Here is a 57,398-nt window from a genome sequence, read left to right as displayed (position 1 = left end):
CGAGCCCCGTATCATCGCCGACGCGTACCACTTCTTGCCCACCCTGGGCTCCCTCGACCTGCACCTGATTGGCGAGGGCCGCCACGAACGGCTGTGGGAAGTGCTCGGCGCGAACGTGCGCTCCTACGAGACCTCTCTGGGCGAGGTCCGCGGCACCTCGTTTGCCGTATGGGCGCCCAACGCGCAGGGTGTGGCCGTCATCGGCGACTTCTGCGAGTGGAACCCGAACCAGTACCCGATGCGCTCCCTCGGTGTGTCCGGGGTGTGGGAGATCTTCATCCCCGGCATCGACGACGGTGCGACGTACAAGTACGCCATCCAAACCGCCGACGGCGCACGCGTGGACAAGGCGGACCCGCTGGCCAAGCGCACCCTCACCCCGCCGGAGACCGTGTCGGTGGTGGCGGCGCGAAGCGAGTTCGCGTGGACCGATGACGAGTGGATGCAGGCGCGCGCCGGGGTTGACGCCACGAACTCCGCCATGAGCGTCTACGAGTGCCACATTGGCTCGTGGAAGGAGGGATCGAACTACGCCACCCTCACCGAAGAGCTGGTGCCGTACCTGGTGAACAACGGCTTCACCCACGTGGAGTTCCTCCCCGTGGCCGAACACCCTTTCGGCGGCTCGTGGGGCTACCAGGTCACCGGCTACTATGCGCCGACGGCACGCTGGGGCACCCCCGACGAATTCCGCGCGCTTGTGGACCGCCTGCACGCCAACGGCATCGGCGTGATTGTGGACTGGGTCCCAGCCCACTTCCCCAAAGACGCCTGGGCGCTCGCGCGCTTCGACGGCGCGGCCCTCTACGAGCACCCCGACTGGCGCCGCGGCGAGCAGAAGGACTGGGGCACCTACGTCTTCGACTTCGGCCGCCGCGAGGTGCGCAACTTCCTGGTCGCCAACGCCCTGTACTGGTGCGAGGAGTTCCACCTGGACGGCCTGCGCGTGGACGCCGTGGCCTCCATGCTCTACCTGGACTACTCGCGCGAACCTGGCGAGTGGCTGCCCAACCAGTACGGCGGCCGCGAGCACTGGGAAGCCGTGCAGTTCCTGCAGGAGATGAACGCCACCGTGCAGCGCGAGCACCCCGGCGTGCTCACCATCGCAGAGGAATCCACCGCATGGCCGGGCGTGACCGCGCAGACCGACGCGGACGGCCTAGGCTTTTCGCTGAAGTGGAACATGGGCTGGATGAACGACACGTTGGAGTACTTCTCCCTCGACCCCATCCACCGCTCCCACCACCACAACGAAATCACGTTCTCGCTGGTGTACGCGTTCTCCGAGCGTTACGTCCTGCCGTTTAGCCACGACGAGGTGGTCCACGGCAAGGGCTCGCTGTGGCAGCGTATGCCCGGCGACGATTGGAACAAGGCCGCCGGCGTGCGCGCCCTGTACGGCTACATGTTCTCCCACCCGGGCAAGCAGTTGCTGTTCATGGGCTGCGAGTGGGGCCAAACCACCGAGTGGGACGAGGCCGGCTCCGTCAACTGGGACGACCTCGCCGAAGGCTGGGGGCACGACTACCACCATGGCATCCAGCGGCTCGTGCGTGACCTGAATCTGGTCTACCGCGACACCCCTGCCCTGTACTCCCAGGACAACGTGCCGATGGGCTTCCAGTGGGTGAAAGGCGACGACGCGGCAAACAACATCCTCGCCTACGTCCGCTGGGGCGCGGACGCCGCTCCGGTGCTGGCGGTGGTGAACCTCTCCGGCGTCTCACAGCCGAACTACCGCCTGGGGCTGCCGGAGGCCGGCGAGTGGGAGCTGCTGATCAACACCGACGACGCCGTCTACGGGGGTGCCGGCAACGACCTCCCCCGCGTCCTGCAGACCCAGGCGGTGGAGTGGGACCGCTTCGAGCAGTCCGTCGAGCTGCACGTGCCCGCGATGAGCGTGCAGTACTACGCGCTGCGCCGCTAGTTAAAACAGCGCGCTGGCGAGCCGGGTGCGCGCGGCGATCACCCGCGGGTCGCTCGGCTCCAGCAGTTTCAGCAGCTCGAGCAGGCGCTCTTTCGCCTGCGGCTCAGCTTTGACCATCCCGAGCAAGCGGTCGAAGGCGGCCTCGGGGTCGCCCGCGACAAACTCCTTATCCGCGAGCTGCAGCTGCCTCTCGACATCGTCCTCCGGCTCCCCCTGGTGCTGCGCTCGCTTGAGCACAGCGACGGTGGCCTTCGCCTGGGTGATCTCCGTGTTGGCGGGATCCTCCGCCAAGATCTGGTCATAGATCGCCGTCGCGGCATCGAAGTCGCCCGCGTTGAGCGCTGCCGTGGCCTGGTCCAGGCGGGGGTCTGTTTCGGTTTCCTCCGCAGTGCCGTCGTCGTCAAGCCCCTGTAGCTGCGGACCGAGCTGGCTGACCAGGGCGCCGACCCACTGCTCGAGCTCAGCCGCCGGCTGGTTTCCCTCGAAGTTGGCCACCGGGCGCCCACCCGCGAGAGCGACCACCGTGGGCAGCACGCGCACGCCCATCGCCTGCGCCACCTGCGGGGTAGCGTCCGCGTCGACGTAGGCCACCATGAACGCGCGCTGGCCTGCGGCGAGCTTCTGGAACTGCGCCTTCAAACTCTCGGAGTCGGCGCTTCGCGGCGTGCCAATGAGCACCGCCACGGGGATTTGCAGCGAGCGCTGGAACACCTGCTGTTCAACGCTCGTCTCGTCGACGGTGATGAACGGCTCGAAGCCGCCGGTGGGTGTTGCTTCGCTCCGGTCCGCGAGCGCCCCCAGATCGATCGCGCCGCCGGTGAAGTGCGGTTCAGTCATGCGTTATGCCTCCAGGTGCTTGTTCAAAGATTCCACTTTCTGCTGCAGCATATTCCCGTAGCCTGGGCGAATATCCGCCTTCACCACCAACGAGACCCGAGGCGAGACCTCCTCCACCGCTTGCGTGGCACGTTTGATCACGTCCATCACCTCGTCCCACTCCCCCTCGATCGTGGTGAACATGGCGGTGGTCTCGTGCGGCAGGCCCGACTCGCGGACGACCTTCACCGCCCGAGCGACAACGTCGGACATCTCCGCGTTGGAATTGTTTGTCACGGTCGGGGCCACAGAAAACGCTGCAATCATGCGGACTAGTCTAGCGCCGCTGCCAGCAGTGCTTGTGCCAGTGCCGGCGGTCGTCCACGCCCCTGCCCGTGTCCCGCGGCCAGGCCACCACGTGGGCCACTCCCGGCGGGATGTTTTGGTTGCACCCCGGGCACACGTAGTACTTCGTCGCCGCGGCCGCGCCGATCTGGCGGACCTTGAAAATCTCGCCGCGCGCCCAGCTCGGCCCCTCCATCTCTTGGGTGCCGATGAACGTCGAGCCGTCCCGCGGCAGCACATAACGTGGCGTATGGTGCTGGCGTCGGTTTCTGCGAGGCATTAGAACAGCCGCAATTCTGCGGACTCGATGCCGCGCAACTCGTCGTAGTCCAGGGTCACGCACTCGAACCCACGATCGCCCGCGAGGGTGCGCGCCTGGGGTTTGATCTCTTGCGCCGCAAACACGCCGCGCACAGGCCGCAGCAGCTCGTCCCGGTTTAACAGCTCCACGTAGCGGCTGAGCTGTTCGACACCGTCAATGCCGCCGCGGCGTTTGACCTCCACCGCCAGCGTGCCTCCTTGCGGGTCGCGCGCCAGAATGTCCACCGGGCCGATCGCGGTGGGGTACTCGCGGCGCACCAGGGTCACGCCTTCGCCAAGCGTTGTGATGTGCTCTGCCAGCAGCTCCTGCAGGTGGGACTCGACCCCGTCTTTCACCAGGCCCGGATCTTCGCCCAGCTCCCTCGTCTCATCCAGCAGCACCTCGGCGATGCTGATGCGCAGCTGCTCCCCCTTCGGGTTCTCAACAATCCACAGCTGCTCACCGGTGTCCTCGCCGTCCAGGTCAACGACGCTCTCCACGCGCGTGGTACATGGCGGAGTCATCCAGTTCAACGGCTTGTAGGCGCGGTCATCCGCATGGATGGACACGGAGCCATCCGCCTTTACCAAAATCAAGCGGGTCGCTTCCGGCAGGTGGGCATCCAAACGGCCGACATAGTCCACGGAGCAGCGGGCAATGACAAGACGCATGCCGTTTAGGGTACAGCGGGGGCTAGTGTCGCTCGGAATCGTGCCGGACGCGTCTGATCAGCGAACGCGCGTCGATACGCTCCTGGCGCACGTCCGGCGCGGCCTCCACCCACGAGATGAGCCCCATCTCGGTGCGGCCGTCGGCTGCGAACTCGAAGTCGCCCATGGGGCCAGAAAAGCAAAGGACGCGACCGATTTCGGGCATGAATTCGCGCTCATCGCCGGTCACGTCTCTAAAACCGTCGAATTCCACTCCCCGGCGGTCTAGTTCAATGTCGTGGTGGAAGGTCAGGGACCGAAGTTTGAAAAACAGCAGCCGTTCCCCGTCGTAGCGCAGCACACCATGACGCCACCCGTGCACGCCATCGGCCGGAAGCTCGCGCATCATCGCCCGGGCGCCGGAGTTGCGCACCACGGCAAACCGCCACGCTGCCGCCCCGAGGACGACAGCCAAGACGGCTGCTGCACCCACTGCGACGACCATCATGCCGGCCTGACCTCCTCGACCACGTTGGATAGACAACGCCGATGATGATACTGCACGAATGCAAAACACCCCCTCCCGGTTTCCCGGGAAGGGGTGTGCGTGTGACGGTCGGCGTCTATGCCTTCCTCACCAGAGCGATTACTGGCCCTGGCGGCGCACCGCGGCGAGCTGCGCCTCGGAACGCGCCTTGACCGTGCCGTCCTCGTCGTCGAGGTGGGACTCCGCCTCAGCGGCATCCACCTCGTCAGCGAAGACTGCGTAGTCGGCCAGAATGGTCACCTTGTCGCCCACAACGGACAGGAAGCCACCCTGGACGGCTGCTACGAGGCGCTCGCCGTCAGTCGGGCGGATGGTCACCACACCGTTGTCCTTGAGCTGGCCAAGGAGCGGCTCGTGGCCAGGAAGGACGCCGATCTCACCCTCCGTGGTCTGGGCGGTGACGATGCTTGCCTGGCCCTTCCAGAGCAAGCGGTCGACAGCGACCAGTTGAGCGGTAAGTTCAGCCATCGTTTACCCTCCTACGCCTGCAGCTTCTTGTACGCAGCCTCGACATCGTCCAGACCGCCAAGGCCGTTGAAGGCCTGCTCCGGGTAGTGGTCGAACTCGCCCTCGCAGAGACGGTCGAACGCATCGATCGTCTCCTCGAGCGGCACGTAGGAGCCCTCGTCGCCGGTGAACTTCTTCGCCACGAAGAAGTTCTGGCCCAGGAAGCGCTGGATCTTACGCGCGCGCTGCACGGTGATCTTGTCTTCCTCGGACAGCTCGTCCATACCGAGGATGGCGATGATGTCCTGCAGCTCCTTGTTCTTCTGCAGGATGCCGATCACCTTCTGCGCCACAGCGTAGTGGCGCTCGCCCACGATGCCCGGCTCGAGAATACGAGACGTGGAAGTCAGCGGGTCCACGGCCGGGTAGATGCCCTTCGACGCGATCGAGCGGGAAAGCTCGGTGGTTGCATCGAGGTGAGCGAAGGTGGTGGCCGGAGCCGGGTCGGTGTAGTCGTCGGCCGGCACGTACACGGCCTGCAGCGACGTAATCGAGCGGCCCTTGGTCGAGGTAATGCGCTCCTGGAGCACACCCATCTCGTCTGCCAAGGTCGGCTGGTAACCCACGGCGGAAGGCATGCGGCCCAGCAGGGTCGACACCTCGGAGCCCGCCTGGGTGAAGCGGAAGATGTTGTCGATGAACAGCAGCACGTCCTGGTTCTGCACATCGCGGAAGTACTCCGCCATGGTCAGGCCGGACAGGGCCACGCGCATACGAACCCCTGGCGGCTCGTCCATCTGGCCGAAGACAAGCGCGGTGTCGGGCAGCACACCCATGTCCTCCATCTCGAGGAACAGGTCGGTGCCCTCACGGGTGCGCTCGCCGACGCCGGCGAAGACCGAGGTACCGGAGAACTCGCGGGCGATACGCGTAATCATCTCCTGGATCAGCACGGTCTTGCCCACGCCTGCACCGCCGAAGAGGCCGATCTTGCCGCCCTTGACGTACGGGGTGAGCAGGTCGATGACCTTGATGCCGGTCTCAAGGATCTCGGTCTTACCCTCGAGGTCCTTGAAGGCGGGCGGTTCGCGGTGGATGCCCCAGCGCTCCCCGGTCTCGCCCACCGACGGGTCGTCCAGGCACTGGCCGAGAGCGTTAAACACGTGGCCCTTCACCTGGTCGCCCACCGGCACCGAGATCGGGTTGCCGGAGTCCGCAACCTTGGCACCGCGGACGAGACCGTCGGTCGGCGCCATGGCGATGGTGCGCACGAGGTTATCGCCCAGGAACTGGGCCACCTCGAGCACGATGGTCCTGGACATCTCGCCGAGGTCGATATCGACCTCGAGAGCGTTGTACAAAGCGGGCAGCTCGCCACGCGGGAACTCCACGTCGACGACTGCGCCAATGACGCGCACGACGCGGCCGTTCTCAGAACCGCGCGGGTTCTGAGTGTTCTCGACCGGAGCGGCGGCCCGGGCGTCGGACTCGGTCGGCGCCGCACCCGCCAGCTCGTCGTTGCGCTCATCAAAAGAGTGAGCAGTTGTCATGATTTAGTCACTTTCTCCACTACCGGACAGCGCGCCAGCGCCGCCGATAATCTCGGTGATTTCCTGGGTGATCTTTGCCTGACGGGCTTGGTTCGCTTCACGGGACAGGTCGTTTGCCAGCTCCGTAGCGTTATCCGTCGCGTTCTTCATCGCCGTGCGGCGAGACGCCGACTCTGCTGCAGCGGACTCTAGGAAGATCGAGTAGAGCAGCCTAGAGACGTACACCGGCAGCAGCTCGTCCATGAGCGTATCTGCGTCCGGTTCGAAGTTCATGTCCGGAGCCACCTCGCCAGAGGTGGTCAGCATGTCCTCCTGCTCGTACTTGAATTCGTCCAGCACCGGCTCGATGGGCAGCAGCTGGGTCACCCGTGCCTCCTGCGAGAGCATGGACACGAATTCGGTGTAGACCACGTAGACCACGTCGAAGCCGCTGACGGTCTCGCCCTCGCCGCCGTCGACACGCAGCGGCACCGATTCCTCGGAGCCGGCCATGTAGCCGTCGATGATCTGGTGGCGAACGTCGTGGGTGTCCTCCCACGACGGCTGCTGCGAGAACCCGGTCCAAGATCCAGCCACGTCCATGTCGCGGAACTTGAAGTGGGTGACACCCTTGTTGCCGGTGACGTAGCGGACTACCTCGTAGCCGGCCTCTTTCAGCATGCGCTCCAGCTGCGCCGTCTTCTTCAGAACGTTGTGGTTGTAGCCGCCGGCCATACCGCGGTCAGAGGTGACCACGAGGATCGCCGCGACCCGGCCGTTCTCACGCTCGTGGAGCATGGGGTGGGCCAGGGAGCTCGCGGACACGAGGCGTTCCATGACGTCTTTCAGCTCGTCTGCGTACGGCTTGGCCGCCTCGACGCGCTGCTGGGCCTTGGTGATCTGCGCGGTGGCGATCAGTTCCTGGGCCTTGGTGATTTTCTTCGTGGAGTTGACGGACCTGATGCGGTCACGCAATTCGCGAAGCGTTGCCATGGTGTTTCCTCCCTTCCTTTGTGTAGTAGTCCTAGTTGCGTTTCACGCGGACTAGGACCGGCTGACGTTGAGCTGGTTCTTGCCGACGGTGCTCGAGTCGAGCGACTCGGCCTCCGCCTCGCGGACAATGCGCTCGCCGGAGGTGGCCTGGAAGTTACGGGCCAGCTCGTCGTTGACACGCAGGATCGCGGCCTGGGAGTCGTCGTCAAGCTGCTTGCCGCCGGCGATCTGGTCGTACACCTGCGGTGCGTTGGCGCGGATGGCCTCGTGCAGTTCAGCCTCGTAGCGGCGGACATCCCCGACGGGAACGACGTCGAAGACGCCCTGGTTCGCCGCCCAAATCGAAATGATCTGGAACTCGACCGGCTGCGGCGCGTGCTCGGACTGCTTGAGCAACTCGACCAGACGCTGGCCGCGCTCGAGCTGCTTCTTCGAAGCTGCGTCGAGGTCGGACGCGAAGGCGGCAAAGGCCTCGAGGTCGCGGTACGCCGCCAGGTCGAGGCGGAGGTTACCGGCGACCTTCTTCATGCCCTTGGTTTGCGCGGCGCCACCGACACGGGAGACGGAAATACCCACGTCGATAGCCGGGCGGACACCCTGGTTGAACAGGTCGGACTGGAGGAAGACCTGGCCGTCGGTAATAGAGATGACGTTGGTCGGAATGAAGGCGCCCACGTCGTTCGCCTTCGTCTCGATGATCGGTAGTGCGGTCAAGGAGCCTGCGCCGAGCTCGTCGTTGAGCTTCGCCGCGCGCTCCAGCAGACGGGAGTGCAGGTAGAACACGTCGCCCGGGTACGCCTCGCGCCCCGGCGGGCGGCGCAGCAAGAGCGAAATCGCGCGGTAGGCCTCAGCCTGCTTGGTCAGGTCATCGTAGATCACCAAAACATGTTTGCCCTGGTACATCCAGTGCTGGCCGAGCGCAGCACCGGAGAACGGTGCAAGCCACTTGAAGCCCGCGGAGTCGGACGCCGGCGCAGCCACGATGGTGGTGTACTCCAGCGCACCGTTTTCCTCCAGCGTCTGGCGCACGCCGGCAATGGTCGAACCCTTCTGGCCGACGGCGACGTAGATGCAGCGGACCTGCTTCGACGGGTCACCAGTCTCCCAGTATTCCTTCTGGTTGAGGATGGTGTCGATGCAGACCGCGGTCTTACCGGTCTTGCGGTCGCCAATGATGAGCTGGCGCTGGCCGCGGCCGATCGGGGTCATGGCGTCGATCGCCTTCATTCCCGTCTGCAGCGGCTCCTCGACCGGCTGGCGGTCAAGGACGCCTGCGGCCTGGAGCTCCAGGGCGCGCTCTTCGTTGGACTCGATGGGGCCCAGGCCGTCAATCGGCTGGCCCAGGGGGTTGATCACGCGGCCGAGGAAGTTCTCGCCGACCGGGATCGAGAGAACCTCGCCCGTCCGCTTGACTTCGTCGCCCTCGGAAAGGGTCTCAAAATTACCCAGCACCACGACACCGATGGAGTCGGTCTCGAGGTTCTGTGCGACGCCGATGACGCCGTTCGGGAACTCGAGCAGCTCGTTCGTCATGCAACCTGGCAGCCCGGAAACCTGGGCAATACCATCTGCAGCCGAAGTCACCACGCCGACCTCCTCACGGGAGGCCTCCGCGGAGTAGCTCGAGGTGTAGTTCGCTATCGCGCTACGGATCTCATCGGAGGAGATCGTCAGCTCCGCCATGTTCTTCCTGCTCTCGGTAGTTTCTTCCAGCATGTTGTCTTCTATTTGGCCGCTTGGGCCGCCATGTCGGTGCGAAGGCGGTTAAGTTTGCCGCGCGTCGAACCGTCAATGACCTCATCGCCCACACGGACAACCATTCCGCCGAGGAGGCTGGGGTCAACCTCAGAGTGGATGGCCATCTCGCGACCGTAAATCTGCTCTAGCTTGCCGGCCAGTGCGTCGCGCTGGGTCTCGCTGAGTGCCTCAGCGGACTTCACGCGTGCGACAGCCTTCCCGCGCAGCTCCGCAACGCCCGCGGCCAACTCGGCCAGGTCGTCGACGGGGTTGTGCACGGGGCGGCCGATGACCTGCAGCGCTAGCGCCTCGGTGAACATCGTCACCTTGCCGTAAATCACGCTAGCCAACAGTCCGCGCTTCTGTGCCGGGGTTGCAGTGCGGTCGGAAAGAAGCTGGGTCAGCTCCTTCTCCCCCTCAAGCAGGACGGAGAGCTCGTACAGCTCGTTTTCCACCTGCTCAAGCTGGCCCTGCTCCTTGGCGCCCAGCTCCAGCGCACGCCGCCCGAGGTTGACCAACCCTGCGCGGAATTCGCGCGGGGTCGACCACTCCTGCTGCGCTGCTGCAGTGAGAATGTCCAAGGTGGGCTGTGCAACCTTGTTGCCGAACACGTCGCGGGCGATGCCCTCCCGCTGGGAGGCTTCGAGCGACGTATCCGCAACGGCAACACGCAGCGCGCGCTCGGCGTCGAGCTGATCCACAACAAGGAACAACTCGGTACCGATTTGCGCAGCCACGGCGACGGTATTGTCGGCGTTCCGGATCAGCTCATCGAGCGTGTCCGTAACGTGCGACTGTGCTTCGCGACTAGCTGCCTTCATTTCGCCTACTTCCTCGTCGACACGTGGTCGAGCTCGCTCAGGAACTCGTCGATCGTGTTCGAGCGGCGGGTCGAATCCGACAGCTCGGTGCCCAGCAGACGCTCAGCGAGCGAGATGGAGTTCTGGCCCATCTCGTTGCGCAGCTCAGCGACAACCTGCTCGCGGGAGGCCTGCAGCTGCTTTTCACCGGACTCGATGATGCGGCGGGCCTCCTCCTCGGCGCGGGCGCGAGACTCAGCCTCGATCTCCTTGCCGCGGGCGCGAGCGGCTTCACGGATTTCAGCGGCCTCGTGGCGCGCCTCCGCAAGCTCGGCGTTGTTCTTCTCCAGGGCAGCCTTAGCTTCCTTTTGGGCGACCTCAGCACGCTCGATGCCACCCTTGATTCGGTCTTCGCGTTCCGCCAGCACTTCCTGGAACTTCGGAATGACGTACTTCGCAAAAAGTAGGCCGACGATGATGAAAACGACAAGAGACCAAACCACGTCGTACGCGGCCGGCAGAAGAATGGAGGGTTCCTTCTCCAGCGGCAGCGTCTCGTGGCCCTCAGCGGCCACGAGGAATGCAGTGACGTTAGTCATTGGTTGCTCCTGATCTAAAAAATGTACGGGGTTACTCGCGGACGCTTTTTAGAACAGGAAGCCGGCAACGAGGCCGATGAGGGCGAGCGCCTCAACGAAGGCGATACCCAGGAACATGGTGGTGCGCAGCTGGCCGGCCATCTCGGGCTGACGAGCCATGCCCTCGACGGTCTTGCCGACGAGCATGCCGATACCGATGCCGGGGCCGATGGTTGCGAGGCCGTAGCCGATGGTGCCGAGACCCTCGTAGCGGTTCACGGTCTCCGCTGCCTGAGCAAGAATGATGTCGTTCATGTGAAAGTCGTTCCCTTTCTAGGCGCTCTCCCGCGGGATGCGGGCGAGCAAGTGACAGATAGTGGGGTTATTCAGTTGGCCGTGTGGTCGCGCTTTGTTAGTGCGCATCCGCGTGCAGCGACAGCTCGATGTACACCGCAGTCAGCAGAGCGAAGATGTACGCCTGCAGGAAGATGATGATCAACTCGTATGCGGTGAACAGCAGTGCTGCGATGAGGGTCAGGCCACTCACGGCCGTCCATGCGTTCAGCTGCCAGAAGAAGAAGTTCGTGGCGGAGTACAGCAGGACGAGAATGATGTGGCCGGCCAGGAAGTTCGCCATAAGACGAAGTGCCAGGGTGACCGGACGCAGAATGAACGTCGAGAAGAACTCGATCGGCACCACCAAAATGTGGAGCAGCGGCGGAAGGCCGGGAATCACGGTCGAGTGCTTGAAGTAGGCGATGCCGTAGCGCTTCACGCCGGCATAGATCATCGCGATGTAGGCCGCTACCGCCATCACGATCGGCATGCCGATGCGTGCGTTAGGCGAGATGTTCAACCCCGGGATGATCGTTGCCACATTCATGAACAGCGTGGTGAAGAAGATGGTGCACAGCAGCGGCAGGAACCGCTTGCCGTCCTTCTTGCCCAGCGTGTCCTCCGCGATTTGCACGCGGACGAAGTCGACGCCGATTTCGGCGACATTCTGCAGGCCCTTAGGAACCAGCTTGGGGTTCCGGAAGGCAATAACAAAGAGGAGCACCAGGATCGCCGCCATAAACAGGCGGACGAGCATGATGCGGTCGAGTGCGAACCACCCATTAGCGAAGTCCTCGCCAATGAGCTGGCCGTACGTCTGCCCCGGGAAAAATTCTGGACCGAGTGAAGGTGCGTGGAATTCGCCCTTCATGGCCAAAGTTGTAACGCTCAGCGTTCTCTCCCGTTCTCGGGCCGCGCACCGTCAGTGCCGGCGCGCGGTGCGATGGACGTCTTCAACAACAACTGCCTCCGCGGCGGACTCCGTCGCACATCTGCTTCCGCGGGGACAGGGGATGTCGTCCCTTTGCCGGTTTCCCCTGCTTAACAGGGTTAATATCGGCTCAGAACAAACCCAGCGGTTATCCTAACAGGCGTTCCGAGAAAAGTGGGTTTCACCTGGGCAGTCGTCCCCCCGGCTCGCCACCCCAGCCCCCAGCAAACCGCAACGCCCCAGTTCGCGCCCCATTTTCCGCGCTTGTTAGGTCTGTCACAGGCTACGTGGATGGCTCATCCAGGTACGTCGTCCGCGTCGTAATAACACCCCAGGTTTCTGCCGCCAGGGCGACCACCAACGCGGCGATGGTGGTCACGCCGAATGCGGCGTGGTCGTAGAAGTCGTAGCCGCGGATCCACAGCAGGAAAATCACTAACACCCCCATCTTCAGCAGCCACCCGCCCAGCACAACCGCCATGGTCGAGTTCGGCGACGAGTTCGAGGTAGCGAGCACGGTCACGGCGGTCAGCAACACGAAGCTGCCGCCCACAGCCACCCCCATGAGCACCGCCCAAATACCCGGCAGGTCGCGGGCGGCACCCCATGCCATCAGCGAGACAATCGTCAGCGCCACCAGCGCCCACACAGCTACCTGCAATGCGCGCACGAGGGGGCGCTTGTGGTCGGACATGGCGGAAGCGTCGTTGATTTCAAGCGGTTTCACGGAGGCACATCCTAGCTATTGCTTATCGACGGCACACCTGACGGCCCAATCTTGCCCCTGGCAAGCGGCACAAGAGTGAGCACGAAGGCCACCCCGAGTGCGACCCCGCTCAGTGCGAGCGCCGCCGGGGTGGGGATCAGCGAGAAACTCACTGCCCCAAAGGCCACCGCGGCCACCCACATGTAGAGCACCAAAACCGTTCGCCGGTGGGTGTGGCCGAGCCGCAGCAGGCGGTGGTGGATGTGGCCGGCGTCCGCCACGAACGGGCTCTGCCCCTTCGCCGTGCGCCTCACCACGGCCCACACCAGATCCAGCACGGGCAGCGCGATTGCCGCAAGCACGACGGCAATTGGGCTGACCAGCGCCACTAGGTCGGCCGTGCCGTAGAGCGACATGTTGATCTTGCCCGAAGCGGAGATGGACGCGGCGGCAAGGAGCAACCCGATGAGCATTGCACCGGAGTCCCCCATAAAAATCCGCGCCGGTTCAAAGTTGTGGGGCAAGAAGCCCGCGCATATCCCCACGAGGATGGCGCAGATAATCGCGGGCGGGTACGCGGAGACGGCCCCGCCCTGGTCGTGGAGCACGGCGAGCGAGTACAGCAGAATCGCCGAGCCCGCGATCATGCCCAGGCCTGCCGCGAGCCCGTCGATACCATCCACGAAGTTCACCGCGTTGATGAGCAGGACCGTGAACAGGGCGCTGAGCACCATGCCCTGCGCCTGATCCAAGATCAGCGTGGTGCCCTCCCCGAACGGCACATAGAACACGGTGAAGACGATGCCCAGCGCCGTCATCACAATCGCCGCGACAAACTGCCCGATGAGCTTGGTCAGCGCCCGTAGCTCGTAGAGGTCGTCCAGGACACCCACGAGCACGATGGACAAGCCCCCAACCAAGACCGCCGTCATCTCCGGGGTCACCGGCGCGAACCCGCGGGTGAGCGCAGGCAGCTGTTGCGCCAGCGCAAACGCGGCGAGAAACCCGGTGAGCATCGCCAACCCGCCTAACGAAGGGGTTGGCTGCGTGTGCACGTCTCTGGTGCGGATTTCCGCGACTCTCCCCGTTCGCACGAGCACCGAGCGCACAGGGCCAGTAGCGAGGTACGTCACCGCGGCGGCGACAAGCAGGATCAACCCCAACTCCCGCAGCGGAACACCAGAGGCGTTCATGGCGACTACTTCCTCCGCAGGCTCTCCGGGTCAAGTCCAAGGACTTCACCAATGCGCTCCGCTGAGATCGCCCCCTCGCGCAGAATCACCGGAGCCTGGCCCGACAGGTCGACAATGGTGGATGGCTTCCCCACCTCTGCCTCGCCGTCGTCGAGGTACAGCCCCACCGCGTCGCCGAACTGCTGGCGTGCTTGCGCCGCGGTCGTCGCCGGCGGGTTGCCCGAAATATTCGCAGAAGAAACAGCCATCGGACCGGTCTCTTGCAACAATTCCAGCGCGAGCGGCTGGTTCGGCATGCGCAGCAGTACTGTGCCGCGCGTGTCCCCCAAGTTCCACGGCAAACTCGGTGCCTCCGGCACCACGATGGACAGCCCGCCCGGCCAAAACGCCTCCACGAGGGTCTTCGCCGTCTCCGTGAACTCGCGCACCAGCCCCTGGATGGTCACCCACGAGCCCACCAGCACCGGCACCGGCATATCCGGGCCGCGGTGCTTGGTGGCCAAGAGGGTGGCCACGGCGTCGTTGTTGAACGCGTCGCAGCCAATGCCGTAGACCGTGTCCGTGGGCAGCACGACGCAGCGGCCGGCCCGCACCGCATCGGCGGCGGCGCGAATCCCCTCCTCGCGTCGTTGCGGGTCGAGGCAGTCGTACGTTTCCCTCATAATCGCTCCTTGCGGGTGGCAGGCAGTTACCGGGCTAGCTTACTCGCCGTGACAAAACGGGCCCGCCCAGCCAAATCCTTAACCACGCGGATGTCGCCGAACCCACCCGCGGCGACAACGTCTTGCACCTGCGCTGATGTCGTATCGTCGTGCTCGATGCCGAGTGCTCCCCCGTCGCGCAGCAATCGCTTAGCGACGGGCACGAGCCCGCGTATCGCCGCCATCCCGTCGGTGCCCGAAAAGACTGCCTCGTGCGGGTCCGCGTACACCTCGGCTTGGAGCTCCGGGGACTCCGGCACGTACGGCGGGTTGCTAACGACAAGATCTACCGACCCATCAAGCTCCGCCAACAGGTGCGGATCGGTCATATCATCTGCGACTATTCGCACCTGCGGCGCGTGCTCCTCCACGTTGCGCCGCAAATATTCACGGGCTTCTTGCGAGCGTTCCACGGCGTACACGGTGGCCGCCGGCACGGCGCGGGCAACGGTGATGGCCAGGGCTCCGGACCCAGAGCCGAGGTCGACGACGGTGGGGGCCGAAGGTGCGTCGTCAAGCATCTGCACCGCCCACTGCGCCAGCACTTCCGTTTCTGGCCTGGGAATGAACACGCCCGGCCCGACGGCGAGCTCGACACCGTAGAACGGCGCGCTGCCGGTGATGTGCTGCAGCGGCTCACGTGCGGCTCTGCGGGCAACGAGCTGGGCGTAGTCGCGCTCGAACCCCGCCGGCGGCTCGGCGAACATCAGCTCCACCGGCCGCAGCCCCAACAGGTGGGCCGCCAAGAGCCGCGCATCCACGTCCGGGGACCCGACGCCCGCCTCACGGAGCGTGCTCGCAGCGTCTGAGATTGCTTCCCGCAGGCTACTCGGCTTCAAGGCGTTCTTGGCGCTCGTGCGTCTGCAGGGCGGTGATCAGATCGTCCATGTTGCCGTCGAGCACCGAGTCCAGGTTGTTGGACTTGTAGTTGATGCGGTGGTCCGAGATCCGGTTCTCGGGCCAGTTGTAGGTGCGGATGCGCTCGGAACGGTCCATGGTCCGCACCTGCGATGCGCGGCCTTCCGCCTCCTCGGCCTCGGCCTTCTCGCGCTCGAGCTGGTCCAGGCGGGCCTGGAGCACCTGCATTGCGCGGGCGCGGTTTTGGATCTGGGAGCGCTCGTTCTGGCAGGTCACCACGATGCCGGTGGGCAGGTGCGTGATGCGCACGGCCGAGTCGGTCGTGTTCACGCCCTGGCCGCCCTTGCCCGAGGAACGGTAGACGTCGACGCGGAGGTCCTTCTCGTCGATGTTGACGCTTTCGACCTCGTCCGCCTCCGGGAAGACGTACACGCCAGCCGCGGAGGTCTGGATGCGGCCCTGCGACTCGGTCACGGGCACGCGCTGCACGCGGTGCACGCCGCCCTCGAACTTCAGCTTCGACCACGCGCCGTCGCGCGACGGGTTCTTGGCTTTGACCGCCACCGTCATGTCCTTCACGCCGCCGAGGTCGGACTCAGCGACGTCCAAGACTTCCCAGCTCAACGCGTGCTTCTCGCAGTACTTCTGGTACATGCGGGCGAGGTCGCCGGCGAACAGCGCGGCCTCCTCGCCGCCCGCGCCCGCCTTGAGCTCCATAATCACGTCGTCGCCGTCGCGCTCGTCGCGCGGGGCGAGCAGGTCCGCGAGCTCTTCCTCCAGGCGCACGATTTCGCCCTCGAGACGCTTGGCTTCCTCGGCGAACTCTTTGTCCTCGGCGGCCATCTCGGCGGCGGCCTCGTGGTCCTCCTGCGCCTGGGTCAAGTCGTTGTAGACGTTGATGATCGGCTGCAGCTCCGCGTAGCGCTTTGACAGTTTCCGGAACCGGTCTTGGTCGCCGGCGACTTCGGGGTCGCCCATCTGCGCCTGAATGCCCTGGTACTCGGACACGTAGTCGTCGACAAGCGATACCTGCGATTTTTCTGCCATTAGGAGTACTCCTCCTCATTCTCGGTCTGCGCCATCGGCGCGGAGTTGGCCACACCCATGAGGAACTCGCCGTTAGTCTTTGTCTTCTTCAGCTGCTTGATCAGCATGTCGATGGACTGCTGCGGGTCAAGCGCGGAAAGGATCCGGCGCAGCTTGTGCATCACGCGCGCCTCATCCGGGCTCATCAACAGCTCATCCTTGCGGGTGCCGGACGGGTTGACGTCCACAGCTGGGAACACGCGGCGCTCCGCAATCTTGCGGTCGAGCTTAAGCTCGGCGTTGCCGGTGCCCTTGAACTCCTCGAAGATGACGGTGTCGCCGGCGGAGCCCGTCTCGACCATCGCGGTGGCGATGATGGTCAGCGAACCGCCCTCCTCGATGTTGCGGGCGGCGCCTAGGAACCGCTTCGGCGGGTAGAGCGCGTTGGAGTCCACACCACCGGAGAGAATGCGGCCGGAGGCCGGGGACGAGTTGTTGTACGCGCGGCCCAGGCGGGTGATGGAATCCAGCAGGACCACGACGTCCTGGCCCATCTCCACTAGTCGCTTCGCGCGCTCGATGGCCAGCTCCGCCACCGCGGTGTGCTCGCTCGGCGGGCGATCGAAGGTGGAAGCAATGACCTCGCCGTTGACGCTTCGCTGCATGTCCGTGACTTCCTCGGGGCGCTCGTCGACGAGGACGACCATGAGGTAGCACTCAGGGTTGTTGGTGGCAATCGCGTTGGCGATGTTCTGCAGAATCGTCGTCTTACCGGCCTTCGGCGGGGAGACGATCAGCGCGCGTTGGCCCTTACCAATCGGCATGACCAAGTCGATCACGCGCGTAGTCAGGATCTTCGGCTCGGTTTCCAGACGCAGGCGGCGGTTGGGGTACAGCGGGGTGAGCTTGTGGAACTCCTTGCGGCTCTTCGCCGCCTCAAGTGTCTCGCCGTTAATGGAATCCACGCGCACAACCTGGTTGTAGCTGCGGCGGTTGCGGCCGTTGCCCTGCTGGTGCGATTGGCCGTTGGCGCGAACCTGGCCCATCACGGCATCGCCGGAGCGCAGGCCTGACTGGCGCACTAGCTTCTGCGGCACGTAGACGTCGGCGTTGGACTGGCGGTAACCGGTCGTGCGGATGAACGCCGAGCCGTTGTCCTGCACATCGGCAATGCCGGCGACCTCTTGCAGGTCTTCCGGGTCGAAGTGCTGGTCGTTGTTGTTGCCGTTGCCGCCGTTACCACCGTTGCCCTGGTGGTTGTCCCGGTTGCGGTTCCGGTTGCGGCGCCCGCGTCGGCCACGGCGCCCCCCGCCCTGGCCGTCATCGTCGTGGTGCTGGTTGCGGTCCTGATTGCGGTCTTGGTTGCGCTGCCCGCCCCGGTTCCGGCCGCCGCGGTTGTCGTCGTTGCGGCTGTCGTCGTTGCGGTTCTCGGCGTCGCGGTTGTCCCCGGCGTGCTTTTCGTCGTTGCGCTCGCCCGAGTGCTGCTTACCGTCGTCGTGCTGGTCCGCGTCGCGTCCGCGCCGCTCCGGACGGTCGCCGTCGTGCTCGGAGTCCTGCTGAGAGCGCGCACGGTTACGCCGCGCCCGGCGCGCAGCAGAACGGGAACCGCCGCGCGAATCCTCATCGTCGTTGCCGCGCTCCGCGTGTTCGGGCTGTGCGTTCCCCTTGTCGCCGGCGTCGCCCGGCGCGGGTGCGTCGGCCGCAGGCTCCGCCTTCGCAGCGTCTGCCACCTTGCCGGCCTCAGGCTGCGCCTGAGGCGCGGTATCAGCTGCAGCCTTCTTGGGTACCTGGCCTGTGGTGATGGCGTGGATAAGATCTCCCTTGCGCAGGCCGGAGATGCCCTTTAGCCCCTGCTCGGCGGCGATCTTCCGCAGCTCTGGGAGCTTCATTTTGGCAAGGTCTGCAGGTGTGCCGGTATCGGTCACGTGTGTCCTTTCGTCGCTAGACCAGCGCCACGTCGCGTACATCTGCGAGGTGTGTGCATACGCCGGTAGCGGTCATGTGCGGTCTGTCGGGGTGGGCTGCCTGGCCCGGCCGGATCTCGCGGGCCCGGGGAAACGATCCTCCCGGTTGCGCCGCCAACACCGTCAACCGGACTGCCCGGGGCGGTGCAATTCGCACGATCCACGCGAAAGTGTAGCGCATCGCGCCACCAGTGCTCATCGGGGCCGCGCTAACATAGCCTGCATGCTTTCAACGATGCAGGAGGTACCGTTTTCCGTCGCCAGGATTCTGGAGTTCGGCACCACCGCTCACGCCAACACGACGTGCACGACGTGGCGCGCATCCGGCGCGGAAGAAACGACGTTCGGGGAAATCGGGGCGCGCGCCACCGCCTTCGCCAACGCCCTGCACGACGACCTCGGCATCGACGGCGACCAGCGCGTTTCCACGCTGCTCTACAACTGCGCCGAGCACATCGAGGTTATGTTTGCCGTGGCCGCGAAGGGCGCGGTGTTCAACCCGCTCAACGTCCAGCTCATGGCGGACCAAATCGCGTACGTGGTCAATCACGCCGAATCCGAAGTGATCGTGGCCGACCCGCGCCTCGCCGAGAAACTGGGCGCCATTCTGCAGCTTTGCCCCAACGTTCGCGCGGTGGCGTTTACGGGCATCGCCCCGCTTAACGACGCAGCTTCGCACCTGCCCCCGTCAGTGGAGGTGTACAGCTACGAACAATTGCTCGACGGCCGCCCGACAACCTACCCATGGCCCGAATTGCCGGAGAACACCGCGGCCGCGCTGGTGTACTCGACGGCCACCACTGGCGCACCCAAGGGCGTCGCATACTCACACCGCTCCCTCTGGTTGGAGGCGACCGGGCTGCGCGCGACAGACTCGCTGGCCGTAGCGCACGGCGAGACCTTCCTGTGCTGCATCCCCATCTACCACGTGCTCAGCTGGGGCGTGCCCCTCGCCGCATTCCTCGCCGGCACGCCGCTGGTGCTGCCGGACTCGGACATGTCAGCGCCGACGCTAGCCAAGCTCATCGCAGGCACCCACCCCCGCGTCGCCCACGGTGTGCCCACCCTGTGGATCCAGCTCATGGTCCACTACCTGCACAACCCGCCGGAGCGCATGAGCCTGCAGGAGATCTTTGTCGGCGGGTCCCCAGCCCCGCCCGCGTTGATCAAGGTCTGGGAGGAGCGCTACGGCGTCGACGTCGTGCATGTGTGGGGGATGACGGAGACGTCCACGGTAGGCACCGTGGCCCGGCCCCCGTCTGGCGCGTCCGGTGAGGCGCGCTGGGCGTACCGCATCTCGCAGGGGCGGTTCGCACCCACGTTGCAGTACCGCGTGGTCAACGACGGCCGCGTTATGGCCTCCAACGACCGCACCCAGGGTGAAATCCAGGTGCGAGGCAACATGGTCGCGGCCAGCTACTACCACTCTCCGACCCAAGAGCCCGGAGAGATCGCCTCCACCTTCCGTGGCGAGAACGTGGACGACGTGGACAACCACTTCACCGCCGACGGCTGGTTGCGCACCGGCGATGTCGGCACCGTGACCAACGCCGGCTTCCTCACGCTCTACGACCGCGCCCGCGACGTCATCCGCTCCGGCGGCGAGTGGATTTATTCCGCCCAGGTGGAAAACCTCATCATGGAGTCCGAGGACGTCATCGAGTGCGCCGTCATCGGCATCCCGGACAAGAAGTGGGGCGAGCGCCCCTTGGCGGTGACCAAGCTCAACGCCGGTGTGGAGCCGACGAAGGACACCGCGGCACGCTTGCGTGCGGGGCTCGCCGACGTGCTACCGAAATGGATGGCGCCGGAATACTGGACGTTCGTGGACAGTATCGACAAGACCTCAGTGGGCAAGTTCGATAAGAAAGACCTGCGCAAGCACCTGCAGCGCGAAGAATTTGACATTCTCGCCCTGCCTGGTCCGGGCAGCAGGCCAAAACCCGCCTCGTAAACCGCCGGTGGCAGGTACGCTCGGGAAGTATGACAGCTAAACCAAGTATTTTCTCCAGTCCATCCCGCTACGTGCAGGGCAAGAACGCGATGCACGAGCTGGGCACGTACCTGAAGCAGCTGGGCAAGAACCCCCTGCTGCTCTCCGATGACACGGTGTGGGGTCTCGTCGAAGACCAGCTCACCGACGGGTTCCAGAAGGAAGGCCTGCCGGTCAACCGCGTCGAGTTCGCCGGGTTCGCCACCGCAAAGCGCGTCGACGACACCGTCCAGCTGATCAAGGACAACGGCTACGACGTAGTGGTTGGCCTCGGCGGCGGCTCCGCCATCGACTCCGCGAAGGCGGCCGGTTTCCAGGCGGACATTCCGTGGGTCTCCGTTCCCACCGCTGCCTCCTCCGATGCACCGACGTCCACCCTCTCCGTCATCTACACCGAAGACGGCGCGTTTGACGAGTACCGTTTCTTCCCGCGCAACCCCGACCTCGTCCTCATCGATACCCAGCTCGTGGCCGGTGCCCCCGAGAAGTTCCTCGTCGCCGGTATCGGCGACGCCTTGGCCACCTGGGTCGAGGCACGTGCCGCAGCAAAGGGCAACGGCACGACCATGAACGGCGGTCACCCCACGCGCGCCGGCGCCGCACTCGCAGAGCTGTGCTGGGACATACTTTGGAACGATGCCTTCGCGGCGCTCGACGCAGTGCGCGCAGGCGTCGTTACCCCGGCACTCGACGCGGTGGTTGAGGCGAACACGCTGTTGTCCGGTTTGGGCTTCGAGTCCGGTGGCCTGGCAGCTGCCCACGCGATCCACGACGGCCTCTCCGCCGCCGAGCAGACCCACGGGCTTTCCCACGGCGAGAAGGTCAACATCGGCACCATTGCCCAGCTCATCATGGAGGGCGCGGAGACCGAAGAACTCGAGGACTTCATCGAGTTCAGCACCCGCGTTGGTCTGCCGACCACGCTCACCGAGGTCGGCCTGTCCCCCGAGGACACCGACGTGCTTGAGGCAGTCGCGAAGGCCGCTACCAGCGAGGACGAGACCATCCACAACATGCCGTTCCCGGTCACCCCGGAGCAGGTTGTCGAGGCCCTCATCACCTTGGAGTACACCTCCCGCCGCGTCCGCGAGGAGCGCGGCCTGCCGGAGCCGAAGCTGTACGTGAACGAGCACTAGCCGCAGCCAACGCCGAAGGCCGCACGATTTCGCATCGTGCGGCCTTTTCGTTCGCGCTTAGCCGTTTAGTCGTGCAGTAATTCCCCGGTCGCGGGGCCCGCGACGTCGAGTTCGATCACGCGGAGCCCGGCGGAGCGTGCTTCGTCGAGGAGCGACGGCTCAACGGCGGTCGTAGTGAGGACGAGCGCTGTCGGGCCCGCACCGGAGAGGTACGCGGCGTGACCGCGGTTGCGCAGGCGGTTGACCCACTCGGCGGTGATCGGGAGCACGTCAGCGCGATACGGCTGGTGCAGGCGGTCTCGGGTGCCCTCGAAGAGAAGCTCTGGGTGGTGCTGGATCGCCGTCGTCATCACCGCCGTGCGCGAGACGTTGAAGCGTGCGTCCGTGTGCGTGACGTGACTCGGGAGCACCTTGCGCACCGCATTCGTGGAGGCGTGGAAGTTCGGCACCAGCGCTACCGCCTTGATGGACTCGTCCACCGGAATGCGCACCGCGCGGTACGACGGTTTGGATTGCCCGTCGACGGGAATATCGGTCCACGACACCACGGCGCCACCGAGGGCGGAGGCACCCGCGTTGTCCGGGTGGCCTTCGAACTCGGAGGAGAGCTGCACGATCGCATTGTGGTCAAGCGGCGAGCCAGCGAGCACATTGGCGGCAACCACACCGGCCACGGCCGCGGCAGCGGACGAGCCCAGACCGCGCGATTGCGGAATGGAGTTGTGGCAGACCACCTGCAGACCGGGTGCAGACACATCCGCGGCCGCGAGACCGGACTGGATGGCCCTAACCACGAGGTGGGAGCCGTCGCGCGGCAGGTCGTCGGCACCTTCGCCGAAGATCTCCACCTCTAGGCCTGATTCAGTGACCTCCACCTCGACGGTGTCGTAGATGCTCAGCGCGATTCCGAGGGTGTCAAAGCCCGGGCCGAGGTTCGCGGACGAGCCGGGGACGGTGACCTTCGCCTTGAGGCCGGGTTGCAGATCGATCGCCATGGTGCAACCCCCCTTACGAATCCAAGCGAATGACGGAGTTGACCGCCAGCACGTCGTCGTGGCCGGTAAGCTGCTCGACGATCTCGTGCAGGTCCTTTTCCCGCGCCGCGTGGGTGACCACGATCAGGTGGGCGTCGTCGCCGGACTCTTCCTGGCGCACCGCAGACAGGGAAATGCCCGCCTTGGCGAAACGGTTTGTCAGATCCGCCAGAACGCCAACGCGGTCGTTGACCGACATGTTGATGTGGTAGCGCGTCGTCACCTCGTCGAATGCGACGACCGGGTAGTCGGCGTAGGGGTTTTCCGCCGGCGCACGGCCGCCGTGAACCTTATTGCGGGCTGCACCCACGAGGTCGCCGAGTACTGCGGAGGCGGTCGGGGCGCCGCCCGCGCCGTTGCCGTAGAACATCAACCGGCCCGCCGCCTCGGCCTCGACGAAAATAGCGTTGTAGGACTTGTCCACGGTGGCAAGCGGGTGCTCGTTCGGCACGAGAGTCGGGTGTACGCGCGCGTTGACACCGGTGGTGTTGCCGTCTTCGTCCACAAGCCGCTCGCAGATGGCCAGGAGCTTGATGGTCTGGTTCGACTGCTCCGCCGCCGCGATGTCGTCGGCGGTGACCTGCGTGATGCCCTCGCAGTAGACGTCGTCGAACGTGACGCGGGTGTGGAAGCCCATGGAGGCGAGAATAGCCGCCTTCGAGGCAGCGTCGTGGCCCTCCACGTCCGCGGTCGGATCAGCTTCCGCGTATCCGAGCCGGGTCGCCTCGGCCAGCGCCTCCTCGTAGCTTGCGCCGGTGGAGGCCATCGCGTCGAGGATGAAGTTCGTGGTGCCGTTGACAATGCCGGAGATACGCTGCACCTGGTCGCCCGCGAGGGATCGGCGCAGCATGCCCACGACCGGGATCGCGGCGGCCACCGCGGCCTCGTAGTACAGGTCCACGCCGGCGGCGTTAGCAGCGTCTGCAAGCTCCGCGCTGTGCGCGGCAACGAGCGCCTTGTTGGCAGTCACCACGGATTTGCCGGCGTTCAGCGCCTCGAGCACCAGCTCGCGCGGGTAATCGATGCCGCCGATCAGCTCCACGACGATGTCCACGTCCTCGCGGGTGACCAACTCGCGCGCGTTGTCGGTCAGGTACAGGCCCTGGACCTCAGGGGCATCCTTGTGCTTGTCGACGTCCGATACCGCGACCCCCCGCACCTCGATCGGGCCGCCGATTCGCTGCTCCAAGCTCGGCCCGAATTCGGAAATGAGGCGCAGCACCTCGGTACCGACGGTGCCTTTACCCAGCACCGCAATACCTACGGGAGTACCGATGCCCTTGCCCGGGTAATTGCCGTTGTACCCCTCGGCGGTGGCGGAAGTCATGATGCGTGTTGCTCCTTCGTCAGGCGTTGTGGGGACCAGCGGCGAACCGCTTTGTCTACTATTGCGCAGCTCACACGCCATGGTCAATTAATATTCGCGGGCGAGAAGGTCCTCGACGGTTTCGCGGCGGACCATTGGCGTGACCTCCCCACCCCGGACCGACACCACGGCGGGTCGGCCGAAGGCGTTGTAGTTCGACGCCATGGAATAGCAGTACGCGCCTGTCGCCGCCAGGGCGATGAGATCGCCAGGCGCGACGTCGTCAGGCCACGTCGCGTCCTCGACAAGAATGTCGCCGGACTCGCAGTGCGAGCCGACGAGACGCGTATCAGTAGGCGCGCCGTCGGTGAACCGGTTGACCACGCGAGCGTCGTACAGCGCACCGTAGAGCGACGGGCGGATGTTGTCACTCATGCCCCCGTCGACCGCGATGTAGCGGCGGGAGGTAGTAAACGAGGTGTCCACGTCCTTGATCACCCCAGCGGTGTACACGGTGACGGCGGAGGGGCCCGCGATAGCACGGCCGGGCTCCACAACCACTGTCGGCGCGGTGATGCCGAGGCCGTCTGCGACCTCCTGGACGGCCGCGAGCAGGTCGGCAGCCACCGCAGCCACGTCCAGGGGTTTCTCCCCCGGCATGTACGCGATGCCGTAGCCCCCGCCCAGGTCAAGGTAGCCCAAAGCCACACCCTGGGTCCTCCAGATCTCTGCGTACAACTCGAGGACGCGCTCTGCCGCGAGCTTGAACCCTTCCGCGTCGAAAACCTGCGAGCCGACATGGCAGTGCAACCCGGTCAACTCCAGCGAGTCCGACTTAATCGCGGCGACGGCGGCCGCCAGTGCGTCGCCGGTGGCCAGGGAGATACCGAACTTCTGGTCCTCGTGGCTTGTGGCGATGAATTCGTGCGTGTGCGCGTCGACGCCCGGCTTCACGCGCACGAACACGTCCTGCTTCACGCCTGCCTCGCGGGCGACGGCCTCCAGCTGGGCCAGTTCCTGCTGCGAGTCGATCACCACGTGACCGACTTTGGACTCCACGCACAGCCGCAAAAACGCGTCGGACTTATTGTTGCCGTGCACGGTGATGCGCTCCGGAGGGAAATCAGCGGCCAAGGCGATGCGCAGCTCATTTTCGCTGGCCACGTCGAGGGCCAGCCCTTCTTCATCAACCCAGCGCGCAACGTGGCGGGTCAAAAACGCCTTGGAGGCGTAGTGGATGTTTTCCGGGGCCAGGAACGCGGTTGCCATGTCGCGGCAGCGCGAGCGGAAGTCGTCTTCGTCGACGACCACAACCGGGGTGCCGTAGTCCGCAGCGATCTCCGGCAGCGGCACACCCGCGATGGTAACTACCCCGTCTTCCTCGCGTTTCGCACAGCGGGGCCAAACGTGGGCAGGTAAGTCGTTGAAGTCGCCATTGTCCTGCTCGTACGGCGTGGAGATAAAGACAGTCATTACATCCGCTCCGGTGCGTTCACGCCGATCAAGCCCAGCGCGTTGGCGACGACCTGGCGCGACGCCATGGCGAGCGCGAGGCGCGCCGCGTGGATCGGCTCCGCGTCCTCGCCGGCCTTTGGCAGAATCTGGCAGGCGTCGTAGAACTTGTGGAAGGCGCTTGCCAGCTCCTCGGTGTAGCGGGCGATGCGGTGCGGCTCGCGAAGTTCCGCGGCGGCCTTGACCACGGCGGGGAACTCGCCCAGGGTGCGGATGAGATCGCCCTCCTTGTCGTGGCTAAGCAGGGAGAGATCAGGCTCGGCGTAGGAGACGCCGGCATCGATCGCCTTGCGCTCGATGGAGCACAGGCGGGCGTGCGCGTACTGGACGTAGTAGACGGGGTTGTCGGAGGACTGCTTCGTCCATAGATCCAGGTCGATGTCCAGGGTGGAATCCACGGACGAGCGCACCAGCGAGTAGCGGGCGCCGTCCACGCCGATCGCGTCCACCAAGTCCTCGAGCGTGATCACCGTGCCTGCGCGCTTGGACATCTTCACCGCCTGGCCGTCGCGCACCAGGTTCACCATCTGCCCGATGAGCACCTCAACCGCGTCCGCGTTGTACCCCAGTGCCTGAGCGGCGGCCTTCAGTCGCGCGATGTATCCGTGGTGGTCAGCCCCCAACATGTAAATGGCAAGGGTGTGGCCGCGGTCGAACTTGTCGGCTACGTACGCAATGTCGCCCGCGATGTAAGCGGCATCGCCGTCGGATTTGAGCACGACGCGGTCTTTGTCGTCGCCGAAGTCCGTCGAGCGCAGCCACCACGCACCGTCCGCCTCGTACAGGTTGCCGTTGTCCTTCAACGTCGCGATCGCTTTGTCCACCGCGCCGGATTCGAACAGCGAGTTTTCGTGGAAGTAGACGTCAAAATCGACCCCGAAGTCGTGCAGGGACGCCTTGATCTGGGCGAACATCATTTCCACACCCACCGCACGGAAGGTCTCCTGCACCTCCGCCTCGCTGCCCTCGAGCGCGTGGGGGTGCTTTTCCACCACGGCCTGAGCGATGTCCCGGATGTAGTCGCCGCCGTAGCCGTCCTCAGGCGTCGGCTCTCCCTTCGCCGCCGCGACGAGGGAGCGGGAGAAGCGGTCGATCTGCCCGCCGTGGTCGTTGAAGTAGTACTCGCGCGTCACTTGCGCGCCGGAGGCCTCCAGCGCGCGGCCGAGGGAATCCCCCACAGCGGCCCAGCGGGTGCCGCCGAGGTGGATCGGGCCTGTGGGATTGGCGGAGACGAATTCCAGGTTCACCTTCTCGCCGGCGAAAAGGTCGGAGTGGCCGAACTGGTCGCCCTCCGCCAGCACCTTCGCCACTAGCTGCCCCTGGGCACCCGCTGCAAGGCGGAGGTTGAGAAAGCCGGGCCCGGCGATCTCGGCGGAATCAATGGCGGGATCCTCCGACAGGTCGTCCGCAAGCCAGCCCGCGAGCTCGCGCGGGTTCGTTCCCGCCTTTTTCGCAACCTGCAGCGCAATGTTGGTGGCGTAATCACCGTGCTCGGGGTTTCGCGGGCGTTCCACAGTCACTGTGTCGGGAACGACGGATGCGTCGAGATCGTGGGCTGCGAGTACGCGCGTGGCGGCCTCTTTCACGGTTGTTGCGAGTTCAGCTGGCGTCATGGGCCACAAGTTTAAAGCACCCTCCGACACCGCACGCAGCGTGCCCACAGTCACCCAGGTGCCATAGGTCACACCATTGCCCTACCCCTGTATTCGTCACTTTCCTTCGAAAGATGGCATATTGTTTCAGTCATTGCACTTCCCAGACTCGAAAGAGCGTTTTCCATGGACCAATTTCAAGTGGTCACCGATGCCATCGGTGGCAGCGTGGGTCTTTCGGCACTGGTGTCTACCCTGCCGCTTCTGACCTTCTTCATCATGCTGTTGGGACTGAAAGCCCGCGCGCACACCTCGGGTGCTGTAGCACTCGTCGTTGCCCTGCTGGTGGCCATCCTGGGCTTCAACATGCCCACCGGAATGGCACTTTCTGCAGCACTGCGCGGTGGGCTCTTTGGCCTCTTCCCCATCGTCTTTGTGATCCTGACGGCGATCTGGTTCTACCAAATCACCGTCGCGTCCGGTCGCTTCGAAGACCTGCGCCTCGTCTTCGACAAAATGGGCAACGGCGACGTGCGCATCCAGGCCATGCTCATCGCATTCTGCTTTGGTGGCCTGCTTGAAGCCCTCGCCGGCTTCGGTGCGCCGGTGGCCATCACCGCAACCATGATTCTGGCGCTGGGCATCCCGCCGCTGAAGGCCGCGACCGTTGTGCTCATCGCCAACACGGCACCCGTAGCGTTCGGCGCCGTGGCGATCCCGATCACCACTGCCGGTGACGTCGGCGGCCGCACTTTGGAGCAAACCGAGAACATCGCGGCGATCGTGGGCCACCAGACCCCGATCCTCGCGTTCTTCGTCCCCTTCGTCATCGCCCTGCTTATCGACGGCTGGCGCGGTGTCCGCGAAACGGCACCCGCGGCTGCTGTAATCGGCGGCTCCTTCGCCATCGCACAGTGGTGGACCTCCAACCACTTCGCTTACCAGCTCACCGACGTTGTCGCCTGCATCGTCGCACTCGGCGCGGCATTCGTGCTCCTGCGCTTCTGGCAGCCCAGCGGTGTTGACGCCATGCGCGAGCGTCTGGAACTTCCGCACCGCGCCTCCCTGGACGGGGAAGAGGCCGAGCTGCCGGCTAACCGAGTGTTCATGGCGCTTCTGCCGTACGCCGTGGTCGTGGTTGTCTTCGGCCTGGCCAACCTCGGCTCTGCCATCCCGAATTGGCTGAAGCAGTTCAAGATCTCTTTCCCGTGGCCGGGCCTGGACGGCAAGCTGCTCAATGCAGCAAGTGAACCAGTCAACAGCGACTACTCGTTCGCCTACATCAACAACCCGGGTAGCCTTCTGGTCATCTCTGCCATTATCGTGACCGTCCTGTACATGGTCTTCAACGAAAACGGCCGCTACAGCCTGACCTGGGGCCAGGTGGGCAAGGAATTCACGGACACGGTGTGGAAGATGCGCTGGTCCGCACTGACCATCGTGCTGGTGCTGGCCCTAGCGTACGTGATGAACTACTCCGGCCAGACTGTCACGATCGGCGAGTTCTTCGCTAACCTCGGCCCGGCGTTTGCCTTCTTCGCCCCCGTGCTCGGCTGGGTGGGCGTGGCTGTCACCGGCTCCGACACGTCCGCCAACGCCCTGTTTGCCAACCTGCAGGTCACCGCCGCGCAGAACTTGGGCCTGAACCCGGACCTGCTGCTGGCTGCAAACACCACCGGCGGTGTCGTGGGCAAGATGATTTCGCCGCAGTCGCTCGCCATCGCGGCCACCGCGGTGAACATGGAGGGCAAGGAGTCCGAGATCTTCAAGAAGGTCGTCGGGTGGAGCTTCGGATTCCTCATCGCGGTATGCGTGATAGTGTTTCTTCAGACGAACGTCCTCAGCGCGCTTGCGCCGGTCGTTCCGTAACCGACAACTGAATATCGGAGCCCTCGAGGTCGTCACAGCCTGCGGGGGCTTTCACTTTCCCTGTGATCTCTCAAATTTAGGAGTCCGAACATGCGAGTAGCGCTGTTTTCTACTTGTATCGGCGACGCTCTCTTCCCCGACGCGCACAAGGCCACCGCCATTGTGCTTTCCCGCTTGGGCTATGACGTTGTCTTTCCCGACCAGCAGACTTGCTGTGGCCAGATGCACGTGAACACCGGCTACAAAGAGCAAGCCATCCCGATCATTGAAACTTACGTCGACGCATTCTCGGACCCATCGATCGATTACGTCGTCGCACCGTCCGGCTCCTGCACCGGCGCCGTGCGCGAGCAGCACGTTCAGCTGGCTGAGCGCTTCGGCTCCAAGGCCCTTGTCGACGGCGCGAAGACCGCCTCGAAGAAGACCTACGACCTCTCCGAGTTCATCGTTGACGTCGCCGGCACCTACGACGTGGGCGCGTTCTTCCCGCACCGCGTGACCTACCACGCTTCCTGCCACTCCAAGCGCTTCATCGAGGTGGGCGATCGCCCCATCGAGCTCCTGCGCCACGTTGAGGGCATCGAGCTGGTGGACCTGCCCAACGTTGAGGAATGCTGTGGCTTCGGCGGCACCTTCTCTGTGAAGATGCCGGAGGTCGCCTCCGCCATGGTTTCCGATAAGGTGCGCCACATCAAAGACACCCAGGCTGAGTACGTCACCGCCGGTGACTCCTCCTGCCTGATGAACATCGGTGGTGCCCTCTCCCGCCAGCACATGGGTATTCGCTCGGTGCACATGGCTGAGATCCTGGCCTCCACCAAAGAGCACCCGCTGACCCCGACGTCCGCGGTGTACAAGAAGGAGAAGATGCTGTGAAGGTTGCACTCGGCCAACCCACTATGCCGCCGTTCGCAAGCGGCCCGTCCCACCTGCGCGGCACCGAGAAGTTCCAGAAAGCTGCGCACCACGAGCTCAACGACGTAACCAAGCGCCGCAACTACCAGTACGCAACCACCACCATTCGTGTGAAGCGCCAGGCAGTTGTGGACGAGGTCGACGACTGGCAGGACCTGCGCGAGGCAGGCTCCGCCATCAAGCGCGACGTCATCGCCCGCATGCCGGAGCTGCTGGAGCAGTTCGAGCAGAACGTGACCGCACGCGGCGGCCACGTCCACTGGGCGCGCGACTCCAAGGAAGCCAACGAGATCATCCAGGGCCTGGTCAAGGCCACCGGCGAGGACAAGGTCGTCAAGATCAAGTCCATGGCCACCCAGGAAATCGCCCTGAACGAGGAGCTGGAAAAGGCCGGCATCTTCGCGCAGGAGACCGACCTGGCTGAGCTGATCGTCCAGCTTGGCGAGGACTTCCCGTCCCACATCCTGGTTCCGGCGATCCACCGCAACCGCGCGGAGATCCGCGACATCTTCACCGCGAAGATGCCGAACACCGACGAAACCCTGACCCAGGATCCTGCCGAGCTGGCAGAAGCCGCCCGCAAGTTCCTGCGCCAGCAGTTCCTGGAGGCCAAGGTGGCCGTCTCCGGCTGCAACTTCGGTTGCGCGGACACCGGCACCGTCTCCATCGTGGAGTCCGAGGGCAACGGCCGTATGTGCTTGACCCTGCCGGAGACGCTGATCACCGTCATGGGCATTGAGAAGCTGCTGCCGTCGTTCGAGGACCTCGGCGTGTTCCTGCAGCTGCTGCCGCGTTCCTCCACCGGTGAGCGCATGAACCCGTACACCTCTCTCTGGTCCGGCGTGACCGAGGGTGACGGCCCGCAGAACTTCCACATCGTTCTTTTGGACAACGGCCGCACCGCTGCCCTGTCCAACGAGATCGGCCGCGAAGCACTGAAGTGCATCCGCTGCTCTGCCTGCCTGAACGTCTGCCCGGTGTACGAGCGCGCCGGCGGCCACTCCTACGGCTCCACCTACCCGGGCCCGATCGGCGCAATCCTCTCCCCTCAGCTAACCGGCATCGAGTCTTCCGATGACCCGAACGGCTCCCTGCCGTACGCGTCCTCCCTGTGCGGGCGTTGCAACGAGGTCTGCCCGGTGAAGATCCCGATCACGGACATCCTGCTGGAGCTGCGCTACCAGAAGACGAAGAACGAGCCGAACCAGGTGGAACGGGCTGCGTTCGCTTCCCTGGCGCAGGTTTGGGGCCACAGCGGCGTGTGGGACAAGCTCGTGCGCATGGTCGCGCTGGGCCGCGTACTCGGCGGGTTCAACGGCAAGATCGAGACCATGCCGCCGCCAATCTCCGGCTGGACGGAGTACCGCGACGTCGCCGTGCCGCCGAAGAAGTCCTTCCGCCAGTGGTGGGACACGGACGAGGCGGAGCGCTTGCTGTCGGAGGCCCGCGAGCAGGGTATCCCCAGCGGCCAGCAGGTTTCGGCTAAGCGTTTCGAGGAGGACAAGTAAATGACCACTCCCGTATCCGGTGACTCCGCCCGCGACACCCGCAACGAGGACGCGAAGCGCGAGATCCTCAAGCGCATCCGCGACGCGCAGCAGCTGTCCGACGCGCCTGAGTCGGTTGAGGTTGTGCGTAACTACCACACCTCGTCCGACCTCAGCGGTGACGAGCTGCGTGAGGTCCTCATCGACCGACTCGTCGACTACAAGGCCGACGTCGTGCAGACCACCGAGGAGTCGCTGCGCGAGGACATCCTCCGGGTGCTCGCAGACCGCGAGTGCAAGGAGATCGTCTACGCCCCCGGCTTGGACGCCTCGCTTTTCGACGGCTTCGACGGAACCGCGCGCCCGGACAGCAACGAATCCGACCCGCGCGAGCTTGGCGACGTCGATGCCGTGGTCACCGACTCCCACGTGACCTCCGCCCAGACCGGCACGATCGTGCTCGAGTCTGACGACGTGTGCGGCCGCCGCGCGCTGTCCTTGGTTCCGGACCGCCACATCTGCATCGTGCGCCCGGACACCGTGGTGTACGGCGTGCCGGAGATGATCTCCCGCGTCAACCCGGAGCGCCCGGCGACCATGATTTCTGGCCCGTCCGCTACCTCCGACATCGAGCTCGTGCGCGTCGAGGGCGTGCACGGCCCGCGCGACCTCATCGTGATGGTCGTGAAGTAGCCGGTTTCCTGGCATAGCGAAACGGCCGGTCCCGTTCGGGGCCGGCCGTTTCGCTGTCATTGTTTCCCGTGTCGCGCCGTTCCCGCGGCGCGCACAAATCATTATGGGGCGCCGGGGTTGCAAAACTATGGGGTGCGCCTGAGAGTCGGTTGCGGGTTAGTTCGACATTCAATCACCGCGCGCAGCCACACCCAATTTCATCGTGGCCGTAGCCGGGTGCTAACCTTTAGCGCATTGTCTTCGTAGCTCAGTGGATTAGAGCATCGGTTTCCGGTACCGAAGGTCGCAGGTTCGAATCCTGTCGGGGACACCATGTGTTGTCTCGAGACATCGTTCCTACGGTGTCTCGGGATTTTTTGTTTTTGAAGTGCCCCGGGGTGGGGTAGCTGGTGGGGCTCTGAGGGGTGGTGGGGGCTAGATTCCTGCGGGATTCGGCGGACAGCTGATTGCCCCCCGGGCTCGGTGGGGTGCTGCCGAGGTGGGCTGATGCGGCATGAGGCTGTCCTGGCGTTGCTTCGCGGTCTCAGGGAAGCGCAGGCAGGGGGCCTTTGCTTAGTGACGAGCGTTCCGTTGCCACTCGGGGCCGATGCGAACGAGGTGCGGAACGATGTCTCGCTACATGGTTTTCCGCGGCCGCGGGGCGCTTCCGGCGCGGTGTTTGCCCACCGGAACGATGTGGTGAGACATCCCCGCAGGACAAACCGGAACGATCTCATGAGACATGCGGAACGATGTCACCGAACCAGACACTGTCGGGGACACCAAACCAAATGGGGGGGGTTTCCGCAAACCTCTTCAGGTAATTCACGAAACCCCGTGCCGGCCGAAGGAAACTGGCCGCGAACACAAAAATGACCCGCTCCGCTCGTTTGGAGGGGTCATTTTTTCTTCTAAAACGCCGTTCCTGCTCGGGTTGTCGCGCCGGATTGCTTATGAGCGCGGACCCAGCCGCGGAAGAGTTTCCGTACTCATTCCGAGCTCGCCGGCGATGCAGAAGTCCGCACCGTGAGACGTGTGAGGGTCAGCTTGCCCGTGCAGCACCAGTTCGATGGCGCGCTACTGAACTTAGGGTTGTACTTCGAGGGAGTATGTAGGGTTTCTTTTTCCAAATTCCCGCCCTCTACTAAACCCGTGGCGAACCAGTAGTGGCGCGTGCACTCAGAGGCTGTGGCTTCGTTCAACTGGTCGCGCGGTTTTTGCAGCGCTCCATGGCGGTCTTGTTGCTGCGATCACGCAGGACTGGCTGCGGGTAGCTGTTGGGGTCTGAACCAAGAGGGGTGCGCCAGGTCGGGGCCGTTTGGAACACTGCCGCTACGTCAAAGCCCGAAGGCTCCGCCGCTGACGAGGATCACGATGCCGAGGCCGATGAGAACGATGGGAAAGAGGATGTCCTCCCAGCGTTCGAGCACTTCCGCGATCGGGGGGCGGGTGGCGACGAACTTTGCCAGGGCCACCAGGACCGCAACGAGCGCGAGGAAGATAACGCAGTAGGCGACTACTGCGAGAGGTTCCACGCTGAGGAATACAGGGGTGTAGACGCCGATGTTGTCGCCACCGTTGGCAAAGGTGACGCCTGCGACTGTCCCCACGCCGACCTTCTTGCCGGCAACCTTGGCCTCGTCGTCATCGTCGTCATCGTCTCCGCGCCAGGCCTGCCATGCGGCCCAGAGGCCGATGCCCAGAGGGATGAGACCAAAGTATGGAATGGCTGCCGGGGGCAGAAATGCTCCGGCGCCGATGGTCACAAGGATCGCGGCGACGAGGATGCCGGCAAATCCGAGGTACTGGCCGGCCAAAATACGGGCGGTGGTGCCGCTCTGGCCTGCCCCTCGCGCGAAGAAGAGGGAGAGCACGATGATGTCGTCGATGTTGGTAGCTGCGAACAGGCCTATCGCCTGCAAGACCGTGGTGAGGATCATGCGCCCTCCCCAGCTACGTCGCATCCGGGAAGCGAGCAGGCGGGATCCATGCACGGGGCGTCTTCGTTTACTGCCAGGGTGGCATCGACCAGTGTCGTCAGCGCCTGCGCCAGGTGCGGATCGGCAATCTCGTATCGTGTCCGACGACCCTCGGGCTCGGAGACGACGATCCCGCAATCGCGCAGGCATGCCAGGTGGTTGGACACATTCGAGCGTGTCAGGTCCAGAGCTCGAGCCAGTTCCGCCGGGTAAGCGGGATGGTCGAGCAGGGTCAAGATGATCCGCGATCGAGTGGGGTCGGCCAGTGCACGACCCAGGCGGTTCATCACGTCGAGACGTGAAGCAATAGTCAGCATTCACTGAACTATACAGTGAGCACTGAACATGTCAAGTCCGATGTAGCGGCGTAGCAGTGTGTGCTGCTCAGGGGACAGTGGAAGTGGCAGAGATTCCGGCAAAGTTGCGAAACAGCGTCGCCAGCTCGAGATCCAAGTTGTGCGCGAGCCTGGTGTAGTTGGCAAGGCCCGTTTTCAGGCGCGAAGAAGAGACCCGAACGACCGAAACTCGATGATGTCGTCGTCTTGAACCGGGAAGGCTCAAACAAACTTATCGACCTCACCCGCAGCCTCGCCTCGATTCCCGTTACCGGCGAGAAAACCTCCAGGGTTGACGATGACGTTTTCGCATGCATCGTCGCCGACCAGAGCGAACTGCAGTAGCTATACGACGAAAACCCCGGGGCGATCCAGACTCTCGTAGAAACCGAGACCTCGGCCGCTGAGATCAAGGAACTGAAGAACCGTCGCGATGTCATTGACACTGTGCAGTTGTGGCTTGATGACGACGAGGCGTTTGCCCAAGCGAAAGACGCGGCGGGTGGCGCTGAGAAAGCTCGCTAAACCTGAAGTTGTTGACGCGTCATACACTGGCGCGTACACTTGCCGACGTTCATCACCGAACCAACGAACTGAGGAGATCTCATGGCTGCTCTAACTGGCACCTACAACTTGGACCCCGCCCACTCGTCCATTGGCTTCACCGTGCGCCACGCGATGGTGACCAAGGTCCGCGGCGAGTTCACCGACTTCGACGCCACCGTCACCATCGCGGAGGACCCGGCCGCAAGCTCCGCCTCCGGCACCGTGCGCACCGCCAGTGTGGAAACCCGCAACGCCGACCGCGACGCGCACGTGCGCGGCGAGGACTTCTTCGCCGTCGAGCAGTACCCGGAGATGACCTTCACCGCCACCAGCTTTGACGTGGACGCGCAGGGCAACGGCACGGTCACCGGCGACCTGACCATCAAAGAGACCACCAAGCCGATCACCTTTGACGTGGAGACCTTCGGCGTCGAGGAGGATCCGTTCGGCAACACCCGCATCGGTTTCGAGGCTCGCACCACGATCAACCGCAGCGAGTACGGCATCGACTTCCAGGCACCGCTGAACTCCGGCGGCATGCTGGTCAGCGAGAAGGTCGGCATCGAGATCGAGGGCTCCGCGATCAAGCAGTAGCTTATCCACGAGCGCTTCGCCGCCTAGCCCAGTACACTGAACTGCTGTGCTGAGCAGGAGAACGTTCTTGTCCGCCACGAAAGTGGCGGGCATTTTTGCGCTCGCGGGGTGTGCGAAACCGCACCATGAGGTCGTGACCCAGACGGCAACAACCACCTCTACCGCGCTCGAAACGGTGACAGCGACGGCCCGCCCCGAGCGCTACGCCGGCCGGGTGCCGGTGAACTTTGGCACCTCGATGCCAGGCATCGCAGAGACCGTGCCTGCAGCCGCGGGCGCACGCACGATTGCGCTCACGTTCGACGCGTGCGGAGGCCCCCACGGTTCGGCGGTGGACCAGCGGCTCGTCGATACGCTGCACGAACACGCGGTGCCCGCAACGCTCTTTGTCAGCTCGACGTGGGTGGACGCGAACCCGGAGACCACCGCGCGTCTGGCCGCGGATCCGCTGTTCCGGCTGGAAAACCACGGCACACGCCATCTGCCGCTTACGGTCAACGGCGCGACCGCGTACGGCATCCCCGGCACCCAGAGCCCGGCGGAGGCGATGGCGGAGATCGACGACAACCGCGAGCTACTCTCCCGCTACGGGGTCGAGTCGAACTGGTTCCGGGCCGGCACCGCCCACTACGATGACGTCGCTGTAGACATCGCGCGCGACCGCGGGGTGATCATTGCGGGCTACACCGTCAACGGCGACTTCGGCGCGACAGCAACGCCCGAGCAGGTCGCCGGGAACATTGTCAGCGCCCCGGACGGCGCGATTGTCCTTGCCCACATGAACCACCCGGGCTCGGGTACGGCCGAGGGTGTGCACCGCGCGCTCGAACAGCTACGCGGCAGCAACATCCGGTTCACGTTTGTGGACGGCACTGCGCCCTAGTACTCGGCGGGCATGATGATCCAGCCAATGATGTAGGCGAGCAAGCCCGGGAAGATCCCCGCAAGCGCCAACAGCACGAAGATCACGCGGACCACCGTTGCATCCACGCCGAGGTACTTGGCCACGCCCCCGCACACGCCGGCGATGTACTTATCGGACATGGAGCGCTCCAGCCGCCTCGGGGAGTTATCCGGGGTGATGTTCTGGGGGTTGTACGGGTTGGACACGGGAATCCTCTTCTCTGTAGACGGCGCTTGGTTACCTGCAGCCCATCAAACCCCTGCCCGTCCCCTGCTGCAAGGGTGAGCCCTAGGACGGCAGGTCGTCCGCCGCGATCACATCGGTGAGGAATTCACGCAGCGTTGCGGCGCGGTCGTCGTCGAGGTGGTCGAAGATGAGGCGTCGGACCGTTTCCACGTGGTCGGGCACGGCGTCGCGCAGTCGCGACAGGCCCTCGTCCGTCAGCGTCACCAAGACTCCGCGGGCGTCTCCCGGGCACTTGCATTTGGTGACCAGGCCTCGTTTGGCCATCCGGGTGACTTGGTGCGACGCCCGCGAGCGGTCCCAGCCAAGTTCGGCGCACAGATCACGCAACCGAAGGGTGCGCTCATCCGCCTCCGACAGCACCACTAAAACCGCATACTCAGATGAGGAGATCTCGCTGCCGGCCTGCAGCCGCTCGTCGATCGTCCGGGATACTGCGGTGAACCCGGCGATCATCAACCGCCAAAGATCCTGCTCGTCCTCCTCAAGCCAGTGCGGTTGTGTAGTCATACGCGGTGATGTTAGTCCACGGCGGAGGATTTCAGTTCATCCATGGACAGCATGCGGGCAGCGGCGACGCGGTCAAAGCGCTGAGGAAAGCACGTCAGGACGATAACCTGTGCCGATTTGCCCACCTGGGTGAACAGCGAGTTCATGCGAGCGAGGCGCTCTGGGTCGGTGGCACCTAAGGCGTCGTCCACCACGACCGGCACCGGCGCCGTCGCGCCGCTTGCCGTGACAACGTCCGCGATGGCGAAGCGCGTGAGGATCGCCAGCTGCTCCTTGGTGCCGCCGGAAAGCTGCTCCAGCGGCACGCTCACCCCGTCGACAGTGCGTTCGCTGACCGTGAGGTCGTCGGCCAGGTTGAAGTCGACGCTCGGCCCGAACAGCACCCGCGCTCGTGCCCGGATGGCGTCGTTGAACGGCGCCGAGTACCGGGCGCGCGCCGCGTCGCGGTGTGCGTGCATGGTGTCCCGCAGCAGTCGCGCGGCCTCCGCCCGGCGGGTAGTGCGTGCAAGCTCGGTTTCTGCGGCGTCGAGCTCCGCGGCTGCACGGTCGGCCTTTTCCGCGGCTCCGGCCGCGATCTCAATGCGCCCGGTCAGCTCGGTGACGCGGTTGTGCGCCTCGGCCTTTCGCTTCTCCAGGTTGCGCAGACGGGTCTTCGCGCCGTCGAGCATCTGCTGCGCCAATTCTGGATCGGCGTCGGCAAGTTCCGCCGCAAGCGTTGCGTGCTCTTGCTTAGCCTCACGTTCTTCCTCGAGTGCGGCCTCCACGGATCGGGTAAGCGTTTCCGTGGATGCAGTCTGCTCGGCCTTCTCCAGCTCGGTGGCGGCGTGAGATGCCTCCGACTCTTTGGCCTCGAGCTTGGTTTGCAGCACCGTCAGCTCGCTTGCTGCCGTTTTGTCGGCGTAGGGCTTTAGTGCAGCATCCGCGGCATCGACGTCTCGTTCTGCCTCCTCTAACGCCAGCTGTGCCTGTTTGACGGCAAGCTCTGCGTCCTGCTCGTCCTGGGCCGCGACGTCGCCGTCAAGGCTGGCCGCGAGTTCTTCCACCTGAGCGGTGAGGCGGTCCCGTTCAGCTTCGAGTTCGTCCGCTCCGGTCCCGGCGAGCGCGTCGTCGCGGCGCTGACGAGCTGCTTTGAGCTCCGCCTCGTGCGCTTTGCACGCATCGCGGGCAGCACGGGCTTGCTCGAGGGTGTCGCAGCCGGTCTTTTCCAGTGCGCGGGCAAGGGAGTCTTCGGCATCCTCGACGGCGCGGCCGGAATCTCTCGCGCCCTGCGCAGCGCGGAATACCACGCCGAATTCGCCCAGAGTCAGCTGTGTGCCCTCAAAGACTGCGACCGTTTCCGTGCCGTCGACTGCCAGCGGCTCCCCGTCGACCTGGATAGTCGCGCCGTCTGCGGTGATTTCCAACTTGGCGGAGGCCGCGTCGCGCAGCCGGCGTTGCAACGTGAGGTCACTGTCGGCCTCTTCCAGCGCGCGGACATCCGCGTCCGTGACCTCGGGGCTCGGGACGGATTGCAACAGGGTCGCGTAAGCCTCCGAGGCTTCACGGATGCGGTGGAGCTGGTCGGTGACTTCCGTGAGGCGTCGAGAAGCGCGGGCGCTGTCGCGGGCGTGTTCGGCCTGGCGCAGCGCGGCGCGGGCGGTGCTCACGCGAGCCTTTGCGGAATGCAACGCCTCGGTCAGCTCTGCGATCTTCTCCGATTCCGCGTCGCGGGCCTGCTGTGCCGGGGCGAGTTGCTCGCGCAGTTCCTGTTCTTGGCCTTGCAGGGCGGCGACGCGGGCGGCAAGGGCGGCACGCTCGTTGAGGTCACGCTCGGCGCGTTTGCGGGCGGCGGAGCGGCGGGCCAGGCCGTCTGCTGCGGTCTGCGTTTTTTCCCGCAGCTTGCTGGCCTGGTCGTACTCCGCCTCGCGCTGGGTGAGCTCCTCGGTGGCCTCGGGCAATTCGGCGTCGGCTGCTCGTATCTCGGCCTCGCGGCGCGCGACCTCATCGACGAACGCCGAAAGGTTGTCCACCTCTGTTTGGGCCGTGCGTAGCGCTGCTCGCGCCGCATCCACGGCATCGGCTTTAGCGGTGACAGAAGCTTTGGGTTTTGGTGGGGAGGAGGCCGTCCAGTAGCGCGAATACTCCGCCTCGATCGCCTGCATGAGCGCGGTGTCTTCCTCGCCGGAGTGGTCCCCGCCCGATTCCGCCTCGAGCGCCTGCGAAATCGAGGGGATACCGGCTGCCGCGATGCCCGGTTCAAGCTCGCCCTGGCGCAGGAATAGCGTGGACGCCAAGTTTGCGTCCATTTGCTCGGCGATGAGGCGCGCGAGCTCGTCGTCGGCCTGGCGCCCGGTGAAGTTTTTGTGCACCGGCGAGTGGATCTGCAGCTCAGCCAGCTTGCCTTTCAACCAGCGCTTGCGGATGGTGAAGGTGGTCTCCCCCACTGTGGCGGTCAAGGTGACCTCCGGCGACGCATCGCGGCCCACGGGTGCAAACACCTTGATCTTCTTCCCGCCGGCGGAGTGGCGTTCTCTCAGCACGGTGTCAATGGCATCGAGAATTGTGGACTTTCCGGCCTCGTTGTCGCCGTGGATGACAATGACACCGGTGTCCGGCAGGTCGTGCAGTTCGAGGTGCTCGATGGCACGGAAGTTATCGATGACCAGGTCGTGGATGCGCATGAGTTAATCCACCTCCTTGGTGAGCCGGAATAGGAGGTTGACGGCATCACGCGCTGTCGCCCGCTGCGTCTCATCCGCGGGGCTTCCCCCTGCCGCTTGGCCGACGAGCTCACGCATCGCATCGTGCGCGTACCCGGTCAGGGGCAGATTCTGCATCTCCTCGTCGCTGGGCTCCAAGTGCAAGCTCATCAACCGCTCGCGAGGATATAGCGCCGCGAAAATCGGCTCGAGATCCGCCAGCTCGCGCTCGAGCGTGCGCGTGTCCTCCAAGCCGAGCGTGCCCGACAGCGCGTACTTGATCACGGTGCGGTCCTTCTCCGGGTAAGCCTTGAGATCCCGGATCACGCCGGCGACGTCGTCCGAATCTGCCACCTCCCAGAAACGGGCTTCGAACGTCCACGTGCCCACCGGCACTTTCTCCACCTCTACATTCGATTCGGTCCCGTCCTTTTCCACGGTGACGACGAGCACGTTGCCGGAATCCACCTCACCACCGGCCACTCCCGGGGTGCGGTCGAAATAGTCCGTCGTCTCCGGCGAGCCGGAGAACCAAATTCGCTGCGACGGGGTCAGCGCGGACGTCGAGTGCGTGTCCCCTAACGCGACGTAATCGATGACACCGCGCGCGATCGCGGCGTCGAGATTCGCGACATCGATTAACGCTTGCGTCTCCTCCGCACCGAAACCATCCGCCTGGCCGTGCCCGACGAGCACGCGGATCGCGTCTGTCGGTGCTAGGTCCCGAACGGCCTTCGCGCACAGGTCCTCCGAGGCGTGCTTGGTCAACAACGGCGCGCCGATGACCTCAACGCCTTCGCGCACCTCCACGGGGGCTGAATCCGACAGCACGGTCACGCCCTCGATCCCCTCGGTGCGGTGGAAGATGCTGTCTGCGACCAGCGGGTCGTGGTTGCCGGGCAGCAAGTACACCGGCACGGGTAGTTTGCGCAGCGCTTCCATGGCTCGGCCGCGCGTGACGGGCTCGAGCGAGTTGTGCTCGAAGACATCCCCGGCCACGACAATGAAGTCTGCGCTACGCTCCTCGGCGATCTCGCCGAGACGGGCAACTGCACGCAAGCGGGCGTCGTCGAAACGAGACTGCGCTTCGGGCGAGAGAAATTTCCGCCGCATGCCCAGCTGCAGGTCGGAGGTGTGGATGAAGGTGGTCTGCCTCATGCCTATTACACCTACCACGCCTGTCGACACGGCACGCCAGACGTTCGAACATGCGTTCTAGCGCGTTAGCTCGTCGTAAAGATCCTCGATGTCTGCCACTGCGCGCAACTGGTCGATGTTGGTGAAGGACACGGTCTGCATCGCGCGGTGGAGCAGGTCGATGTCCGAGTCCTCGATCATCGGCGCCACCTTGGGCCGCGGCAGCTCCGGCATGTCCCTGCCGGACCAGAAGTATTTGGATCCGGGTTCCGCGTTCTCCCGTGCGAGATCGTCCGCCTGGTTGCGCTTGCGGTTTTCCAGCTCGTCGAGCGTGAGCCCCCGCATGGTGAAGATGACGGCCGGGTTGTGGTCGATCATCTCGGCCGCGCGCTGCGCGACGGCCACGCCGTGTTTGCACACGTCTGCTCCGTCGGGGCAATCGCAGGAAAACGTGACCTCCTGCGGTGCGTCGCACAGCAACACGTCCAGGACGTCCTCGTCGAACGTCCCCGACTTCGCCGCGGCGATGGAGCCGGGCGCGCGGACAAGGGCGCTAATCGCCCTGCGGATGTCCTCGCTGGAGCGCTGCGGCAGGTACATGGCCACGCGGAAGGGATCGTTCTGGCTGCCCACAACCTCCGCGCGCACCCCCTGCGTCACTGCACGCAGCTCAACGACGTGCCCGCGGGCGGCGTATTCCGACCCCCGCTTTGCGCGGCCGACGTCTGTTTGACGCACTGCTGCGTTGTAGATGCGCATCGCCGCCGGCGACAGCGACCGCGGCTGAAACGTGCTGGCAGTAGAAACGCCTGTCTCCGCTGCGCTGGAGACACGTTTGCGGGCGCCGAAGTTGGCGTAGATGACGTTGTCGTCGTGCGGCCGCTTGCTCATTGCTGCCCCCTGTAGCTGATCAGTTGCGCGAGTTCGTCGGTGCCCAGTTCGGTGATCCAGCCCTCGCCTTGCCCCACAACCGCGCCCGCGAGCTGTGTCTTCCCGTCCAGGATGTCCTGGATCGACTCTTCCATGGTGCCGCGGGTGATGATTTTGTAGACCGTGACGTTCTTTTCCTGGCCAATGCGAAACGCGCGGTCCGTGGCCTGGTTTTCCACCGCCGGGTTCCACCAGCGGTCTAAGTGGATGACCATCGAGGCGGCAGTGAGGTTCAGCCCAGTGCCTCCCGCCTTCAGGCTGAGGATCATTGCGCGGGGGCCGTCCGGCTGCTGGAAACGCTCGACCATCGCGTCGCGCGCCGATTTGCCCACGCCTCCGTGCAGGAACGGCACCTCCTCGCCGAGGCGGTCGGTCAGGTACGGCTGCAAAATGTCGCCGAACGCCTTGTACTGCGTGAAGATGAGCACGCGCTGGTCGGATTCGGCGGCCTCTTCCAGCAGCTCCATGAGCTTTTCCACCTTGCCGGAGCGGTGGCGGCCCTTGCTGGTTACCGGAGACCCATCTCCCAAAAAGTGCGCCGGGTGGTTGCAGATTTGTTTGATGCGGGTGATCGTTGCCAGGACCAATCCCTTCCGCGCGATGCCCTTGCGCTGCTCCAGCTCCGCCTGCATGCCGTCGACCAGCGCCTTGTACAGCGCGGCCTGTTCCGGGGTCATGTCCACCGCAATGACGTGCTCGGCCTTTTCCGGCAGGTCCGAGATGATCGCCGTGTCCGTCTTCAACCTGCGCAAAATGAAGGGCGCGGTCAGGCGTTGCAGCCGCTGCCCCATTTCGTCGGCAAGCGCCTCGTCCCGGCGCGACTCGATGGCTTTGGCGAAGTGGTTGCGGAAGAAACTCTGCGAGCCGAGCATGCCGGGGTTGACAAAGTCGAGGATGCTGCGCAGCTCCGAGAGCTTGTTCTCGATCGGTGTGCCGGTGAGCGCGATGCGGTGACGGGCAGGGATCGCTCGCGCGCTTTTCGACGACTGGGTGCCCGCGTTCTTGATCGCCTGCGCCTCATCCAGCACCACGTGGTCCCACTGCACCGCCGCCAGATCCTTGGCGTCGCGTGCGAGGGTGCCGTACGAGGTGATGACAATGTCCGCACTCTCCGCAGCCTCGAACAGCTCGTCTCCCTTGAGCCTGCCGGTGCCGTGGTGGACGCGCACCCGCATGCTCGGTACGAACCGGGCCGCCTCGCGCGCCCAGTTGCCCACCACCGACGTCGGGGCGACGACGAGGGTGGGGCCGCGCTTCGTGCCCTCGGCTTCCTCCACCGCTAGGAGGGAGAGCAGCTGCAGCGTCTTGCCCAGCCCCATGTCGTCTGCAAGCACCGCCCCGAGGTTGTTGCGCGACATGAAATACAGCCAGTCCACACCACGGCGTTGGTACTCGCGTAGATCAGCGGCGACCGTGTCCGGGATGTCCACTCGTTCCGGTGCCGGGCGGTCCGTGCCGCCGACGAGTGAGGTGAACCACGGCGAGCCTGTGAATTCAATCGGGCTGTCCGCCCCTGCTTCGAGCGCGAGCTGGCGCAGCTCGGCCGCGGACACCACACCCTCGCCCTCCGCAGCTTTCAGCCGTTCGTATTCGTCCTGCGCCTGCTGGGCGATGCGCTGGAGCTCCGCGGCATCGTCGGAGCCCGCGGCCTGGGCAATCCGTGCGCGCTTGATCGCGGCTTCCGCCTCACGGAAGGCGTTGTCCACCGAGCTGTCGTGCAGCGACTCTAGGTACTTCGCCGTCTTGGAAATCTCGCGCGTATCCGCCAACACCCACTCGCCGCGCAGCTTGACCAGCCCGGATTTGGACTTGACCAGCTCCGCCATTTCCTCATCCGTGAGTTCGACGCCACCCACGGACAGCCGCCAGTCGTACTTGACCAGGGTGTCAAAGCCCATCATCGTCACCGTGGAGGAGTCGTGCGGGTCCTTGTGTTCGCTGACGTTGAGCTTGGAGGCTGTCTCCGCCGTCGCCCACGCACGCGGCAACATCACCACGAATCCTTTGGCGCGCAACAGCGGGGCCGCCTCGCGCACAAACGAGACGATTTCATCACCGCGCAGGTACAGGTCCCAATCACCAGCGTTGTGGTCCACACCGTAGTCGACCGCGGAGCGGAACCTCCCGCGCTCGGCGGGATCCACCAGTGGGGTCACCGCAATCGCGCGGTTGAGCTGCTCACGCAAAGCATCGGCAGTCGCCGAATCGAACTCCGCCAAACGCACTGGGCGCGGGGCGTCGCTCGTCGAGCGCACCTGCACGCGCACCGGCCACTGCGTGTCCTCCCCCGTCTCATCGGCCTGGTCCGGGGACTCCGCGATGAACACCAGCTGTAGATTGACCGCGGTGATGGTGCCGTTCCAATCCCCCACCTGGCGCGCCAAACTCGCCCCGCCGCGCCGCAGCGGCAGGCTGTGCAACAGGGACTTGACAAAGTCGTGCCACGGGTACGGCCGCGTCGCCGAGTCCGCCACAGCACCCTGCAAGCGCGCGGAAGCGATCCAGTGGGTAAAGGTCTGTGCGCAGTCCTCGCTCAGGTTGGGGTTATTCACCGTCAGCACACCCGGGGATGCCGCCACCATCTCAGCGAGCCAGCTGCGCTCCTCCACGCCGGTGCCGAGCTGCCACTGGGCGTACCACTGCCCGTCCCTGTACGGCACGTGGATGCTCACCCGCCCAGCGCGAACAAACTGCGTGAGGCCGTTGTACATGCGCAGCAGCCAGTACATGTCTTGCGCAATGGCCTGGCGCTGCTCGGGCGTGGCGGCCGGTGAATCCCCGTCCAAATGCGCCAGGTTGCCTAGGAAGCGCACCGCCTCCTCCGGCGCAAACTTGACCACGGGCGCTTTCAACCAGACTTGGCGGCCCTTCGGGGTTTGGACGCCAATGGTGTGGCGGTGGCGGAACCTTTGGCCGTCGATAAGCGAGTGCACGATCGGCGGGAACGTGCCGGGCGGCACGTCATCCATGGTCACAATCCGGTGCCCCTGCACGCGCTCAACCCACACCGTCAGCCCGGACTCTGCGAGCCACAGGCCATGGAGAAGGTATTCAGGCATACCCACCCTTATACCACCCGCGCCGACACCGCCACCGGGTCGTGTTTGCGCCTGTTTTGCACAACGAGCCGGACGGTGTCGGGCCATAGATTAAAGTCTGCCGCAGCGAACAAGAATGTGAGGAAGCATGTCCGACAATTTCTGGCTGGTGCTGGCCGTAGTCCTGTACTTCGGCGTCATGGTTGCCATCGGCATCTATTCGTGGCGCAAGACCACCAAGTACGACGACTACGTGCTGGGCGACCGCGGTTTACACCCCCTCGTCGCGGGCCTGTCCGCCGGCGCGTCCGACATGTCAGGCTGGCTGCTCATGGGCCTTCCCGGCGCGCTATTCGTGGCCGGCATGAGCGAGCTGTGGATCGTCATCGGCCTCTTCATCGGCACCTGGGCGAACTGGAAGTGGATCGCTCCTCGCCTGCGCACCTACACCGAGGTGGCGAAAAACTCCATCACCCTGCCCAGCTTCTTTGAAAACCGCACGCACGACACCTCGCGCGTGTTGCGCGTGACCGCCGCCCTCATCATCATCTTCTTCTTCACCTTCTACGTCTCCTCCGGCATGGTCTCCGGCGGCCGGTACTACGAGTCCACCTTCGGCGGCGAATACCTCCACGGCGTGCTGCTCGTCGGCTCCATCACCGTCCTCTACACATTCATCGGCGGCTTCCTCGCCGTGAGTTACACCGACGTGGTGCAAGGCGCGCTGATGTTTCTTGCGCTGTTGGCCGTGCCGCTCATGGCGCTACTCGCGCTGGACAACCCCGCCGACATCTTCTCCTGGGCCACCTCCAACCCCTACGGGCCGTGGGAGGACGGCAACCCCACGTACTTCAACATGGTCGCTGGTGTATCGATCGCCACCATCGTGGGCAACCTCGCCTGGGGCCTGGGCTACTTCGGCCAGCCGCACATCGTCACCCGATTCATGGCGCTGCGCTCCCCGTCTGAGGCGAAATCCGCCCGCCGCACCGGCACGATTTGGGTGGCCATCTGCTACCTCGGCGCCATCTTCACCGCGCTCGTGGGCACTGTCTACTTCGGGCAAACGTCGGCGTCAGTGACAGATCAAAGCGGGTTTGAAACGGTCTTCTTGGACCTTGCACGCATCCTGTTCCACCCCTTGATCGCCGGCCTTGTACTCACCGCTGTGCTTGCCGCGATCATGTCCACGATGTCGTCGCAGCTGCTCATCACCTCTTCGGCGTTGATCGAGGACCTCTACCGAATTGCCAACAAGCACCCCAGCACCACCACACTGCTCGTACTGTCGCGGGCCATGGTCATCGGCGTCGCACTAGTAGGCATGGCGCTGGCCCTCAATCCGTCCGACACCATCTTGGGCCTCGTCGGCTTCGCGTGGGCGGGCTTCGGCGCCGCGTTCGGCCCTGTCATCATCGCCTCGCTGTACTGGAAGCGCCTCACCGCGCCGGGTGCCATCGCGGGCATGGTCGTCGGCGCTGTCACCGTTTTCGTCTGGGGCTCTGTGGATGCGCTGTCGAGCACGATCTACGAGATCGTCCCCGGGGTCATCCTCGCTACGGCGGCGATGGTGGCGGTCTCGCTTGCCACCCGCCCCAAACCGGGCGTGGCGGAGGAGTTCGACACCGCATCCGCTGCCACCGATTACGCGCTCGCCCACCCAGAATCCACCTTTGCTGACGCGCTACGGAACCGCAGGGGCCGCAGCGCGGTCTAAAGGGGTGTGCGCGCATACCTCGCCATTCTCTCCGTACTCACGCTGCTGGTCCTGCCCTTCCCCGGACGCCTTTCGCCTCTCGACATCCCTACTGTGCCCCACCGCACCACCATCCTCGGCTACGACAGAGCCGAGTTCGGCCCCGGCTGGGCCAGCGGTCCCGACCGCTGCGACACCCGCACCCGCGTCATGGCCGCCGCGTATGGCACGGACTGCACCCGGCCGTGGCCTCAGTGGGAAGCGGCGGCCGTGCCGGACCCGTATACCGGTGACCCGCTGCTCCCCCACGACGTGGAGATCGACCACATCCTGCCTGTCTCCGCCGCTTGGGATCTCGGCGCCCACCGCTGGGACGCCGCCACACGTACGCGGTTCTACAACGACCCAGCCAACCTGATTGCCGTCTCCGCGGAGGCCAACCAGGCCAAAGGCGACAAACTGCCGTCCGAGTGGATGCCGGATGCGTGGCGCTCGCGCTGCGCGTACGGGCGCCGAATGGTGGACGTGGCCAAGCAGTACGCCCTCCCGTTACCGAAAGCGGATCTGCGAGCAGTGCGCCGGGCATGTTCCGGGGTTGCGGGGCTCGTCGCGCGCCGGGAGCTGTGAGCATTTTCCCACCGTGCCGTAAGATGTGGGCATATGACTACATTCTTTATTTTCCTGCACGTGGCTGCGGCCATCCTGCTGCTCGGCCCGGTTGTCGTGTCCACCTCGATGTTCCCACGCCAGGCCGCCGAGTCCCGCGCTGGCGGCGAGGAGGCCACCGGTCGCGCGTCCGTCCTGCACCGCATCACCACCACCTACGGCATGCTTTCGCTGCTGGTGCCGCTACTCGGTGCCGTGGTGCTGGCGTTTGACTGGGACACCTACAAGTCCAACTACTGGTTCCACACCGCGATCGTGCTCTCCGTGATCGCGTGGGCAATCCTGCTGGCCATGGTGATCCCGCAGCAGCGCAAGATGATGGGCTCCCTCGGCGCCCTCTCGCCCGCGGAAGCCGACCCGTCGGACGTCACCGAGAACTTCGAGAAGTCCAAGGCGAAGGCCACCGCCGGCGCCGGCATCTTCAACCTGCTGTGGATGCTCACCCTGATCCTGATGTTCCTGCCGTCCCCGGCGTAATTGGTTCGGCGGCCCGGTTTCCCGGCGCCAAATCCAGCTACTAAGGCCCAGCTATTCGCGGTTTTTAGCCGAATAGCTGGGCCTTACTAGCTGGAAGTGCGGTTGGGCCTCCATGCCTATCGACGACCACAGGTCCCCCACAAACAGCACAACAGCCGGCACGAGGCCGGCTGTTATCAGGTGTCGGGTTTAACCGCGGTCGTAGCGGTCGCGCCCACGGCCACCGCGGTAACCGCCGCGGCCACGGCCACGGCCACCGCGATCATCGTCGCGCCCGCCGCGGTAGCCGCCCCGGCCGCCGCGGTCGCGAGACGGTGCGCCGTGGTCGCGCTGGATGTTGATCATCTGGCCGGAGATGCGCGTATCCTCCAAGCGGTCCAGCACAGACTGGTCCAGGTTCTTCGGCAGCTCGACCAGCGTAAAGTCGCCGCCGATGGTGATGCGGCCGAAGTCCTTGGAGTTCAACCCGCCCTCGTTGGCCAGTGCTCCGACAATGGCACCCGGGCGGACGTGCTGGCGCTTACCCACGTCCAGACGGTAGGTGTCGAAGTTCCCGCTGTCGTCGAAGCGGCGCCCGCCACGGCGGTCACCCCGGTCGTCGCGGTCGAAGCGGTCCCGGCCGCGTCCACCACGGTCGCGGCGGTCATCCCGGTCGAAACGGTCGCGGCGGTCGCGCTTGTCGCGCGGCGGCTCCTTCATCAGGAACTCGTCGCCGGCCAGCGCCTGGGTGGCCAGGGCGGCGGCGATGTCGTCCATAGGCACGTTGTTGGCCGCGGAGTACTCGCGGACCATGGTCTTGAACACCTGGATGTCCGTGGCCTCAAGGGATTCGGTGATGGAATCCATGAACTTGGCCTTACGCGACTCGTTGACCTCGTCGACGGTGGGTAGGTCCATCTCCTCGATCGTCGCGTTGGTCACGCGCTCGATGGAGCGCAGCATGCGGCGCTCGCGCGGGGTGACAAACAGGATCGCCTCGCCGGTACGGCCTGCGCGACCGGTGCGGCCGATGCGGTGGACGTACGACTCCGTGTCGTTCGGGATGTCGTAGTTGAGCACGTGCGAGATGCGCTCGACATCCAGGCCGCGGGCCGCGACGTCGGTGGCGACCAGGATGTCCAGGCGGCCGTCGCGCAGCTGGTCCACCGTGCGCTCGCGCTGCTGCTGGGCGATGTCGCCGTTGATGGCGGCTGCGGAGAACCCGCGTGCGCGCAGCTTTTCGGCGATCTCTTCCGTCTCGTTCTTCGTACGGACGAAGACGATCATCGCTTCAAACTCCGTCACCTCGAGGATGCGGGTGATGGCGTCGAGCTTGTTGCGGTGCGCCGTGAACAGGTAGCGCTGCGTGATGTTGGTGTTGGTGCGGGTCTCCGACTTAACGGTGACCTCTTCCGGGTTGTTCAGGTAGTCGCGGGAGATGCGGCGAATCGCGTTCGGCATCGTCGCGGAGAACAACGCCACCTGCTTCGTCTCCGGCGTGTCCTCGAGGATGCGCTCCACGTCCTCCTGGAAGCCCATGTTGAGCATCTCGTCGGCCTCGTCGAGGACGAGGAACTCCAGGTTGGAGATGTCCAGCGAGCCCTTCTCCAAGTGGTCGATCACACGACCCGGCGTGCCCACGATGACCTGGGCACCCCGGCGCAGGCCGGAAAGCTGGATGCCATAGGCCTGGCCACCGTAGATGGGCAGGATGTGCACGCCGCCCAAGTGGTCGGCGAAGGACTGGAACGAATCCGACACCTGTAGCGCCAGCTCGCGCGTCGGTGCCAGTACGAGCGCCTGTGGGTAGCGCTTGTCCGGGTCAATCTGGGACAGCACCGGCAGCGCGAACGCCGCGGTCTTGCCGGTACCGGTCTGGGCGAGGCCGACCACGTCGCGGCCCTGCATCAGCAGCGGGATGGTCTGCGCCTGAATCGGCGAGGGTTGCTCGAAGCCCACGCGCTTGACGGCCTCGACCACGGCATCAGGCAGGCCCAACTTCTCAAAGCCGTTCTCGGGTTCCGCCTTCTCAGCCGGCTCTTCCTGCTCGGCAGCGGCTTCGGGGGCGTTGTCGGCGGCGCGTTCGGCCGAAGGCTCGTCGCTAAGCTTCAGCACATCGCTGTTCTCTTCAATGGCCACGGCATCCGTGGCGCCGGTCTGGTCAGAAACTCCCGCATCCCTGGTGTCCTCTGCGACGGCCTCAACGATCTCGGCCGCGACATCCTGCGGGTTTTCCTGATTTTCCGACACATTCATATCCGGCTCATTCTCGCCGCCGGTGGCGTTTTCGGAATTGCTCATCGCCTGCCAACCCTACGGCACAACCCCCGTGTTCTGCTATTTTCGCCCAGCTGCCCGGGCCCGAGGTGGCCTCTCACAGCGATCCCCTAGTCTTCTTTCATGACTTCCCCACTCGCGCTGACGCTGCTCGGCTTGGCCATCATCGTGGTCACCGTCGGGCTGCTGTTGAAAGGTAAAACTCACCCGATCGTCGCCATGACGCTCATCCCGATCGTCGGCGCGGTGCTCACCGGCGCCGGGGTTGCGGAGATTTCGGACTACTACCTCGACGGCCTGGACAGGGTCATGAACGTGGTGGTGATGTTCATCTTCGCCATCATCTACTTCGGCATCCTCTCAGACGTGGGGCTCTTTGAGCCGGTGATCACGGCACTGATTAGAGCCACCCGCGGTACCCCGCTGTTGGTCACGCTGGGCACCGCCGCGATCGCGATCGTGGCGCACCTGGACGGCTCCGGGTCCACAACATTCCTGCTGACCATCCCCGCCCTACTGCCGCTCTACGAGGCAATGAACATTTCGCGCTACGTACTGCTCACCATCGTTGCGCTGTCGGCCTCGGTGATGAACATGCTGCCGTGGGGCGGGCCGGTTGGCCGCGCCAGCTCCGTCATTGGCCCCTCCCCCAACGAGATCTGGACGCATCTGCTGCCTGTGCAGGGCGTCGCGATTGTGCTGGTGTTCATCGTCGCGGCCATTTTCGGGCTGGTGGAAAGCCGTCGCTCCGGCGCCGGACAGGCTGCGGGCGCGGTGAACGTCGACGCCATCGCCGAGGACTTCGCCCGCACCCAACAGGAAGAGCGGTCGAAGCTGAAGTTCACCCAGCGCACGGGCGCCTGGGTGTCGTGGGTGAACGCGCTCATCACCGTCGCGTTGATCGGCGTGCTCGTCTCCGGGCTCGCCTCCCCCGCCCCCACATTCTTGGTGGGCACCGCGCTGCTGCTGGTGATCAATTTCGCGTCCCTTGAAGATCAGAGCGACGTGCTGCGCCGCCACGCCCCCACCGCGCTGTCCATGGCCGGTGTCATCCTCGCGGCGGCGATGTTCCTGGGCATTCTGGACGGCACCGGCATGCTGGAGCAGATCGCGCTGTCTCTCATTGCGGTCCTGCCGGAGGCCGTCGGCCCGTACATCCACATCATCGTCGGCCTGCTCGGCGTGCCGCTGGACCTGGCCACCTCCACGGACGCCTACTACTTCTCCGTGCTGCCGATCGTGCAGCAGACCGCGGAGGCGTTCGGGGTTTCGGGTATGGGCGCCGCGTCCGCCATGATCGTGGGCAACGTGATTGGCACCTTTGTCAGCCCGTTCTCCCCCGCGCTGTGGCTGGCGCTCGGCCTCGCCCGCGGCGAGATGGGCAAGTACATCCGCCTGGCGTTCCCGGTGTGCTGGGCTTTCTCCATTGCCTTGGTGCTGGGCGCGTGGGCGTTCGGCATCTTTGCTTAACGACGATTCACCTTCGGAACACCCCGTTTCCGGATACAGTCAGCTCCATGAGGAAGCCCCATGCCGCTCTGGCCGCCACCCTGCTGGCCGCAACGACGATGGCCGCCTGCGATTCGGACGACGTGATCGAGGTGACGTCCACGGTCACGGCGCCCGTCGCAGAGGAGGCTGCGGTCACCGAGAGCGCCACGGCAACCGGCACACCCACACCGACCGGCCCGCTCGTGCGCGACGCTGAGGAGTTCCGCATCTTCCCGGACGCTGCCCACCCTGCCTACGCCGTGCAGGTCTCCCCGAACACCATGTGCACGTACTTCGACAAGGAGGCGGCGCAGGACGCGTACTTCGACTGCAACGTGGAGCTCACCGGCAACGTGCCGCCCTTGGATATCGACCACGGCATTGGCGGCAGCACGGATGTCTTCCTATGGGACCCGGCAATCGGGTTCGCCGCCACCCACGACGTCGGCGGCGGCGAGGGCATCCCACCAGCTGTGAAACTCCACCCCGGTGAGCAGGTGACCATCGCGGAGTACACGTTTACCCAGTTTGCAAACGGCACGGCGCGCGTCGAGCGCGAAGGCCACTGGTTTGAGGTGGACCAGGCCGGGCAGTTCTCGTCCGACCGTTTCTAACCGGCGATTTCGCTATTTCCCCCACGGCGCCGAAAACACCATGTATATTCATCGGCGTGATCAACAGCACCGCTATTACCGCCTCGGCCGCACCGGCCGAGTGTTTTGCGATGCTGACTACCCAGCCGGCCCGCCTGCATCATCATCTGTAGCGCGGTGTCGGCCGACTCCAGCCCCCTGCGCTAACAGCCTCCGCTGCTCACTGCGCAGGGGGTTTCGCGTTAGCGCAGGCACTATCAGGCTCATGTCGTTCGCGCCGCGCCCCCGGGCTCGTCCGCGAGGCGGCACACGGCCAGCACGTGCGGCGACGAACCGGGAAGACACCGCCCCTCGAAGGGCGCGACCCCAGCCCACTCCGCGCGCCGATTCGCGCATTGCTTCCCGAAAGAGCACAGTAAATGTCTGTTATGACTGCACCCTCAGAAACCTCATCGCAGCCCAAACCGAAACGCGCCGGCTTAAACGCTCGTCACATCCACTTCATCGCCCTCGGCTCGGCGATCGGCACCGGCCTGTTCTACGGCTCCGCCGGCGCGATCCAGGCCGCCGGCCCGTCGGTGCTGCTGGTCTACCTGCTGGGCGGCGCGGTGGTGTACTTCATGCTCCGCGCGCTGGGCGAGATGAGTGTGCGCAACCCGGTGCGCGGCTCTTTCGCCGTGTATTGCCGCAAGTACTTGGGCGGCTGGGGCGGCTACATTACCGGTTGGATGTTCGCCTTCGAGATGATGATTGTCTGCCTGGCGGACCTGACCGCCATTGGCATCTACATGAAGTTTTGGTTCCCGGACACAGCGGCGTGGGTGTGGATCGCCGTCACCTTGCTCATCATCGGCGCCGCCAACCTTGCCACCGTGCGTTGGTTCGGCGAGCTCGAGTTCGCGTTCACCATCATTAAAGTCACCGCCGTTGTGGCGATGATCATCGGCGGCGCCGCAATCCTTGTGTTCAACCTTGGGCAGCAGCCGGAGGTGTCGCAGATTAGTAACCTCTGGAACGACGGCGGCTTCTTCCCCAACGGCGTCCAGGGCATGATCGCGTCCTTCATCCTCGTTCTGTTCGCCTTCGGCGGCACCGAGATCATTGGCGTCGCGGGGTCGGAGGCAGACGATCCGGAGCGCTCCATCCCGAAGGCCGTCAACACCGTCCCGGCGCGCATCCTGCTGTTCTACGTGCTGGCGATTTCGATCATCTTGATCCTCAACCCGTGGCGCACCATCACCGGCGAGGAATCCCCCTTCGTCCAGATCTTTAACACCCTCGGCGTGAACTGGGCGGCTGGGCTGCTCAACTTCGTGGTCATCACCGCCGCCCTGTCTGCCATCAACGCCGACCTGTTCGGCACCGGCCGCGTCCTCACCGGCCTGGCCAAGGAGAACTTGGCCCCGCGGCGCATGGCGAAGACCTACCGCGACGTCCCGGTCATGACCATCGCCACCCTGTTGGCAGTCCTGGTCATCGGTGTAGTCCTGAACGCCCGCTACCCCGACGTCTTCGAGACCATTGCCGCGCTGGCCACCTTCGCCACCGTGTTTGTCTGGCTGATGATCCTCCTGGCGCAGGTAGCCATGCGCAAACAGATGACGCCAGAGGAGCGGGCTGCCCTGAAGTTCGCTGTGCCCTTCTGGCCGTACGGGCAGTACTTCGCCATCGCGTTTATCCTCTGCACCTTCGGCATCATGGCCTGGCTGCCGGACTTCCGCCTCGCGCTCGGCATCGGTGTGGCCTTCACGGTGATCATGACCGTGCTGTACTTCGCCACCGGCCGCCCCAAAGTTATCGAGCAGTCCCAGGACGAGTACGCGCTGAAGTAGCCCGAACCGTCCCCGAAGTGGCAAACGCCTCCCCCCACGCGGGAGGCGTTTGCCGTCCTGGCCCAGCACCGCCGCGCGCAATCCCCACGTGTCTGCCACACTTGCACACATGACCGTGACACAAGGCAACAAGGTTGTACTCATCGGCGCCGGCGCTGTCGGCACCGCCTACGCATACGCCCTTCTTAACCAGGGACTGGCCGACCACCTGGCCATCATCGACCTCAACGAGGACCTCGTCTGGGCCCAGGTGGAGGACCTCAACCACGCCATCCCGTTCTCCGGCCAGCACATGGACGTCACGGTGGGCACGTACGAGGACTGCCGGGATGCCGCGCTCGTGGTCAACTGCGCCGGCGTGGCCCAGCGCGACGGCGAAACCCGCATCGACCTCGTCGCCCGCAACGCCGCCATCTTCGAAACCATCAACCGCGACGTCATGGCCAACGGCTTCAACGGCATTTACGTCGTGGCCACCAACCCCGTGGATGTGCTGTCCTACATCACCTGGAAGCAAACCGGCCTGCCGGCAAACCAGGTCATCGGCTCCGGCACCGTGCTGGACACCGCACGTTGGCGGCACAACCTGGGCCGTCACTTCGACATCGCCCCCTCCGCCGTCCACACCCACATCATCGGCGAGCACGGCGACACCGAACTGCCCGTACTCTCCACCGGATCCATCGGCGGCGTCCCCCTGCGCGCCATGCTGGAAGCGGAGGCCGAAACCAACCCGGAGATCTACTCCCAGATCGACGACATGTTCATCCGCACCCGCGACGCCGCCTACGACATCATCAAGCGCAAAGGCAACACCTCCTTCGGCGTCGGCAACGCGCTCGCCCGCATCACCCGCGCGATCCTGCGCAACGAGGACGTGGTCCTGCCAGTCTCCGCCCTCCTCCAGGGCGAGTACGGACTCAACGACCTCTACATCGGCACCCCCACCGTCCTCAACCGCACCGGCGTGCGCAACGTCGTCGAACTGCGCCTCGACCCCGACGAGCTGGAGAAGTTCCGCCACTCTGCCAAGGCCCTGCACGAGGTCATTGACCGCGCCGAGTTTTAGGGGGCCTTTGCTTATCGACGGCAGCTTCGCCCGGCTGCCGTTTTTGTTCTAAACCGCAGTCAGAAAAGAACTAGGATATCTTCGCCCTCGAGGCTATCGCCCGAACTATGCTCGAACCGTTCGTAAAACTCGTTGCGTAGGTCGCGCGGAAATTGGAGGAACTCTCTTGGAGAGACTTGTCCACGCATTAACTGTTGGTACCTAGTCTGTGGCTGGCAGGGGTACTCCATCAGCGAACCATCCACCCCCGCTGCGACAGATGGCAAATCCCCAAGCGCCTCCTCCACCATAATTGAAGATCTCGAGTTGATGCCTTGCTTGATTGCCCCCCGGTCAGAACGCGCTACTACTTCCGGCGCGTCCGTGATCGCCTCAAGGCTCACATTCTCCATATCTGTACGCTTACCCCCGAAAATGATGACACGATTCCGTCGCTGAGGGACTCCAAAAGAGGCAGAGTTCACCTTTTCGACTCGAATTGCTTCAACCGTCTCTTTTAGGGAGGTTTGAATCATCCGAAAGAAGCGACCACCCTGCATATTTAGTAGCCCAGGCACATTCTCAAAGACAAATGCATCGGGCTGAATCTGGCTTATGAGGTCTGAGTATTCCCTAAAAAGCCAGTTTCTGACGTCGTCCGCAGAACGGCGTGCATTAGCGGTAGAGAAACCTTGACAGGGCGGCCCGCCCAACACGATCAGGGGCATTTCCGGATGCACTTTCCGCGCTTCAGAAGCATATTCAACAATCCGTCGCTTAATTTCCTCATCCGTTATGTCACCTAGAACAACCGGGCAATCCAAATTTCTAGAATGAGTTTCAAGTGCATTCTTATCGATATCTGACGCCACCACAGGAAGCCAGCCCGCCCACTCAAACCCCAGCCCGAGACCACCTGCCCCTGCAAACAGGTCGATAAACATTCCCGGTCCGAGTTTTAAAGCATCCGCAATCTGCATACCAAGTAGTGGCGGCACTGCGTTCCCAATCTGCGTAGCGACTGCAGATTTCGAACCTGTAAAGACGAAGCTATCTGGGAACGATTGAAGGCGTGCTGCCTCCCTGTAAGTTAAGGTCCGGTCATCCCGATAATGGATGTTCGATCCGTTTCCGGGCCTCGGGAAAAAGGTTGAGATGGTGTAGGCGGGATCGTCAGCCAGCAACCGTCCGTAGTAGCTCGACCTACTCCCTTTTCCTTCAGCAAAGCTTTTCCTAATGCCCGCCAAGCGGTTTGACGGAACGCTTTCCGGTATATCCTTCCAGTTCCCGCCAGGTTGCACATGACTGATCATTTCGGTGTCTAGCTCAGACAGCGCCGGGGCAACGTGGTTGAATATCATTTCCCTATCCCTTCATGCGTTTCGACGCAAAGCTAAGTACATCTCATCAAGGTCTTCATTCCTCAAGCCCAGAACATCTACTACCAAAAGATCGATTTCTTCTTCGAGATGAGAGGAACTCGATATCAATCTTTCTCCGACAAGAGATACGATCTTTTGGTGTTTGAGGTTCGAACCGTCGTATATCGGAAACCGCAAGGCCTTCACAGCGCCGACTGACACGTGGTTCGCCGTTCCATTTCCAAGTACCTGAAATTCAGCGGGCATCGAATTAAGTAAGCCTAGATAATACCTCAACGCGCCCCCACCATGATCTTCGGTTTGTAGACAACCGAGCGAATTGCCAGCAACAACCCCCGAACCAACTAGTGTCGCATGCACCCTGCGCACCTGCGAACGCCTGGAGACATCGCGCCATACGATCTTTTCCGAAAGCAATCCAGGAAATTTTCGCTGTCCGTCCAAAGAAATTCTAGGTAGTTCTCTAGGTGTGGAAAACCTCGCGATGTTTCTCCCCTTCACGAATTGAACAGGAGCAGATTCATCAAACTTTTCGGAAATTCTCGTTTCGTCTATTTCCCTGAATACTCGAACTCCGGGATGGTCCCCAATTGGAGGGAAGTGGCTAAGTGCATTGAAAAGTTCAAACCCTCGCCTTGTTTCAAAATCAGCAATCCGTAGCGATGGACCGAAGAACTCCTTTTGATCGGGTAGAGACAAATACTGCTCCCCCTTCACCCCCGAAGGTCGGTTTGCAACCAATCGGAGGGCGCGCCCCTCAGAACTCCGATTTGCAATGAAATACGCAACATCATAATCAATGCCGGTGAAGATCTTCATCGCCGCCGGATATCGCTCCACCGTTGTTACCTCAAAATCTCTAAAGAGCAGACCTCTAAATCCCTGTGAGGCTACGTCGGAAAGTAAACTGCTCGGAATAATTACAGCCACACTTCCGGTGCTTGTAACGCTTTTTAGTGCTGCTACAGCTCCCACTCGAGCCAGGTTGACGTGAACTCCCCGGAACCCCCCTACCGCCACAGACTCTGGAAACATCGCCCCAAGAAGCTTTCCATAATCACGGTAAGCAGAGTCAGCTCGAGCCCCTGTCGGAATCTGAAGCCATGGAGGGTTCGTGATACACAAATCTGCAGGTGTGAAGCTAGATCCGACTTCGGTTAGA

The 57,398-nt window shown here is 64.4% G+C and carries 50 protein-coding genes and 1 tRNA gene (2 of these 51 running past the window's edge); 17 read left to right on the top strand and 34 right to left on the bottom strand.

The window, feature by feature from the left end:
* Window positions 1-1,927 carry the 3' portion of a 1,4-alpha-glucan branching protein GlgB gene (glgB, locus tag HF989_RS01635; RefSeq protein ID WP_210728892.1) on the top strand. It extends 263 nt beyond the left edge of the window, so the window shows 1,927 of its 2,190 coding nt (coding positions 264-2,190); the start codon falls outside the window, past its left edge; its stop codon occupies window positions 1,925-1,927.
* Here the strand turns inward: glgB and HF989_RS01630 are convergent, their stop codons facing one another.
* From HF989_RS01630 to rho, 19 genes are all read right to left on the bottom strand, one after another.
* The gene (locus HF989_RS01630) at window positions 1,928-2,764 is read right to left on the bottom strand and encodes a tetratricopeptide repeat protein (protein WP_168683610.1); all 837 of its coding nucleotides are present in this window, start codon (window positions 2,762-2,764) and stop codon (window positions 1,928-1,930) included.
* Between the two features lie 3 nt (window positions 2,765-2,767).
* Window positions 2,768-3,070 carry an MTH1187 family thiamine-binding protein gene (locus HF989_RS01625; RefSeq protein WP_168683609.1) on the bottom strand — a complete coding sequence of 101 codons (303 nt, stop codon included), beginning with the start codon at window positions 3,068-3,070 and terminating at the stop codon, window positions 2,768-2,770.
* 10 nt (window positions 3,071-3,080) lie between these two features.
* Window positions 3,081-3,368, bottom strand: a complete 288-nt coding sequence (locus HF989_RS01620) for a hypothetical protein (RefSeq protein WP_168683608.1) — start codon at window positions 3,366-3,368, stop codon at window positions 3,081-3,083.
* Window positions 3,368-4,060 (bottom strand): endonuclease NucS, encoded by a 693-nt coding sequence (gene nucS / locus HF989_RS01615; RefSeq protein ID WP_168683607.1) that lies wholly within the window; start codon window positions 4,058-4,060, stop codon window positions 3,368-3,370. The genes HF989_RS01620 and nucS overlap by 1 nt, the downstream gene beginning before the upstream one ends.
* A gap of 22 nt (window positions 4,061-4,082) precedes the next feature.
* Window positions 4,083-4,547: a DUF2550 domain-containing protein gene (locus HF989_RS01610; RefSeq protein WP_168683606.1), complete on the bottom strand. Its 465-nt coding sequence runs from the start codon at window positions 4,545-4,547 to the stop codon at window positions 4,083-4,085.
* Between the two features lie 138 nt (window positions 4,548-4,685).
* Window positions 4,686-5,054, bottom strand: a complete 369-nt coding sequence (locus tag HF989_RS01605; protein WP_168683605.1) for a F0F1 ATP synthase subunit epsilon — start codon at window positions 5,052-5,054, stop codon at window positions 4,686-4,688.
* 11 nt (window positions 5,055-5,065) lie between these two features.
* Window positions 5,066-6,583, bottom strand: coding sequence for a F0F1 ATP synthase subunit beta (gene atpD, locus HF989_RS01600; RefSeq protein ID WP_246233731.1), 1,518 nt, complete (start codon window positions 6,581-6,583; stop codon window positions 5,066-5,068).
* 3 nt (window positions 6,584-6,586) lie between these two features.
* Entirely contained in the window at window positions 6,587-7,555 is a 969-nt protein-coding gene (locus HF989_RS01595; protein ID WP_168683604.1) for a F0F1 ATP synthase subunit gamma, read from the bottom strand.
* Between the two features lie 51 nt (window positions 7,556-7,606).
* Window positions 7,607-9,271, bottom strand: a complete 1,665-nt coding sequence (gene atpA / locus HF989_RS01590) for a F0F1 ATP synthase subunit alpha (protein WP_168683603.1) — start codon at window positions 9,269-9,271, stop codon at window positions 7,607-7,609.
* Between the two features lie 8 nt (window positions 9,272-9,279).
* Window positions 9,280-10,113, bottom strand: a complete 834-nt coding sequence (locus tag HF989_RS01585) for a F0F1 ATP synthase subunit delta (RefSeq protein ID WP_168683602.1) — start codon at window positions 10,111-10,113, stop codon at window positions 9,280-9,282.
* A gap of 5 nt (window positions 10,114-10,118) precedes the next feature.
* Window positions 10,119-10,691 (bottom strand): F0F1 ATP synthase subunit B, encoded by a 573-nt coding sequence (locus HF989_RS01580; RefSeq protein ID WP_168683601.1) that lies wholly within the window; start codon window positions 10,689-10,691, stop codon window positions 10,119-10,121.
* Between the two features lie 48 nt (window positions 10,692-10,739).
* Window positions 10,740-10,985 (bottom strand): ATP synthase F0 subunit C, encoded by a 246-nt coding sequence (locus HF989_RS01575; protein ID WP_034999811.1) that lies wholly within the window; start codon window positions 10,983-10,985, stop codon window positions 10,740-10,742.
* A gap of 97 nt (window positions 10,986-11,082) precedes the next feature.
* Window positions 11,083-11,877 carry a F0F1 ATP synthase subunit A gene (gene atpB / locus HF989_RS01570; RefSeq protein ID WP_168683600.1) on the bottom strand — a complete coding sequence of 265 codons (795 nt, stop codon included), beginning with the start codon at window positions 11,875-11,877 and terminating at the stop codon, window positions 11,083-11,085.
* 343 nt (window positions 11,878-12,220) lie between these two features.
* A complete protein-coding gene (locus HF989_RS01565) occupies window positions 12,221-12,631 on the bottom strand; it encodes a Cg1360 family ATP-synthase-associated protein (RefSeq protein ID WP_168683689.1) in 411 nt (136 codons plus the stop codon).
* A gap of 44 nt (window positions 12,632-12,675) precedes the next feature.
* Complete coding sequence (locus HF989_RS01560; protein WP_168683599.1) at window positions 12,676-13,836, bottom strand: MraY family glycosyltransferase; 1,161 nt, start codon at window positions 13,834-13,836, stop codon at window positions 12,676-12,678.
* Window positions 13,837-13,841: 5 nt separating this feature from the next.
* Complete coding sequence (locus tag HF989_RS01555) at window positions 13,842-14,498, bottom strand: L-threonylcarbamoyladenylate synthase (protein ID WP_210728891.1); 657 nt, start codon at window positions 14,496-14,498, stop codon at window positions 13,842-13,844.
* A gap of 26 nt (window positions 14,499-14,524) precedes the next feature.
* Window positions 14,525-15,376: a peptide chain release factor N(5)-glutamine methyltransferase gene (gene prmC, locus HF989_RS01550; RefSeq protein WP_168683598.1), complete on the bottom strand. Its 852-nt coding sequence runs from the start codon at window positions 15,374-15,376 to the stop codon at window positions 14,525-14,527.
* Window positions 15,363-16,442, bottom strand: coding sequence for a peptide chain release factor 1 (gene prfA, locus HF989_RS01545; protein WP_168683597.1), 1,080 nt, complete (start codon window positions 16,440-16,442; stop codon window positions 15,363-15,365). The genes prmC and prfA overlap by 14 nt, the downstream gene beginning before the upstream one ends.
* Window positions 16,442-18,310, bottom strand: a complete 1,869-nt coding sequence (gene rho, locus HF989_RS01540; RefSeq protein WP_210728925.1) for a transcription termination factor Rho — start codon at window positions 18,308-18,310, stop codon at window positions 16,442-16,444. Before rho ends, prfA begins: the two co-directional genes overlap by 1 nt.
* A 298-nt stretch (window positions 18,311-18,608) precedes the next feature.
* On the opposite strand from rho, the gene HF989_RS01535 reads away from it, so the two are divergent.
* Together HF989_RS01535 and HF989_RS01530 are read left to right on the top strand one after the other, a co-directional pair.
* Window positions 18,609-20,339, top strand: coding sequence for a long-chain fatty-acid--CoA ligase (locus tag HF989_RS01535; protein ID WP_168683595.1), 1,731 nt, complete (start codon window positions 18,609-18,611; stop codon window positions 20,337-20,339).
* Window positions 20,340-20,368: 29 nt separating this feature from the next.
* A complete protein-coding gene (locus HF989_RS01530) occupies window positions 20,369-21,514 on the top strand; it encodes a glycerol dehydrogenase (RefSeq protein WP_168683594.1) in 1,146 nt (381 codons plus the stop codon).
* Window positions 21,515-21,579: 65 nt separating this feature from the next.
* Here HF989_RS01530 and thrB read toward each other — a convergent pair whose 3' ends face one another.
* From thrB to argS, 4 genes are all read right to left on the bottom strand, one after another.
* On the bottom strand, window positions 21,580-22,509 hold the full coding sequence (gene thrB, locus HF989_RS01525) for a homoserine kinase (protein ID WP_168683593.1): 930 nt from the start codon (window positions 22,507-22,509) through the stop codon (window positions 21,580-21,582).
* 13 nt (window positions 22,510-22,522) lie between these two features.
* The gene (locus HF989_RS01520; protein ID WP_168683592.1) at window positions 22,523-23,875 is read right to left on the bottom strand and encodes a homoserine dehydrogenase; all 1,353 of its coding nucleotides are present in this window, start codon (window positions 23,873-23,875) and stop codon (window positions 22,523-22,525) included.
* Window positions 23,876-23,962: 87 nt separating this feature from the next.
* A complete protein-coding gene (gene lysA / locus HF989_RS01515) occupies window positions 23,963-25,327 on the bottom strand; it encodes a diaminopimelate decarboxylase (RefSeq protein ID WP_168683591.1) in 1,365 nt (454 codons plus the stop codon).
* A complete protein-coding gene (gene argS / locus HF989_RS01510; RefSeq protein ID WP_168683590.1) occupies window positions 25,327-26,979 on the bottom strand; it encodes an arginine--tRNA ligase in 1,653 nt (550 codons plus the stop codon). Before argS ends, lysA begins: the two co-directional genes overlap by 1 nt.
* A 165-nt stretch (window positions 26,980-27,144) precedes the next feature.
* On the opposite strand from argS, the gene HF989_RS01505 reads away from it, so the two are divergent.
* From HF989_RS01505 to HF989_RS01485, 5 genes are all read left to right on the top strand, one after another.
* Window positions 27,145-28,827 carry an L-lactate permease gene (locus HF989_RS01505; RefSeq protein WP_168683589.1) on the top strand — a complete coding sequence of 561 codons (1,683 nt, stop codon included), beginning with the start codon at window positions 27,145-27,147 and terminating at the stop codon, window positions 28,825-28,827.
* A 90-nt stretch (window positions 28,828-28,917) separates the two neighbouring features.
* The gene (locus HF989_RS01500; RefSeq protein WP_168683588.1) at window positions 28,918-29,703 is read left to right on the top strand and encodes a (Fe-S)-binding protein; all 786 of its coding nucleotides are present in this window, start codon (window positions 28,918-28,920) and stop codon (window positions 29,701-29,703) included.
* Window positions 29,700-31,250 carry a LutB/LldF family L-lactate oxidation iron-sulfur protein gene (locus tag HF989_RS01495; protein ID WP_168683587.1) on the top strand — a complete coding sequence of 517 codons (1,551 nt, stop codon included), beginning with the start codon at window positions 29,700-29,702 and terminating at the stop codon, window positions 31,248-31,250. The genes HF989_RS01500 and HF989_RS01495 overlap by 4 nt, the downstream gene beginning before the upstream one ends.
* Complete coding sequence (locus HF989_RS01490) at window positions 31,251-31,922, top strand: LutC/YkgG family protein (protein WP_168683586.1); 672 nt, start codon at window positions 31,251-31,253, stop codon at window positions 31,920-31,922.
* Between the two features lie 236 nt (window positions 31,923-32,158).
* A tRNA-Arg gene (locus HF989_RS01485) sits at window positions 32,159-32,235 on the top strand.
* A 1,003-nt stretch (window positions 32,236-33,238) separates the two neighbouring features.
* Here the strand turns inward: HF989_RS01485 and HF989_RS01480 are convergent.
* The gene (locus HF989_RS01480) at window positions 33,239-33,841 is read right to left on the bottom strand and encodes a cadmium resistance transporter (protein WP_168683585.1); all 603 of its coding nucleotides are present in this window, start codon (window positions 33,839-33,841) and stop codon (window positions 33,239-33,241) included.
* Window positions 33,838-34,197, bottom strand: coding sequence for a Cd(II)/Pb(II)-sensing metalloregulatory transcriptional regulator CmtR (gene cmtR, locus HF989_RS01475; protein WP_168683584.1), 360 nt, complete (start codon window positions 34,195-34,197; stop codon window positions 33,838-33,840). Before cmtR ends, HF989_RS01480 begins: the two co-directional genes overlap by 4 nt.
* Before the next feature lie 624 nt (window positions 34,198-34,821).
* On the opposite strand from cmtR, the gene HF989_RS01470 reads away from it, so the two are divergent.
* Both HF989_RS01470 and HF989_RS01465 read left to right on the top strand, forming a co-directional pair.
* Entirely contained in the window at window positions 34,822-35,355 is a 534-nt protein-coding gene (locus tag HF989_RS01470) for a YceI family protein (RefSeq protein WP_168683583.1), read from the top strand.
* A 67-nt stretch (window positions 35,356-35,422) separates the two neighbouring features.
* A complete protein-coding gene (locus HF989_RS01465) occupies window positions 35,423-36,238 on the top strand; it encodes a polysaccharide deacetylase family protein (RefSeq protein WP_246233730.1) in 816 nt (271 codons plus the stop codon).
* Here HF989_RS01465 and HF989_RS01460 read toward each other — a convergent pair.
* The 6 genes from HF989_RS01460 to HF989_RS01435 form a co-directional block, all read right to left on the bottom strand.
* Window positions 36,235-36,465 carry a PspC domain-containing protein gene (locus HF989_RS01460; RefSeq protein WP_343033508.1) on the bottom strand — a complete coding sequence of 77 codons (231 nt, stop codon included), beginning with the start codon at window positions 36,463-36,465 and terminating at the stop codon, window positions 36,235-36,237. The two genes, HF989_RS01465 and HF989_RS01460, sit on opposite strands and share 4 nt — an antisense overlap.
* Window positions 36,466-36,547: 82 nt before the next feature.
* A complete protein-coding gene (locus tag HF989_RS01455; protein ID WP_168683582.1) occupies window positions 36,548-37,012 on the bottom strand; it encodes a MarR family winged helix-turn-helix transcriptional regulator in 465 nt (154 codons plus the stop codon).
* An 11-nt stretch (window positions 37,013-37,023) separates the two neighbouring features.
* Window positions 37,024-39,672, bottom strand: coding sequence for an AAA family ATPase (locus tag HF989_RS01450; RefSeq protein ID WP_168683581.1), 2,649 nt, complete (start codon window positions 39,670-39,672; stop codon window positions 37,024-37,026).
* Between the two features lie 3 nt (window positions 39,673-39,675).
* On the bottom strand, window positions 39,676-40,848 hold the full coding sequence (locus HF989_RS01445; RefSeq protein WP_210728890.1) for a metallophosphoesterase family protein: 1,173 nt from the start codon (window positions 40,846-40,848) through the stop codon (window positions 39,676-39,678).
* A 57-nt stretch (window positions 40,849-40,905) separates the two neighbouring features.
* Complete coding sequence (locus HF989_RS01440) at window positions 40,906-41,718, bottom strand: SWIM zinc finger family protein (protein ID WP_168683579.1); 813 nt, start codon at window positions 41,716-41,718, stop codon at window positions 40,906-40,908.
* Window positions 41,715-44,816: a DEAD/DEAH box helicase gene (locus HF989_RS01435; protein ID WP_168683578.1), complete on the bottom strand. Its 3,102-nt coding sequence runs from the start codon at window positions 44,814-44,816 to the stop codon at window positions 41,715-41,717. Before HF989_RS01435 ends, HF989_RS01440 begins: the two co-directional genes overlap by 4 nt.
* A 127-nt stretch (window positions 44,817-44,943) precedes the next feature.
* Here HF989_RS01435 and putP point away from each other — a divergent pair, with 127 nt between their 5' ends.
* Genes putP through HF989_RS01420 form a run of 3 tightly spaced genes read left to right on the top strand, consistent with a single transcriptional unit; the run spans window position 44,944 to window position 47,634 of the window.
* Window positions 44,944-46,512, top strand: a complete 1,569-nt coding sequence (putP, locus tag HF989_RS01430) for a sodium/proline symporter PutP (protein WP_168683577.1) — start codon at window positions 44,944-44,946, stop codon at window positions 46,510-46,512.
* A gap of 6 nt (window positions 46,513-46,518) precedes the next feature.
* The gene (locus tag HF989_RS01425) at window positions 46,519-47,118 is read left to right on the top strand and encodes a GmrSD restriction endonuclease domain-containing protein (protein WP_168683576.1); all 600 of its coding nucleotides are present in this window, start codon (window positions 46,519-46,521) and stop codon (window positions 47,116-47,118) included.
* A 33-nt stretch (window positions 47,119-47,151) separates the two neighbouring features.
* A complete protein-coding gene (locus HF989_RS01420; RefSeq protein WP_168683575.1) occupies window positions 47,152-47,634 on the top strand; it encodes a DUF2269 domain-containing protein in 483 nt (160 codons plus the stop codon).
* A gap of 189 nt (window positions 47,635-47,823) precedes the next feature.
* On the opposite strand, the gene HF989_RS01415 is transcribed toward HF989_RS01420, so the two are convergent.
* Window positions 47,824-49,914, bottom strand: a complete 2,091-nt coding sequence (locus HF989_RS01415) for a DEAD/DEAH box helicase (protein ID WP_168683574.1) — start codon at window positions 49,912-49,914, stop codon at window positions 47,824-47,826.
* Window positions 49,915-50,013: 99 nt separating this feature from the next.
* On the opposite strand from HF989_RS01415, the gene HF989_RS01410 reads away from it, so the two are divergent.
* From HF989_RS01410 to HF989_RS01395, 4 genes are all read left to right on the top strand, one after another.
* A complete protein-coding gene (locus HF989_RS01410) occupies window positions 50,014-51,360 on the top strand; it encodes a CitMHS family transporter (protein ID WP_168683573.1) in 1,347 nt (448 codons plus the stop codon).
* Between the two features lie 47 nt (window positions 51,361-51,407).
* Window positions 51,408-51,995, top strand: a complete 588-nt coding sequence (locus tag HF989_RS01405; protein ID WP_168683572.1) for a hypothetical protein — start codon at window positions 51,408-51,410, stop codon at window positions 51,993-51,995.
* A gap of 407 nt (window positions 51,996-52,402) precedes the next feature.
* Entirely contained in the window at window positions 52,403-53,806 is a 1,404-nt protein-coding gene (locus tag HF989_RS01400; RefSeq protein ID WP_168683571.1) for an amino acid permease, read from the top strand.
* Window positions 53,807-53,915: 109 nt separating this feature from the next.
* Window positions 53,916-54,875, top strand: coding sequence for an L-lactate dehydrogenase (locus tag HF989_RS01395; RefSeq protein ID WP_168683570.1), 960 nt, complete (start codon window positions 53,916-53,918; stop codon window positions 54,873-54,875).
* A gap of 59 nt (window positions 54,876-54,934) precedes the next feature.
* On the opposite strand, the gene HF989_RS01390 is transcribed toward HF989_RS01395, so the two are convergent.
* Entirely contained in the window at window positions 54,935-56,215 is a 1,281-nt protein-coding gene (locus HF989_RS01390; RefSeq protein ID WP_168683569.1) for a DNA cytosine methyltransferase, read from the bottom strand.
* A 12-nt stretch (window positions 56,216-56,227) separates the two neighbouring features.
* A protein-coding gene (locus HF989_RS01385; RefSeq protein ID WP_343033519.1) for an N-6 DNA methylase crosses the window boundary here: on the bottom strand, window positions 56,228-57,398 show its 3' portion. Its footprint extends 425 nt past the window's final position; the window shows 1,171 of its 1,596 coding nt (coding positions 426-1,596); its start codon lies off the right edge, out of view; its stop codon occupies window positions 56,228-56,230.

It is taken from the genome of Corynebacterium mucifaciens, assembly GCF_012396315.1.
Lineage (GTDB): Bacteria > Actinomycetota > Actinomycetes > Mycobacteriales > Mycobacteriaceae > Corynebacterium > Corynebacterium mucifaciens.
This window is presented reverse-complemented; position numbering and strand designations above follow the sequence as displayed.

Bases quoted from the DNA above. Each gene is read 5' to 3' on its own strand.
- HF989_RS01630 (WP_168683610.1), bottom strand. From the start codon at position 2,764: ATGACTGAACCGCACTTCACCGGCGGCGCGATCGATCTGGGGGCGCTC.
- HF989_RS01625 (WP_168683609.1), bottom strand. From the start codon at position 3,070: ATGATTGCAGCGTTTTCTGTGGCCCCGACCGTGACAAACAATTCCAAC.
- HF989_RS01620 (WP_168683608.1), bottom strand. From the start codon at position 3,368: ATGCCTCGCAGAAACCGACGCCAGCACCATACGCCACGTTATGTGCTG.
- nucS (WP_168683607.1), bottom strand. From the start codon at position 4,060: ATGCGTCTTGTCATTGCCCGCTGCTCCGTGGACTATGTCGGCCGTTTG.
- HF989_RS01610 (WP_168683606.1), bottom strand. From the start codon at position 4,547: ATGATGGTCGTCGCAGTGGGTGCAGCAGCCGTCTTGGCTGTCGTCCTC.
- HF989_RS01605 (WP_168683605.1), bottom strand. From the start codon at position 5,054: ATGGCTGAACTTACCGCTCAACTGGTCGCTGTCGACCGCTTGCTCTGG.
- atpD (WP_246233731.1), bottom strand. From the start codon at position 6,583: ATGACAACTGCTCACTCTTTTGATGAGCGCAACGACGAGCTGGCGGGT.
- HF989_RS01595 (WP_168683604.1), bottom strand. From the start codon at position 7,555: ATGGCAACGCTTCGCGAATTGCGTGACCGCATCAGGTCCGTCAACTCC.
- atpA (WP_168683603.1), bottom strand. From the start codon at position 9,271: ATGCTGGAAGAAACTACCGAGAGCAGGAAGAACATGGCGGAGCTGACG.
- HF989_RS01585 (WP_168683602.1), bottom strand. From the start codon at position 10,113: ATGAAGGCAGCTAGTCGCGAAGCACAGTCGCACGTTACGGACACGCTC.
- HF989_RS01580 (WP_168683601.1), bottom strand. From the start codon at position 10,691: ATGACTAACGTCACTGCATTCCTCGTGGCCGCTGAGGGCCACGAGACG.
- HF989_RS01575 (WP_034999811.1), bottom strand. From the start codon at position 10,985: ATGAACGACATCATTCTTGCTCAGGCAGCGGAGACCGTGAACCGCTAC.
- atpB (WP_168683600.1), bottom strand. From the start codon at position 11,877: ATGAAGGGCGAATTCCACGCACCTTCACTCGGTCCAGAATTTTTCCCG.
- HF989_RS01565 (WP_168683689.1), bottom strand. From the start codon at position 12,631: ATGTCCGACCACAAGCGCCCCCTCGTGCGCGCATTGCAGGTAGCTGTG.
- HF989_RS01560 (WP_168683599.1), bottom strand. From the start codon at position 13,836: ATGAACGCCTCTGGTGTTCCGCTGCGGGAGTTGGGGTTGATCCTGCTT.
- HF989_RS01555 (WP_210728891.1), bottom strand. From the start codon at position 14,498: ATGAGGGAAACGTACGACTGCCTCGACCCGCAACGACGCGAGGAGGGG.
- prfA (WP_168683597.1), bottom strand. From the start codon at position 16,442: ATGGCAGAAAAATCGCAGGTATCGCTTGTCGACGACTACGTGTCCGAG.
- rho (WP_210728925.1), bottom strand. From the start codon at position 18,310: ATGAAGCTCCCAGAGCTGCGGAAGATCGCCGCCGAGCAGGGGCTAAAG.
- HF989_RS01535 (WP_168683595.1), top strand. From the start codon at position 18,609: ATGCTTTCAACGATGCAGGAGGTACCGTTTTCCGTCGCCAGGATTCTG.
- HF989_RS01530 (WP_168683594.1), top strand. From the start codon at position 20,369: ATGACAGCTAAACCAAGTATTTTCTCCAGTCCATCCCGCTACGTGCAG.
- thrB (WP_168683593.1), bottom strand. From the start codon at position 22,509: ATGGCGATCGATCTGCAACCCGGCCTCAAGGCGAAGGTCACCGTCCCC.
- HF989_RS01520 (WP_168683592.1), bottom strand. From the start codon at position 23,875: ATGACTTCCGCCACCGCCGAGGGGTACAACGGCAATTACCCGGGCAAG.
- lysA (WP_168683591.1), bottom strand. From the start codon at position 25,327: ATGACTGTCTTTATCTCCACGCCGTACGAGCAGGACAATGGCGACTTC.
- argS (WP_168683590.1), bottom strand. From the start codon at position 26,979: ATGACGCCAGCTGAACTCGCAACAACCGTGAAAGAGGCCGCCACGCGC.
- HF989_RS01505 (WP_168683589.1), top strand. From the start codon at position 27,145: ATGGACCAATTTCAAGTGGTCACCGATGCCATCGGTGGCAGCGTGGGT.
- HF989_RS01500 (WP_168683588.1), top strand. From the start codon at position 28,918: ATGCGAGTAGCGCTGTTTTCTACTTGTATCGGCGACGCTCTCTTCCCC.
- HF989_RS01490 (WP_168683586.1), top strand. From the start codon at position 31,251: ATGACCACTCCCGTATCCGGTGACTCCGCCCGCGACACCCGCAACGAG.
- HF989_RS01480 (WP_168683585.1), bottom strand. From the start codon at position 33,841: ATGATCCTCACCACGGTCTTGCAGGCGATAGGCCTGTTCGCAGCTACC.
- cmtR (WP_168683584.1), bottom strand. From the start codon at position 34,197: ATGCTGACTATTGCTTCACGTCTCGACGTGATGAACCGCCTGGGTCGT.
- HF989_RS01470 (WP_168683583.1), top strand. From the start codon at position 34,822: ATGGCTGCTCTAACTGGCACCTACAACTTGGACCCCGCCCACTCGTCC.
- HF989_RS01455 (WP_168683582.1), bottom strand. From the start codon at position 37,012: ATGACTACACAACCGCACTGGCTTGAGGAGGACGAGCAGGATCTTTGG.
- HF989_RS01450 (WP_168683581.1), bottom strand. From the start codon at position 39,672: ATGCGCATCCACGACCTGGTCATCGATAACTTCCGTGCCATCGAGCAC.
- HF989_RS01445 (WP_210728890.1), bottom strand. From the start codon at position 40,848: ATGAGGCAGACCACCTTCATCCACACCTCCGACCTGCAGCTGGGCATG.
- HF989_RS01440 (WP_168683579.1), bottom strand. From the start codon at position 41,718: ATGAGCAAGCGGCCGCACGACGACAACGTCATCTACGCCAACTTCGGC.
- HF989_RS01435 (WP_168683578.1), bottom strand. From the start codon at position 44,816: ATGCCTGAATACCTTCTCCATGGCCTGTGGCTCGCAGAGTCCGGGCTG.
- putP (WP_168683577.1), top strand. From the start codon at position 44,944: ATGTCCGACAATTTCTGGCTGGTGCTGGCCGTAGTCCTGTACTTCGGC.
- HF989_RS01420 (WP_168683575.1), top strand. From the start codon at position 47,152: ATGACTACATTCTTTATTTTCCTGCACGTGGCTGCGGCCATCCTGCTG.
- HF989_RS01415 (WP_168683574.1), bottom strand. From the start codon at position 49,914: ATGAGCAATTCCGAAAACGCCACCGGCGGCGAGAATGAGCCGGATATG.
- HF989_RS01410 (WP_168683573.1), top strand. From the start codon at position 50,014: ATGACTTCCCCACTCGCGCTGACGCTGCTCGGCTTGGCCATCATCGTG.
- HF989_RS01405 (WP_168683572.1), top strand. From the start codon at position 51,408: ATGAGGAAGCCCCATGCCGCTCTGGCCGCCACCCTGCTGGCCGCAACG.
- HF989_RS01400 (WP_168683571.1), top strand. From the start codon at position 52,403: ATGACTGCACCCTCAGAAACCTCATCGCAGCCCAAACCGAAACGCGCC.
- HF989_RS01395 (WP_168683570.1), top strand. From the start codon at position 53,916: ATGACCGTGACACAAGGCAACAAGGTTGTACTCATCGGCGCCGGCGCT.
- HF989_RS01390 (WP_168683569.1), bottom strand. From the start codon at position 56,215: ATGATATTCAACCACGTTGCCCCGGCGCTGTCTGAGCTAGACACCGAA.